Genomic DNA, 41,981 nt, shown 5'->3' on the forward strand with positions numbered 1-41,981 from the left:
AACAAACCGATAAGTGTGAACGCTCGACGTTGGATGCACGCTCTTGAAAGGAGGTGATCCAGCCGCACCTTCCGATACGGCTACCTTGTTACGACTTCACCCCAGTCATGAACCCTGCCGTGGTAATCGCCCTCCTTGCGGTTAGGCTAACTACTTCTGGCAAAACCCACTCCCATGGTGTGACGGGCGGTGTGTACAAGACCCGGGAACGTATTCACCGCGGCATGCTGATCCGCGATTACTAGCGATTCCAGCTTCACGTAGTCGAGTTGCAGACTACGATCCGGACTACGATGCGTTTTCTGGGATTGGCTCCCCCTCGCGGGTTGGCAACCCTCTGTACGCACCATTGTATGACGTGTGAAGCCCTACCCATAAGGGCCATGAGGACTTGACGTCATCCCCACCTTCCTCCGGTTTGTCACCGGCAGTCTCTCTAGAGTGCTCTTGCGTAGCAACTAAAGACAAGGGTTGCGCTCGTTGCGGGACTTAACCCAACATCTCACGACACGAGCTGACGACAGCCATGCAGCACCTGTGTCCACTTTCCCTTTCGGGCACCTGATGCATCTCTGCTTCGTTAGTGGCATGTCAAGGGTAGGTAAGGTTTTTCGCGTTGCATCGAATTAATCCACATCATCCACCGCTTGTGCGGGTCCCCGTCAATTCCTTTGAGTTTTAATCTTGCGACCGTACTCCCCAGGCGGTCAACTTCACGCGTTAGCTACGTTACTGAAGAAATGAATCCCCAACAACTAGTTGACATCGTTTAGGGCGTGGACTACCAGGGTATCTAATCCTGTTTGCTCCCCACGCTTTCGTGCATGAGCGTCAGTGACGTCCCAGGGGGCTGCCTTCGCCATCGGTATTCCTCCACATCTCTACGCATTTCACTGCTACACGTGGAATTCTACCCCCCTCTGACATACTCTAGCCTTGCAGTCACAAGCGCCATTCCCAAGTTGAGCTCGGGGATTTCACGCCTGTCTTACAAAACCGCCTGCGCACGCTTTACGCCCAGTAATTCCGATTAACGCTCGCACCCTACGTATTACCGCGGCTGCTGGCACGTAGTTAGCCGGTGCTTATTCTTCCGGTACCGTCATCCCCCCGCCGTATTAGGGCAAGGGATTTCTTTCCGGACAAAAGTGCTTTACAACCCGAAGGCCTTCTTCACACACGCGGCATTGCTGGATCAGGGTTGCCCCCATTGTCCAAAATTCCCCACTGCTGCCTCCCGTAGGAGTCTGGGCCGTGTCTCAGTCCCAGTGTGGCTGATCGTCCTCTCAGACCAGCTACTGATCGTCGCCTTGGTGGGCCTTTACCCCACCAACTAGCTAATCAGACATCGGCCGCTCCTATCGCGCGAGGCCTTGCGGTCCCCCGCTTTCACCCTCAGGTCGTATGCGGTATTAGCTAATCTTTCGACTAGTTATCCCCCACGACAGGGCACGTTCCGATGTATTACTCACCCGTTCGCCACTCGCCACCAGGATTGCTCCCGTGCTGCCGTTCGACTTGCATGTGTAAGGCATGCCGCCAGCGTTCAATCTGAGCCAGGATCAAACTCTTCAGTTTAATACCTGTGTGACCCTTCGGTTTCCCGACGGATCTCGCTCTTTCGAGCGGTCGCTCACTCTCAGAAAACTGACTGGTTACGTCCGAAGACATAACCAACATGTTTTACTGTGCGAGCACTTTATAACTTGTAAGCTAAAAGACCGAAGTCTTCCGCATCCGCTATCAAGCGCCCACACTTATCGGTTGTTTGTTTGTTAAAGAACTGGCCGCGGCTCGCTTTGCTTGCCGCGTCGCTGCTTTTGTCTGCAGCAGAGAAACGAGATTATGAAGCGTGATCATCGTTTCGTCAACAGGTTTCGCAAACTTTCTTTGCTGCAGCCGGCGTCTGAACCCGCTCCGCCAACCACCCCTGCCAACCCCGCAACCCTTGTCCCGTCTGCTTTGCAGCGGTCTTTTGTGTTGCGAGGGGGCGAATAATAAGCGCCCCACCCGACCTTGGCAATCGTTTTGTCACATGAGTATGCGAGGCCCTCCGAGGGGCCAGGGACAACCCATTGATCTATAAAGTAAATGCGGCTTTCTTACCCCGCATCAAAAGATGAATACCCGATGAACTTACTCGGGTATTTGCCTATCAAGTTTTAGCGATGCTTGAACCCGGGCGCTCTCTTCTCCACAAATGCGGCCATGCCTTCCTTCTGGTCCTCCGTCGCGAAGGTCGAGTGGAACAAGCGGCGTTCCAGGTGCACGCCTTCGGAAAGGCTGGTCTCGTAAGCGGTGTTGATCGACTCCTTGATCATCATGACCACCGGCAGGGAGAACCCGGCGATGGTCTCGGCGGCGGCCAACGCATCGTCGAGCAGCTTGTCGGCTGCAACCACACGCGACACCAGGCCGGCGCGCTCGGCTTCCGCCGCGTCCATCATGCGGGAAGTCAGGCACAGGTCCATGGCCTTGGCCTTGGAGACCGCGCGCGGCAGGCGCTGGGTGCCGCCAGCGCCCGGCATGGTGCCCAGCTTGACCTCGGGCTGGCCGAAGCGGGCGGTATCGGCAGCGATGATGATGTCGCACATCATCGCCAGCTCGCAGCCGCCGCCAAGCGCGTAGCCGGCCACCGCCGCGATCACCGGCTTGCGGACGCGGCGGATCGCCTCCCAGTTCCGGGTGATGTAATCGCCCTTGTACACATCCATATAGGTGTACTTCGCCATCATGCCGATATCGGCGCCTGCGGCAAAGGCACGCTCGCTGCCGGTGATCACGATGCTGCCGATGGCCTCGTCGGCGTCGAAAGCGAGCAACGCCGCGCCCAGCTCATCCATCAGCGCGTCGTTGAGCGCGTTCAGGGCCTTGGGGCGGTTCAGCGTCACCAGGCCAACGCGCCCGCGCGTCTCCACCAGAATGTTCTCATACGGCATGTGTTCTCCTCTTGGAATAGGAAGTGGGGAAGTACAAAGTGGATCGATTCGTTACCAGCGAGACGATACTCGCGCGCGGAAATTAGTGCTACCATTCGCCGACCGACTGGTCGGTTAATTTAAGCGGCGATCCGAATTCTCCTGCATGGCTATATGCATAGCTATATATAAGAGAGTGACCGGGTGCCGCCAGACATTGCCCCTAACAGACACGGCAGGAGACGAAGATGCCAGATACGCCCCCGCAGGCCAGCCTGACTTCCGGCCCGATACTGCTCGCCTGGCACGGCCAGGTCGCCGTCATCACGCTGAATCGCCCCGACAAGCTCAATAGCTTTACTCGCGACATGCATGCCGTGCTGCAGCAGGCACTAGACCATGTGGAGGCCGGCGGCGCCCGCGCCCTGCTGCTGACGGGTGCCGGGCGCGGTTTCTGCGCAGGACAGGACCTGGCCGACCTGGATTTCACGCCCGGCGCCATGACCGACCTGGGCGAGTTGATCGATGTATGGTTCAACCGGCTGGTCCGGCGCCTGCAAAAGTTGCCGCTGCCGGTGATTGCCGCCGTCAACGGCACCGCGGCCGGCGCCGGCGCCAACCTGGCGCTGGCCTGCGACATAGTGTTGGCGGCACGCTCGGCCAGCTTCATCCAGGCCTTCGTCAAGATTGGGCTGGTCCCGGATTCCGGCGGCACCTGGCTGTTGCCCAAGCGCATCGGCATGGCCCGCGCCATGGGACTGGCCATGACGGGCGACAAGCTCAGCGCCGACGAGGCCGAAAAATGGGGGCTGATCTGGGAGGCGATGGACGACCCCCTGCTGCCCGAGCAGGCGCTGGCCCTGGCCACGCACCTGGCGGCGCAGCCAACGCGCGCCCTGGCCGCGATCAAGCAGGCGATGTACGCCGGCGCAAGCCAGGGCCTCGATACCCAGCTCGACCTGGAGCGCGACCTGCAGCGCCAGTTGGGCGCCTCGCTGGACTATGCCGAGGGCGTCAACGCTTTCCTGGAAAAACGCGCGCCACGTTTCACGGGGCGCTAGGATCGCCTGTACGCACCGCAGCCAACAGCCCGAACAGGAGACCAGCTTGACCCACAATCCCCAGGCCCTCGCCGAAGCGGCCGCTGCCAGCATGTACGAGGCCGATGCCTGCAGCCGCTGGCTGGGCATCACCGTCGAGGCCGTGCGGCCCGGCTATGCGCGCTTGTCCATGCCGGTGCGGCAGGAATTCCTCAACGGCCACGGCATCTGCCACGGCGGACTGATGTTCACGCTGGCCGATTCGACCTTTGCCTTCGCCTGCAACAGCCACAATATCAACACGGTGGCGGCGGGTTGCAGCATCGAGTTCCTCAAACCCGTGCAGGGCGGCGACGTGCTGACGGCAGAAGCCACGGAGCAGGTCCGGTCGGGCCGGCATGGCATCTACGATATCCGGGTGACCAACCGCGCCGGCGAGCCGGTGGCGATGTTCCGCGGCAAGTCCGCGCAGATCAAAGGGCATGTCGTCCCGCCGCCGGGCGCGGCGGCGTGATGCCGGGCCCGGATTCCACCACGCAAACATAAGCCCCCGCGCAGGAGACACCATGACGCGCCTGACAGATCTGCCGCTCGAGCCGATCGAGACCGCCAGCCGCGAAGCCTTGCAGGCCTTGCAGCTGGAACGCCTGAAATGGTCGCTCAACCACGCCTATCAGAACTCGCCGGTCTACCGCCGCAAGTTCGATGCTGCCGGCGTCCACCCGGACCAGATCCGGACCCTGGCCGACCTCGCCCGCTTTCCGTTCACCACCAAGCAGGACCTGCGCGATAGCTACCCGTTCGGGATGTTCGCCGTGCCGCAGGACCGCGTGGCGCGCATCCATGCCTCGTCGGGCACGACCGGCAAGCCCACGGTGGTGGGATACACCTTGAAGGACATCGACACCTGGGCCACGGTGGTGGCGCGCTCGATCCGCGCCGCCGGCGCACGGCGCGGCGACAAGGTGCATATCAGCTACGGCTACGGACTGTTTACCGGCGGACTGGGCGCGCACTACGGCGTGGAAAAGGCGGGGCTCACCGCGATCCCGTTCGGTGGCGGCCAGACCGAGCGGCAGGTGCAGTTGATCCAGGATTTCAAGCCGGAAGTGATCATGGTCACGCCGAGCTACATGCTGGCCATCGCCGACGAGTTCGAGCGCCAGGGCATCGACCCGACCTCCAGCTCGCTCAAGGTCGGCATCTTCGGCGCGGAGCCCTGGACGCCCGAGATGCGCCTGGCCATCGAGAAGCGCATGGGCATCTCGGCGGTGGATATCTATGGGCTATCGGAAGTGATGGGGCCGGGCGTGGCCAGCGAGTGCGCCGAGACCAAGGATGGCCCGACCATCTGGGAGGATCATTTCTACCCGGAGGTGGTCGATCCCGTCACCGGCGCGGTGCTGCCCGACGGCGAATTCGGCGAGCTGGTCTTTACGTCGCTGTCCAAGGAAGCCCTGCCGATCGTCCGTTACCGGACCCGCGATCTCACGCGGCTGCTGCCTGGCAGCGCTCGCGGCGCGTTCCGCCGCATGGAGAAGGTGACCGGCCGCTCCGACGACATGATGATCATCCGCGGCGTCAACGTGTTCCCCTCGCAGATCGAGGAGCTGATCCTCAAGCACGCGGAACTAGCGCCGCACTACCAGTGCGTGCTGACCAAGGATGGCCATCTCGACGTGCTGACCGTGCGCGTGGAATGCGCGCATGGCGTCGACCCGGCGGCCACGCAGCAGGCCAGCGCGCAACTGACCTACGACATCAAAGCCTTTATCGGCGTCACCGTTGGCATCGAGATCCTGCCTACCGGCGGCGTGGAGCGCTCGGTGGGCAAGGCGCGGCGCATCGTCGACCAGCGCCCGCGCTGAAGATAGAGAGGTAAGTGCAAGAAAGTGCAGGAGCCGGCCAGGATTGGCCGGCTCTCTTGCTTTCATGCCTTAGCTGCGCGGCATCAGCACCCACATCCGCCCGCCCTGCTTCATCCGCCCGGCGGTTTCGCCGGCAGCGTCGCCAGCCCCCCAGAAGAAGTCAGCGCGCACCCCGCCCTTGATGGCGGAGCCCGTATCCTGCGCGAACATCAGGCGCTGGATGGGCTCGGACGACAGCGGCCGCGTGGTGGAGAGGAAAACCGGCACGCCCAGCGGGATGGTGGCGGGATCGACCGCGATGGAGCGCTCGGCAGTCAGCGGCACGCCCAGCGCCCCGACCGGGCCATCGTTATTAGGCGGCAGTTCGCGGAAGAACACGAAGCGCGGGTTCACGTTGAGCATTTCATCAACGCGCCCCGGGTTGGCCCGCGCCCAGGCCTTGATGCCCTGCATGGTGGCCTGCGCCGGCGTGATCTCGCCGCGGTCGAGCAGCCACTTGCCGAAGGAGCGGAACGGCTGGTCGTTGGTGCCGCCGAAACCTACCCGCATGACGCTGCCGTCCTGCAGGCGGATCCGGCCGGAGCCCTGGATCTGCAGGAACGCGGCTTCCACCGGATCATCCACCCAGACCAGCTCCTGGCCGCGCAGGGCCGGGTTCTGCAGCAGCTCACCACGCGCCGGCAGCGGCCGGTTGCCCCACTGGGCCGGCTTGCGGTACAGCGGCACCTGGTACTGGCCCTGGCGCTGGCGCGCGCCGTGCAGGATCGGCTCGTAGTAGCCGGTGATCAGCCCGTTGTCGGTGCCGTCGCCGTTGATGACGCGAAAGGGCTGGAAGTTGGACTCGAAGTACGAGCGCATGGCGTCCAGGTCGCCGGCGTCGACCATCAGGCCGAGCGCGCAGACGCGGTTCCACTCGGCGCGCTTCTTCAGGGCCTGGCAGCTGGCCTGCAGCGCCGGCCAGGCGGCGCGCACGTCGTCCTGGCTCCAGCCGCCGATCTCGGCCCAGTTGGCGGCTTGCAGCACGCCCTTCTGGGTGGAACCGGTCGGTGGCGTCACGGGACGGGTGCCCGGGCCCTCGATGCGCGGCGGCGGGCCGCTCATGCAGCCGGCCAGCAGCGTGGCCGCAGCGGCAAGCCCGAGCCAGCCAAGGCGGCGCCCGGCGCCTGGCGAGCCGCGCAGCGGGGCCCGGGAAGAGAAAACAGGAAAGCGGAAAAAGGAATGCAGGTGTGCCATCTTGATTGGGTGAAAACTCAGCGTATCGCGGCCGGACGCATCTGCCGATGGCCTACAATGCCCACCGTCGCCTCCACGTAGCCCTGTCATGAGCAAGTTCTTTGAAGCCCATCCCATGCTGCTGTTCGCCCTCGAGGCCGGACTGGCGCTCTTCCTGCTGATCTTCATCGTGGTCTGGACCATGGGCACGGCCAAGAAGAACCCGCGCCCCAGCCGCGCGCCGGACGATCATCCGTCGCGTGCGGGACATGCGGAACAGGGCTCGGCGCGTACCCGACAGGATCAGGACAGCGCACCGGGCCAATAGGTTCCGCCGGCTTCTCTCAGTGCAACATGCGCGGCAGGACCAGCGCAAACTCGGGAATCGGCACCTCGAAGCGATGGCCATCCTCGGCCACGCAGAAATACTCCCCCTTCATCGAACCCACCGGGGTCGAGATGGTGGCCCAGCTGGTGTACTCGAAATGCTCGCCGGGCTTGAGCAGGGGCTGGTGCCCGACCACGCCAAGGCCAGCCACTTCCTGGGTGCCGTTGTCGCTATCGGTGATGACCCAGTGGCGGGAGATCAGCTGCGCAGCCACCTCGCCGGTATTGTGGATCGTGATGGTGTAGGCGAAGGCATGGCGCCCGCGCTCAGGGTCGGACTGGTCGGCCAGGTACTGTGTACGTACGGCCACGGAAAACGCGTATTCGCTCATAGTCGACACATAAGGGGCGGGATCAGGGTAGCCGCATTGTGCGGCAAGGCTCGGGGGGCGGCAAGCTAAGCCGCCGCAAGCTGCCTGCCCGATGGCAGCGGCGCCCCGCGCGGGGAGGGTAAAATACCGGCTTCCCCTTGAAGCACTCCCCCCTTTCGAGCCCCGCCATGAGCACGCCCACCTACCGCATCGCCCCGTCCATCCTGTCCGCCGACTTTGCCCGCCTGGGCGAGGAAGTGCGGCGCGTGACCGCGGACGGCGCCGACTGGATCCATTTCGACGTGATGGACAACCATTACGTGCCGAACCTGACCGTGGGCCCGCTGGTGTGCGAGGCAATCCGCCCCCACGTGACCGCCCCGATCGACGTGCACCTGATGGTGCGCCCGGTAGACCGCATCATCCCGGACTTTGCCAAGGCTGGCGCCAATATCATCACCTTCCACCCGGAAGCGAGCGAGCATATCGACCGCTCGCTGGCGCTCATCCGCGAACACGGCTGCCAGGCCGGCCTGGTATTCAACCCGGCCACGCCGCTGCACCACCTGGACCACGTGATGGACCGGATCGACGTGATCCTGCTGATGTCGGTCAACCCCGGCTTCGGCGGCCAGTCGTTCATCCCCGAGACGCTCAACAAGCTGCGCGCTGCCCGCAAGCGCATCGACGCGTACGCCGAGCGCACCGGACGCCGCATCCTGCTGGAAGTGGACGGCGGCGTGAAGATCGATAACATCGCCGAAATCGCCGCAGCCGGGGCCGACACCTTTGTCGCCGGTTCCGCCGTGTTCAGCAAGCCGGACGCGGACGGCGGCTACAAGGGCGTGCTGTCTTCCATGCGCAGCGAGCTGGCCAAGGTCGGCCAATGAGCGTAACCCAGCTTAAGCGCACCGACTGGCGCGGCATCCGCGGCGTCATCGTGGACCTGGATGGCACCATGGTGGACACCGCCGGCGACTTCCATGCGGCGGTCAACGCCATGCTCAAGGCGCTGGTCCACCTGCACCGGCAGCTTGGCAACGCCGCGCCGATGAGCAAGGAGGAGATCGTCAGCTTTGTCGGCAAGGGCTCGGAAAACCTGATCCGGCGGGTGCTGGATGCGCGCTTCTCCCCCGCCCACGCCAATGGCATGTTTGCCGATGCGCTGGCCCTGTACGACCGCGAATACCTGCGCATCAACGGCCAGTTCTCGCAGGTCTACGCTGGTGTCGCCGAGGGGCTGGCGGCGCTGAAGGCAGCCGGCATACGGCTGGCCTGTGTGACCAACAAGCCATACAACTTCACCGAACCCCTGCTGGCCAAGACCGGCCTTGGCCGGTTCTTCGAGCTGGTCTACGGCGGCGACGCCTTCGCCCTGCGCAAGCCGGATCCCCTGCCGCTGCTCAAGGTGGCCGAGGCGTTCCGGCTGGAGCCGGCTGAAATGGCCGCGATCGGCGACTCGGAAAACGATGCGCAAGCGGCCCGTGCGGCCGGCATGGGAGTGCTGCTTGTGCCCTATGGCTACAACCACGGCAATCCTGTACAAGGCGTCGACGCCGATGGTATAGTCGATTCCATTGTTCGCGTTGCCGAGCTGTTTGCGGCACACCGGGCATGACCCTGGCGGCCACGGCCGCCAAACAAGCAAAAGAAGTACAAGCAGAAGTACAAGCACCACCAAACATCCAAACCATAAATCGCTGAACACGATTTCATGTTTCTGAACCGCAAACGCATCTCTTCTGGCAGTGATCGGCAGGCCTGGCCCTGGCGTCGCTGGCGCGCCTCCCAACAGGCGTAAAGTGCGTTCGCGAGTCTCCTGACCGCCCCCTTCCCGCATCCCCGCGATGCATCCGTACCAGGATGGGGCCGGCCAGACCGGCAGGTTGCCGGACCTTCACTGATTTTCCAGCCGCCCGACATCCCAGCCCTTGCGCCGGTGTCATCCGAACGCGCTGCACGCCCACCCCGGCCGTGCGTGGACACTCGTCCGCGCCATGGTCTCTCCGGGGCGGGTCTGACGACCTTCCAGCCCCAAGTTGCCGACATCGCGACGTGCGCCATACTGAAACGACTGGCGCCGCTGCACACGAGGATCGACATGACCGAACTGGAATTCAAATCGCTGGCCGAGCAGGGCTACAACCGTATCCCCCTGATCACCGAAGCCTTCGCCGACCTGGAAACGCCGCTGTCGCTGTACCTGAAGCTGGCGCAATCGCAAACGCGCGGGGTCAACACCTTCTTGCTGGAATCCGTTGTGGGTGGCGAGCGCTTCGGCCGCTACTCCTTCATTGGCCTGCATGCCCGCACCCTGCTGCGCGCCTGCGGCATGCGCACGGAGGTGGTCACCGATGGCCGCGTGGTGGAAACCCATGAAGGCAACCCGCTCGACTTCATCGCCGACTTCGAAAAGCGCTTCAAGGTGGCGCTGCGCCCCGGCCTGCCGCGCTTCTGCGGCGGCCTGGCCGGCTACTTCGGCTACGACGCGGTGCGTTATATCGAGAAAAAGCTCGCCAACACGCAAAAGCCGGACGACCTGAACCTGCCCGACATCCAGCTGCTGCTGTGCGAAGAGCTGGCGGTGATCGACAACCTGTCCGGCAAACTCTACCTGATCGTCTACGCCGACCCGACCACCCCGGAAGCCTACGCCCGCGCCCGCCAGCGCCTGCGCGAGCTGCGCATGAAGCTGCGCCAGCCGGTGGATGTGCCCATCACCAGCCCCTCGGTGCAGACCGACGTCTACCGCGAGTTCGACAAGGCCGACTACCTTGCGGCCGTGCATAAGGCCAAGGAATACATCATGGCCGGCGACATGATGCAGGTGCAGATCGGCCAGCGCCTGGTCAAGCCGTACCGCGACTCGCCGCTGACGCTGTACCGCGCGCTGCGCTCGCTGAACCCGTCGCCGTACATGTACTTCTACAACTTCGGCGACTTCCAGATCGTGGGCGCCTCGCCCGAGATCCTGGTGCGCCAGGAAACCCGCCGCGTCGGCAGCAACGGCGACCAGCGCGAGGATCACATCGTCACCATCCGCCCGCTGGCCGGCACCCGCCCGCGCGGCAACACACCGGAGAAGGACGCGCAGCTGGCCACCGAACTGCTCAACGACCCCAAGGAAATCGCCGAGCACGTGATGCTGATCGACCTGGCGCGCAATGACATCGGACGCATTGCCGAGATCGGCTCGGTCAAGGTCACCGACCAGATGGTGATCGAGAAATACTCCCACGTGCAGCACATTGTCAGCTCCGTGGAAGGCACGCTCAAGCCCGGCATGAGCAACCTGGACGTGCTGCGCGCCACCTTCCCGGCCGGCACGCTGTCGGGCGCGCCCAAGGTGCATGCGATGGAGATTATCGACGAGCTGGAGCCGCGCAAGCGTGGCATCTACGGCGGCGCGGTGGGCTACCTGTCCTTCGGCGGCGAGATGGACCTGGCCATTGCGATCCGCACCGGCATCGTCAAGGACGGCAATCTCTATGTGCAGGCCGCTGCCGGCATCGTTGCCGACTCGGACCCCGAAGCCGAATGGAGGGAAACCGAAGCCAAGGCGCGCGCCGTGATCCGCGCCGCCGAGCAGGTCCAGGACGGCCTGGACTCGGATATCTAAGGTAAAGGGAACAGGGGAACCGCCATGCTGCTGATGATCGACAACTACGATTCGTTTACCTACAACATCGTCCAATACTTCGGCGAACTCGGCGCCGACGTGCGCACCTATCGCAACGACGAAATCACGCTGGAAGAGATCGAGGCGCTCAAGCCCGACCATATCTGCGTCTCGCCCGGCCCGTGCAGTCCCAAGGAAGCCGGCATCTCGGTGGCGGTGCTGCAGCACTTTGCCGGCCGCATCCCGATGCTGGGCGTGTGCCTGGGCCACCAGGCCATCGGCGAAGCCTTCGGCGGCAAGGTGATCCGCGCCAAGCAGGTCATGCACGGCAAGGTCAGCCGCATCGAGACCACGCAGGAAGGCGTGTTCGCCGGCCTGCCCAAGCACTTCGACGTGACGCGCTATCATTCCCTGGCGATCGAGCGCGAAACCTTGCCGGATTGCCTGGAAGTGACGGCCTGGACACCGGATGGCGAGATCATGGGCGTGCGCCACAAGACGCTCGCCATTGAAGGGGTGCAGTTCCACCCCGAGTCCATCCTGTCCGAGCATGGCCATGCGCTGCTGGCCAACTTCATCAAGGCGCCCCGATGAGACTGCTCGATACGCCCTACGCGCCCGCGCCAGGCGCTGCCCAAACCAACGCCAAGACCGAGACCGAGACCGCCATGTCCATCACGCCCCAGGAAGCCCTCACCCGCTGCATCGAACATCGCGAGATCTTCCATGACGAGATGCTGCACCTGATGCGGCAGATCATGCAGGGCCAGATGTCGCCGGTGATGGCCGCGGCCATCCTGACCGGGCTGCGCGTCAAGAAAGAAACCATCGGCGAGATCTCGGCGGCGGCGCAGGTGATGCGCGAGTTCGCCAACAAGGTGCCCGTCAAGGATCGCGAGAACTTCGTCGATATCGTCGGCACCGGCGGTGACGGCTCGCATACGTTCAATATTTCCACCGCGTCGATGTTCGTGGCCTCCGCTGCCGGCGCGCGCATCGCCAAGCACGGCAACCGCGGCGTGAGCTCCAAGTCGGGCAGCGCCGACGTGCTGGAAGCGCTGGGCGTGAACATCATGCTCACGCCGGAACAGGTTGGCCACTGCATCGAGCAGACCGGCATCGGCTTCATGTTCGCGCCCACGCACCACCCGGCCATGAAGAACGTGGCACCGATCCGCAAGGAAATGGGCGTGCGCACCATCTTCAATATCCTGGGCCCGCTGACCAACCCGGCCGATGCGCCCAATATCCTGATGGGCGTGTTCCACCCCGACCTGGTTGGCATCCAGGTACGCGTGATGCAGCGCCTGGGCGCGCGCCACGCGCTGGTCGTCTACGGCAAGGACGGCATGGACGAAGTCTCGCTGGGCGCTGCCACGCTGGTGGGTGAACTCAAGGACGGCGAAGTGCGCGAGTACGAAGTCCATCCCGAGGACTTTGGCCTGCAGATGATCTCCAACCGCGGCCTGAAGGTGGCCGATGCCACCGAGTCCAAGGAAATGCTGCTGGAAGCGCTCACCGATGTGCCCGGCACCCCGCGCGAGATCGTCACGCTCAACGCCGGCACCGCGCTGTACGCGGCCAATGTGGCCACCTCGATCGAGGACGGCATCCAGCGCGCGCGCGAGGCCATCGCCAGCGGCGCGGCACGCGAGAAGCTCGACCAGTTCGTGCGCGCCACGCAGCAGTTCAAGTAAGCCGGCCTGGTCCGTCTAGCAAATTAAGCCGAGCGAGAGAATCCCCGCATGTCCGATATCCTGCAGAAAATCCTGGCCGTAAAGGCCGACGAAGTGAACGCGGCGCGCAAGAAGCGCGACCTGCCCAGCTTGCGCGCCGAGGCCGAGAGCCTGCGCGCCGAGCCGGGCCTGGCGCCACGCGGCTTCGCGCGCGCGCTGCGCGAGAAGATCGCCGCCGGCAACGCCGGGGTGATCGCCGAGGTGAAGAAGGCCTCGCCCTCCAAGGGCGTGCTGCGCGCGAATTTCGTGCCGGAGGCCATCGCCGAGAGCTACGCCACGCACGGCGCGGCCTGCCTGTCCGTCCTGACCGACGTGAACTTCTTCCAGGGCCACGCCGACTTCCTCAAGCGCGCCCGCGGCGCCTGCCCGCTGCCCGCGCTGCGCAAGGACTTCATGATCGATCTGTACCAGGTCTATGAAGCCCGCTGCTGGGGCGCCGACGCCATCTTGCTGATCGTGTCCGCGCTGGACCCGGGCCTGATGGCCGAGCTGGAAGCCTGCGCGCATGAGCTCGGCATGGACGTGCTGGTGGAAGTGCACGGCAGCGAGGAGCTCGACACCGCGCTGCGCCTGAAAACGCCGCTGCTGGGGGTGAACAACCGCAACCTGCGCACATTCGAGGTCTCGCTCGACAACACGCTGGACCTGCTGCCGCGCATCCCGGACGACCGCCTGGTGGTGACTGAATCCGGCATCATCGGCCCGGACGACGTACACCGCATGCGCGACGCCAATGTGCACGCCTTCCTGGTGGGCGAGGCCTTCATGCGCGCGCCCGACCCGGGTGTCGAGCTGGCACGCCTGTTCGCCTGAGCGGGAGCACGAAAAAATGGCCCAGGAAATCGAACTCAAGCTGGCGGTGCCCGACGGTGCCATGCCGGCGCTAGCGGCCTGGCTGGATGCACAAGGGCAGGCGTGCGGCGAGCACACGCTGCTCAACGTCTACCTCGACACCCCGGCCCGCGACCTGGCCGGCGCCCGTGCCGCCCTGCGGCTGCGCCGCCGTGGCGAGCAATGGCTGCAGACGTTGAAGACCGCGGGCAAGAGCGAAGCCGGGCTGGCCGCCCGCCACGAGTGGGAAACCAAGGTGGCGGCCGAAGCCATCGAGCTCGACGCCTTCCCGCCCGAGGCCCGTGCCCTGCTGGCGCCGCTGGCCGCAACCCTGGCGCCGGTATTCCGCACCGATTTCGCGCGGCGCACCTGGCTGGTCGAACAGGATGGCGTCAGCATCGAGGCCGCGCTCGACGTCGGGACGATTTCAGTACCGGCCACCGCAGCGCAAGAGACGATTCAGGAACTCGAGCTCGAATGGCTGCCCGGCGACGCCGGACAAGCTCCCACGCAGGAACGGGCCGAGGCCGCGCTGCGCGCGCTGGCGCTGCGCCTGCAGCACGTCGCGCCCCTCAAGCCGTCCGACCAGAGCAAAGCCGCGCGCGGCTACCGGCTCGCCGGCGGTGCCGGCCGAGCCTGAGTTGGCGCGCCCGCCGGCCTCTCCCCTACTTAAAGAACCAGGTATCCCTCCAGCATGAGCAAGCACAACAGCGCACAGGCCGACCTGTTCGCAGCCCCGGTCGTTGCCGCAGCCGAAACCGCGCCCGCGCCCGCCGCCAGCCTGTCGGAGCAAGCCGCGGCGCTGCCAGCGGCCTGGCGCGCATTGCTGGCCCCCTGCATGAGCGCAGCCGGCTGGCAGGAACTGGCCACCTTCGTCGACGGCGAACGCGCCAGCGGCAAGCCGGTCTTTCCGCATGACGTGTTCCACGCCTTGCACCTGACGCCGCCCGAGACCGTCAAAGTGGTGATCCTTGGCCAGGACCCGTATCACGGCACCGGGGTGGTCAACGGCAGCGAGATTCCGCAGGCGCATGGCCTGGCCTTCTCGGTGCCGGATGGCGTGCGCGTGCCCCCCAGCCTGCGCAACATCTTCAAGGAAATCGCCGCGGAATATGGCGACGGCGGGGCAACAGCCCCGGCCTCCGGCAACCTGGAGGGCTGGGCACGCCAAGGCGTGCTGCTGCTCAACACCGTGCTGACGGTGGAGCAGGGCCAAGCCGCCAGCCACGCCAAGCGCGGCTGGGAAGCGGTGACCGATTGCCTGATCCAGGCCTTGTCCGCCGCGCGCCCGCACCTGGTCTTCCTGCTGTGGGGCAGCCACGCGCAGGCCAAGAAACCCTTGCTGGCCGGCACGCATTGCGTGCTGGAAGCGCCGCATCCGTCACCACTGTCGGCACACCGGGGCTTCCTCGGCTGCGGGCACTTCCGGCTGGCCAACGACTGGCTGCAAGAGCACGGTGCCGCGCCGGTGGACTGGCGCGCCACCTGAGCCGCCGCGCAGCCTGTTCACGCTGCCGGGCGCGCCTGCCTGCCTTCAGGCCGTCGGCAGGCAGTCGAAATCCTCGAACTCACCCGCGCCGGGCAGCGCCACCAGGGCGTTGACCTGCGCGTCCGGCGGCCCGCGCCGCATCCAGTTGCAAAGGGCCTCCAGCCGATCCGGCGGCCCATAGGCCATCACCTCGACCGAACCATCGCGCCGGTTGCGCACCCAGCCGTTGATGCCCAGCGCCCCGGCCTGCCCCGCGCACGCCACGCGGTAGCCCACGCCCTGCACCCGCCCCTTGACCACGATGTGCCACGTTTCCATCTGGCTTCCCCTTGCCGCGCGCGAGCGCTGAAACAACCGTTGAAACGGTTACGACACGCATAACAGGTAAACTAGACCGCCCTGCCAAGCGTTACCAGTAGGGGCAGGCCAACGCAGGTAACGTCCGCAGCACAACGACGCGCAAGTCGCGCTCCGTCGACAACCCGAAAGCCCTGTTAGCAACCCGACGTAACCCGAAGTAACCCGAGCCAGCGCAGCGCAAGGCGCCCACGCCCTGGCCGGCCACCGCCGATCCGATTCATCCAGGCCCCCGGACCGCCCGGCCCCGTCCGGCAACCGCGGCCAACGTTTCCACTGCCAAGATAATGCAGCAAGCCGAACACGACCAGGCCAGCTCGGTCACTTCCCGTGGCTACGCCAGCCAGCTGCTGACCGCGCCGCCGAACCGCTTCGACCTGGCGCTGCTGCCCATCATCCTGGCGGTGATCGTGCTGGTGGCCTTTGCCGCCCGCCAGATGAACGTGCCCTACCAGCCCGGCGAGCCGCTGGACGTGCACTTGGACATCGCCTACCTGCCCTACTATCTCATGCGCACCAGCATCCGCATGATGATTGCGCTGGGCGCCTCGCTGCTGTTCTCCTTCGCCTTCGCGGCGCTCGCCTCCAAGAACCGCACTGCCGAAAAAGTGATGGTGCCGGCGCTTGATATCCTGCAGTCGATCCCGGTGCTGGGCTTCCTGTCGATTACGGTGACAGGCTTCATCGCCCTGTTCCCCGGCAGCCTGGTCGGGGTGGAATGCGCCGCCATCTTCGCCATCTTCACCTCGCAGGCCTGGAACATGGCGTTCAGCCTGTACCAGTCGATCCGCACCATCCCGACCGACCTGGTGGAAGCGGCAGCCATGTTCCGGCTCTCGCCGTGGCAGAAGTTCTGGCGCCTCGAAGTGCCTTTCGCCATGCCGGGCCTGCTGTGGAACATGATGATGTCGATGTCCGGCGGCTGGTTTTTCGTGGTCGCGTCCGAGGCCATCGCGGTGTCTGGCAACGACATCCGGCTGCCGGGCATCGGCTCCTATATCTCGCTGGCGATCCAGCAGCAGAACCTGGCGGCGATCGGCTGGGCCATCCTGGCCATGCTGATCGGCATCGTGCTTTATGACCAGCTGCTGTTCCGGCCGCTGATTGCCTGGGCCGACCGCTTCCGTTTCGAGATCATGGCGCAGGAAACCGAGCCGCAATCGTGGCTGCTCAACCTGCTGCGCCGCTCGGAATGGGTACGCGTGCTGCTGGGCCGCACGGCAGCGCTGGCCGAGCGCACGCTGGCCTGGGGATCCGGGAGCAAGGCGGTAGCGCCGAAGGCCAACGATGGCCGGCGCGCAATGTGGATCGAACGCGCCGGCAACGTCATCATCATCGTGATTGCCATGCTGGCCCTGTATCGCGTGATGCACTTCGTGCGCACCGAGGTGGGCTGGGCGGAGGTGGGCCATGTGCTGTGGCTGGGCACGCTGACCATGGTGCGGGTGATCGTGCTGATCGCGCTGGCCGCGGTGATCTGGGTACCCATCGGCATCCGCATCGGCCTGAACCCCAAGGTGGCGCGCATCGCCCAACCGGTGGCGCAGTTCCTGGCCGCCTTCCCGGCCAACCTGATGTTCCCGCTGGTGGTGATGCTGATCGTGCGCTTCGGGCTGAACCCGGAGATCTGGCTCAGCCCACTGATGATTTTTGGCACGCAGTGGTACATCCTGTTCAATGTGATTGCCGGCGCTTCCGGCATCCCCACCGAACTCAAGCTGGCCGCGCGCAATTTTGGCCTGCGCGGCTGGCTGCTGTGGAAACGCTTCCTGGTCCCTGCGGTGTTTCCCAGCCTGCTGACCGGCCTGGTGACCGCGGCCGGCGGCTCGTGGAATGCGAGTATCGTGTCCGAATACGTCACCTGGGGCGACCGCACGCTGGTTGCCACCGGCCTTGGCAGCTATATCGCGGAGATGACCTCGAAGGGCGACTTCCCCCGCATCGCGCTGGGCATCGGCGTGATGGCGGTGTTCGTGGTGGGCTTCAACCGCCTGCTGTGGAACCGCCTCTACCTGCTTGCGCAAGAACGCACGCGTCTTTGAGCCGCCCATACGCCGCCAAGAAGCCGCCCATTTGAAGCCCTGAATCTGAACGGAATTCCATCATGGCAAGCCCCACCGCAGACGCAGCCGAATCCGTAGTCGAACTACGCGGCGTCTCGAAAATCTTCCGCACCGCGGACCGCTCCGACCGCGCCGTGCTCGAGGGCGTGGACCTGACCCTCAAGCGCGGCGAGATCGTCGCCATGCTGGGCAAGTCCGGCTCGGGCAAGTCCACCCTGCTGCGTATCATGGCCGGGCTGGTCGGCGCCGATCGCGGCGAGGTGCGTTTTCGCGGGCAGGCGCTGCACGGCACCGCCGAAGGCATCGCCATGGTGTTCCAGTCGTTCGCGCTGTTTCCCTGGCTCACCGTGCAGCAAAACGTGGAGCTCGGGCTGGAAGCCCAGGGCGTGCACAAGGAAGAACGCTCGCGCCGGGCCGAGGCGGCGATCGACATGATCGGGCTGTCGGGCTTCAACAGCGCGCTGCCGCGCGAGCTCTCCGGCGGCATGCGCCAGCGCGTGGGCATTGCCCGCGCGCTGGTGACCGAGCCCGACCTGCTGCTGATGGACGAGGCCTTCTCCGCGCTCGACGTGCTGACCGGCGAGACCCTGCGCGACGAAATGCTCGACCTGTGGGAAGACGGCCGCACCAATATCAAGTGCATCCTGATCGTCTCGCACAATATCGAGGAGGCGGTGATGATGGCCGACCGCATCGTGATCCTGTCAAGCGATCCCGGCCGCATCCGCGCCGAGGTGAAGATCCCGTTCCCGCGCCCGCGCAACCGCGACTCTTCCCAGGTGCGCGGGCTGATCGACGAGGTCTACACGCTGATGACGTCGCCCGCCGCGATGGGCCCGCGCGTCACCGCGCTGGCGGCCGCGAGCGATATCGGCTACCGCCTGCCGGATGCCGACATCAGCCAGATGGAAGCCATTCTCGACCTGCTGTGCGAAGCGCCCTTTTTCGGCCGGGCCGACCTGCCGCACCTGGCCGAGGAGGCCGGACTCACCGACGATGACCTGCTCCCGGCCTGCGAAGCGCTGCACCTGCTGCAGCTGGCCACCATCGAGCGCGGCGACATCAGCGCCACCGGCCTGGGCCGCGCGTACTACGAGACGGAACCGCCCGAGCGCAAGGTGCTGTTCGGCAAGCAGTTGCTGCAGCACGTGGCATTGGCCGCGCATATCCGCCGCGAGCTTGAGCAGTCGGAGGACGGAGAGATCCGCGAGGAACATGTGCTGCGCGAGCTCGAAGCCTTCCTCAAGCCGGACGAAGCCGAGCGCGTGCTGACCCTTGCGATCGAATGGGGCCGCTATGGCGAGGTGTACGAATACAGCTACAACAGCGGCATGCTGACGCTGCCCCGCGAGGAGCAGCCGGCGCCAGGCGCTGGCACGCAGTCCTGATTGGCGCGGCCCGGCATTCTGGTTTCCTAGGTTCCTAGCGCTCGCGCATGGCCCGGCCGATCGCGCCGGTACGCAGGGCGATCTTGGCGGTGTCCTCGCGCAGCGCGCGCAGGCGGCGCTCCAGGATGGCATTGGCGGTGCGCCCGGTGGAGCTCGCCGTGCTGGCGGTGCCGCCGGCTTCGCTGGCAGCCCGGGTCAGCTCGCCCGAGGCCGCGGCCTGCACCAGCACGTCGGCGCGGCGGCGGTCGGCCGAATCGGCCAGGCGAGCGCGACGCTCGCTGGCGTCTTCGGCCGCGGGCGGCGCGATAAGCGCTTCCGTGGCGATCGCGGCATCGGCGGCGCGCACGGCCTGAGCATTGGACGCAGCGGACGCAGCAGACACCATGGACGCCGTGGACGCCGCGGACGCAACGGCAACATCGGCCAGCTCGGCGACACCAGCGGCGGCCGCCCCCTTGGCATCCACGCTAGCGTTCGCCAGGTCCGCTGTCTCCGTGGCTTTCACCGGCGCTTCCGCCTGCGCCCGCCCCTTCGCCGGATCCTTCACCGCGCGAATGAAACCCGCGCCCCGTCCACCGGCACGGTCGTCCTCGGCCAGCCGTTCGCTCGCCAGCTGCAAGCTGTTGGCCGCGGCATCGGTGGCCTGGCGGATGGCGGCTTCGGCGGCCGGCAGGTCCAGCTCGCCATAGTGCTCGCGCACCTGGATGCGCGCCGCGGCCACGTGCGCGGCCACCAGGTAGTTCTGCACGATAAAGCGGTTCAGGTTGTCCACCGCACGATGCCGGCTCTTGGGCTCGTCGAGCATGCGCTGGAACGCCCCGATCAGCGCCGACAGGCTGTCCATGAACTGCTTGCGCTGCACCCGGTAGGCGAAATCGTCCTTGGCCACGCGCAGCAGAAGGTCGCGCGTGGCGGCGATGTAGCGGCGGTTGGCCTGCAGCACGTTCTCTACCAGCGCGGGCAGCGCGCGGTATTCCCAGCTGGGCAGCACGAAGCTGAACACCGAGGCGATCAGCCCGCCGATCACCGTATCGATCAGCCGCTCGCCGGCGACAGTGGGGCTACCTGGCATCAGCAGGTTGATCTGGATCAGCACCTGCACGCAGGCGGCGACAGCGGTATATCGGTACTTGATGGTGGAGAACGCCGTGCTGGCCACCAGCGCCAGGAACAGCACGCCAAGCAGGATCAGCGGCTGGTGCACGACCTTGAGCACGCCTACCGCGATCACGCAGCCGATCAGCGTGCCGATCAGGCGATCGTTGTAGCGCTGCTTGGTCATGCTGAAGTTGGGCTTCAGGATGACGATGATGGTCAGCAGGATCCAGTAACTGTGCGAGACATAAGGCAGATGATCGGCGATCCACAGCCCGGCCCCCACCGCCATGGTGATGCGCAGCGCATAGCGGAACGCCGGCGACTTCCAGTTCAGGTTGTCGCGCAGCACCTTGAGCTCGTAGCGCTGGCGCGTCAGGAATGGCGTCATGTCGGGCCCGGGCAGCACCTTGCTGGGCTCCACCGGCGTACGCGACGCCTCGTGCAGCTGTTCCACCAGCACGATGGCGCCCTTGATCATGTCGAGCGTCTCCGCGACCGCCGTCATTGCCGCCGGGTTGATGTGGTGATGGCGCAGCTGCGCGATCTCGTGCTCGACGGCGCGCAGTTCCTGCCGGTACTCAACGGAAGCGTAGGAGGGCCGGCCGCGCGTGATGTCGTAGGCGATCCCCTCCACGTCCTCGCACATCAGCTGCACCAGCCGGCGCAAGTGATCCAGCACCGGCGTGCCGGCAAAGGTCTGGCGCAGCAGCGGGTAATCGGTATTGGTGGAGAGAATGTACTCATACAGGTCCAGCATGCGCATGTGAACCTGCACCAGCAGCCCGTCGTGCGGAGTGCGGTTGCCGCGCAGCACCAGGTCCCGCGCGGCCTGCTGGCGCTCGGCCACCACGATCTGCTGGCGCACCAGCTGGTTGAACTGCGCCTCGTAGTCGTAGCCGGCGTCGTAGAAGCCCGCCTTGATCTCGAGGTAGCCCGCCATCTCATACAACGCCTCGGCCAGCACCTGCTGCTTGGTGCGCCGCTGCGTGGCCCAGCTCACCACCATCGCGTAGGCCATGTACGCCACCGCGCCGATGCCGAACAGCAAGGAATGCTCGAGCGCGCGCCGCACCACGAAATCCTCGTTGATGGTGAGCGTCATGACGAACAAGGCCGAGAACTGCAATGGCAAGGTCTTGTTGCCGTACACCGTCATCATGCCGGCCATGAAGGTCACCAGCACCAGCACCAGCGGCATCACGCGCGGGAACGGCGTGGCCATGGCCACCAGCAAGGTCACCGCCGTGCACAGCAGCACGCTGGCCAGCATCTCGTTGAACTTGTGGTTGAACGGGCTGGGCAGGTCCATCAGGCTGGTGCACAGCGCGCCCATCGAGACCACCATGGCGGTGGGCAGGTCCGCGAACTGCAGGGCGATCAGCGTGGCGCCGATCACCCCGGTCGCGGAACGCAGGCCGCGAGCCACGTAATGCGAATAAACGAAGGTGCGGGCGTCGTGCGCGTATTGCATGTGGCTGCGTAGGTCCTGTGTTCCCTGCTGGCCTGCTGGCCTGTTGGCCTACAGGCCCAGCCAGCGCGCGCGCATGGCCTGGCGGCCGCCTTCGGCCGTCACGGTGTACTGCGCGGCCGGCTCGCGCGCGAAGATCAGCGGCAGCATGTGCAGTTCATCGCGACGGAACACATGGCACTCGGCGCTATCGCCGGTACGGTAGCGCGCCAGCAATTTATCGAGCTGGCCCGGGGCCACGCGCAGGCCATCCACCGCGGCCAGCAGGTCTCCCGCCGAGATCCCGGCCGCCTGGGCCGCGCCGCCGTCGAGCACCTGGGTCACGCGCACCCAGCCATCCTCGTTCTTGGTCTTGATGCCGAGCGCGGCGTTGCGCTCCGGCTTGGCCGGCACCGCCTTGATGCCGAAGGGCTTGAGGAGCGCGGCGAGCTGCAGCTCGCCTGTGCCTTCGGTGAGCGAGCGCAGCAGCGCGCCCAGGCGCAGGCCGCTGACCTCGTCGAACAAGGCATGCACCTCGGCCTCGGTCACGCCACGCTGCTGCGCGCCCGGCGCATAGAAGCCGCTGCCATAGCGTTGCCACAGCGCGCGCATGATGTCGTCGAGCGAGCGGCGGTTGCGGGTCTTGGTGCGGATGGTGAGATCCAGCGCCAGCGCCACCAGCGAGCCCTTGGTGTAATAGCTGACGATGGCGTTGGGCGCGTTCTCGTCCTGGCGGTAGTACTTGGTCCAGGCATCGAAGGAGCTGTCGGCCACGCTCTGCTTGGTGCGGCCGTTGCCGCGCAGCACGCCGTTCCAGGTCTTGGCCAGCAGCTCCACGTACTGCTTCTCGGTGATGCGGCCGCTGCGCACCAGCATCAGGTCATCGTAATAGCTGGTGAAACCCTCGAACAGCCACAGCAGCGGCGTGTAGGTTTCCTCGCGCAGCCGGTACGGCACGAACGCCGCGGGCTTGATGCGCTTGACGTTCCAGGTATGGAAATACTCGTGGCTGCACAGCCCGAGGAAAGTGCGATAGCCCTCGGTGGCCTCCTCCTTGCCGCGCGCCGGCAGGTCGGCGCGCGCGCACATCAGCGCGGTGCTGGCGCGATGCTCCAGGCCGCCGTAGCCATCGGTCGTGACCATGGTCATGAACACGTAGCGGCGGTTGCTGTCGAGAAAGGGCGCGGCCTCGGTCTTGGGTTCGAACAGGCGGATCTGCGCTTCGCAGATCTGCTTCAGGTCGCGGCACACGCGCTCCAGATCGAGTTGCGGCACATTGCCCGTGAACACGACGTCGTGCTGGGCGCCACAGGCGCGGAAGCTGCCCATGGTGAAGTTGCCCATCTCGACGGGGTGATCGACCAGCTCGTCGTAGTCTGCCACCTGGTAGCGGCCGAAGCCGTAGCGCTTGGCACCACCGCGGCCTGGCGCCTCGCGCATGGCCGTGGCGACACGCCAGCCGGCATAGGCCTCGCCGTCGGGTGCATGGATGTCGACCGTGCAAGGCTGGCCTTCCTGCCCTTCGGCGCAGAGGAAGACCGAGCTGCCGTTGAAGAAGCCGTGCGTGGCGTCCAGGTGCGCGGCGCGCACGGACAGGTCCCAGGCGTAGACCTCATAGCTGAGCGTAAGCGGCCCGTCCACCGGTGCCGCCTGCCAGCTCTGCTTGTCAAGCTTGGCCAGTGCCACCGGCTTGCCGCCGGCATCCGCGCGAATGCGCACGATATTGCGTGCGAAGTCGCGGATCATGTAGCTGCCGGGAATCCACGCCGGCAGGTAGAACAGCTGGCCGGCGGGATGGGGGGCGTCTACCGTGACGGTGACGGCGAACAGGTGCGCTTCCGGTTGAAGCGGGGCAATGGCGTAATGGATCGGCTTCATGAGCGTGATTGTAGCGCCATGCCCGGGCCCGACCCCGCGCCGGCTCAGGCGTTGACGTTCACCACCACGCGGCCGCGCATGCCGCCGTCGACGATCTTGCGCCCGGCCTCGATCGCCTCCGACAAGCCGATCTCGCGAGTGATGGCGCGCAGGCGATCCGGCACCAGGTCCTGCGACAGCCGCTGCCAGGCCTGTTCGCGCAGGGCCATCGGCGCCATCACGCTATCGATGCCATAAAGCGTAATGCCACGCAGGATGAAGGGCGCCACCGAGGCCGGGAAATCCAGCCCTTGCGCCAGCCCGCACGCCGTTACCGCGCCGCCGTAACGCACCTGCGCGCAGGCATTGACCAGTGTGTGCGAGCCCACCGAATCCACCACCGCGGCCCAGCGCTCCTTCTGCATTGGTTTGTTGGGCTTGCCTAGTTCCGTGCGGTCGATCACCTCGGCCGCGCCCAGCGCCTTGAGGAAATCCGCCTCGGCCGTCTTGCCGGTGGAGGCCACCACGCGATAGCCCAGCTTCGACAGGATGGCGATGGCCACCGAGCCCACGCCGCCCGAGGCCCCGGTCACCAGCACCTCGCCATCGGCCGGCTTGACGCCCGCGCGCTCCAGCGCCAGCACCGACAACATCGCCGTATAGCCGGCGGTGCCGATAGCCATGGCTTGCTGCGTGGTGAACGCGTCCGGCAGCGCCACCAGCCAGTCGCCCTTGAGGCGGGCGCGCTGCGCCAGGCAGCCCCAGTGCGTCTCGCCCACGCCATAGCCGTTGAGCACGACATTGTCCCCGGCCTTCCAGCGCGCATGGGTGGATTCCAGCACCGTGCCGGCACCGTCGATGCCAGCCACCATCGGCCACTTGCGCACCACCGGCGAGCGGCCGGTAATGGCCAGCCCGTCCTTGAAATTGATAGTGGAGTAGTCGACGGCCACCAGCACATCGCCCTCGGCGGGCAGGCTGGATTCTTCGAGCGCGGTAACTGCGGCGTGGGTGGCGCCGTCGGCCTGGGTCAGCAGCAATGCCTGGAACGTCATGGAGTCTCCTTTGGATCTGTGATCAAAGACGACCGGTCGGCTCCGGCACGCAGCACCGGGAAGGCCGCCGGCGCGATGTGCTTACTTCTTCAGGCTGGCGAGCTTGCGCTCGAGCGTGGCGGCGTCGGCAGCACCGGGAATGCGGGTGCCGTCCATGAAGAACACGGCCGGGGTGCCGGTGATGTTCAGGCTCTGGCCGAGCGCCAGGTTGTCTTCCACCGGCGTCTTGCAGCTGCCGTTGCCGGTCAGCGCCACGTGGCTGATCATCCAGTCGCGCCAGGCCTTGGTGCGGTCAGCCGCGCACCACACCTGCTTGGCCTTCACCGACGAATCCGGCGACAGCACCGGGTACAGGAAGGTGTAGACCGTGATGTTGTCCATCTGCTGGAACGTCTGCTCGATGCGCTTGCAGTAACCGCAGTTGGGGTCGGAGAACACCGCCACCTGGCGGCTGCCATCGCCCTTGCTCCACTTGATCGCGCGTGCCAGCGGCAGGTCCGACCACTTGATGCGGTTGATATCGGCCAGCCGCTCCTCGGTCAGGTTGGCGCCGGTCTTGGAGTCCACCATCTCGCCGTTGATGATGTAGCGGCCGGTAGCATCGGTGTAGACCACCTGCCCGCCGATATTGACCTCGAACAGGCCGGGCACGGGAGTCTTGGCCACGCTCTTCACTTCAGCGCGCCCGCCCAGCATCTTTTGCATCGATTCCTTGATGCGGTCGGTGCCGGGCTCGCCCGCCGCCATGGCGTGCAGCGCGAAGCCGGCAGCCGCGATGCCGCCGACGATGGTGGCGCACAGGGCGGGACGGCGGCGCAGGAATTGCAACATGATGACTCCAGTAATTCGGGTGATTCGGTTCGCGTGGGCGGGGGTTCAGCCTAGCGCGCGGCCGATAAGAAAACGCTTGAGCAGCGACTGGCCGCCCACGACCCGCATGCCGGTATTGCGCACCGTGCGCGCCACACCGCCAGGCAAGGAAAACAGCCGATGCAGGCCATCGGTAGCCGCCGTCAGCGACAACAGATCGGTGGCGCGCGCCCGCTCGTAGCGTCGCAGCAAGCGCAAGTCGCCTTCTGCGCGGAAAGACTCTTTGTCGGCCATTACGCGGCCAAGTTCCGCCACATCGCGCAAACCGAGGTTCATGCCCTGACCTGCCAAGGGGTGCACCACATGGGCGGCGTCGCCCACCAGCGCCACGTGCGGCTGCACAAACTGATCGGCGCGCTGCAGCACCAGGGGGAAGCCCCGGGCCGGCGTCACGCAGCGCAGCGCGCCAAACTGGCGCCCCACGGCGCCGCTGGCGGCCTGCATCACGGTGTCGGCCAGCGCCTCGGGCGACAGCGCCAGCAGATCGCTCGCGTGGGCATCGTCGGCCGACCACACCATCGACACGCGCCGGCCCGGCAATGGCAGCAACGCCAGGATCTCGCCGTTGGCCGGCTCCTCGTCAGCCATCAGCTTGGGCGGCGTGCCCAGGAACCACTGCCAGGCCGTGTCCTGGTGCGGCAACTCGCATTCAAAGTTGGCCACCACGCCAAGCTGGCGATAGTGCCGCTTGGTGACAGGAATATGGCATTGCTCGCGCACCCACGAGCGCGCGCCATCGGCGCCCACCACGCAAGCCGCGCGCACCTTGTCGCCGCCGGCCAGGCTCAGCGTCACGCCATCATGGTCGCGCGCGAACGCGGCGGCCGTATCGTCATGCCAGTGCACCTGGTGCTGGAAGCGCAGCGCGGTATCGAGCACGCGCTCCACATGGCCGGACTCGATGATCCACGCCAGTTGCGCAACGGTGGCCGCATAGGCCGAGAAATGGAGATCACCGGCGGCCGAGGCATCCGCCTGTGCGGCGCTTGCATCGCCGAAGACACGCATGTCGCACACCGGCTGCATCCGCGCAGGGTCCAGCGCCTCCCATACGCGCAACTGCTCCAGCAAGGCTTGCGAGCTCGCCGAGAAGGCGTAGATGCGGCTGTCCCACTGGCCAGGATCCGGCGTAGCAGCGGATGCAGGCAAGCGCGGCGCAACCAGCGCCACCTGCATGCCCTGCTGGGCCAGCAGCAACGCGCAAGCCTTGCCGACGATGCCGCCGCCAACCACGGCAACCTGGAAATGGGAGGGAGATGGACGAGTCATGCGTGGATTATAGCCACCCCGGCATGACGGCTTTGGTGCGCCCTCGCGCCCAGTTCAGCGCAACCTCCGGCGCGGTTACAATAGCCATCTTTCCGATGGCAATTCCAGCACAAAACCGGTGAGCATCGCCCCGCTTTGGCTGTCTTGTCTCGTGCTGAGCTTTCCCCCTCTGCGTCCTTCACCGCTGCGCTGCCAGAGCGCGCCGGACGCACCCAGGGTGAACCGCAACCCATTGATTTTTAAAGGTTTACCATGAGCCTCAAATGCGGCATCGTCGGCCTGCCCAACGTCGGCAAGTCCACGCTGTTCAACGCCCTGACCAAGGCCGGCATCGCCGCCGAGAACTATCCGTTCTGACGGTCAGCTCAATTTTTGCTTAACAATCAATGGGTTAGAGTACTTCCCAGCACTCTCTAAAGCAAAACGAATACAAAATCCAGGGTCTTCTATATCGCCTGTGTAGCGATAGCGCGATGATACCCCAAGGTTCACCTGGCATACAGGCTCTCTAGCCCATCGTTGTCCTTATTCAAAAGAGACAACTCGTCGGAAATATGGCTACCCTGAAATGCAGCGTACTTTTCAACCACATTAATAACAGTACGGTGACAAGCTGTAGCAACAACAAGCAATCCCTTGTCTGACGGCCCGAAGCCCATAATATGAGGCGCCTCATCATCAAAATAGTGATTTAGCGATTCCATATTCGCATGTGTGTCGTCGCTCATTCCCTGATAGTACAAATTGTGAAAGTCATCCATTTTCGCCAGAGAAGCCCACTCATGCGGCTCCGTCTTCTTTGGCTTCTCTTTTGAAAGTACATCGATTTCTGCTTCAATACCAGCGGCAACCCCAGATCTTGGATACGCTTGCTTGTATTTCTGAATGTTTCTCAGCTTCTGTAGGCGAGTGGAGTTCTCCTGAGAAACATATCGGTCGATGCCATCGCTTGCCAACTGAATTGCACAAAGCTTATAAGCCGTTTCGATCATGGCGCGGCATAATACTCTTGCCGGAGGAATGCACCCTTTCCTGAGCAGAATGATTGATGACTGGAAAAGCTCAAGTGATCTCGCGCCAAGCGCGTGCATAGTCATGGCTCTTACTGATGTGCGATCAAGCTCCGCCTCTCTGAGAAGGCGAACGAACAGCTTACTAAGTCGCTCCGAAACATCGAACACGTTACGATACGCCGCCAGCAACTCCCCCTCCCGCGCATCAACTTCGGGTGACAAGAAACCCAATTGTGAAATCATGATTCTCCTTAGAAGATAAGGTATGCAGATTTTCTAGTTGTGCCTGGGCAACACCGGCGGCATTTTTCGTGCCTGCAACGAAACCGGTCGTCAGTATGACGCAATATCCGTTTAGAGCTTCGGTCGCCAGAACTTCGGCAATTCCGAGAGCACAGGGAGGGCTTGCTTCAACTTCGATTGATCTCGGCGATCCATGTGATCGCTAACTGCTGAAAGTCCAAGCAAAGACAAACCATAAGGGGGAACCAAGGCAGTCAACAGGAGCGACGCGGGACTAGTGAACCATTGCTTCAGCAGCCGTGCACCTTGGGGACTTTTTTCCTTCACGTGATACTTTACCCAGTCAGGGACACGCTGCTCCGACGAATAGAAGGCGTGCCCATCGATAAAGATCTGACTACTCTCGGGATCTATATATTCGATCTTGTGGATCGCATATTCGTAGTCACTTGGTGGGTGACGATACTTCCCAGCCTCCCGTTGTGCATGTCCCTGAGAATAATGCACTAACTCATAGCGAACGATGCGCAGCTGGTCGCGCAGCTCAAGGAACGCATCTGGGAGCGGGAGGAAATCTGCCTCGGTAATCACAATGTTGGCCTTGCGGTGACGGTTGAGTCTAGCAACTGCCAGCCAAGTACAGGGGGTCCGACCTGACAGACATTCCTAGCCCCCTCTCCTCAAATGGCTCGGCAACAGCAAAGGTAAGGGCTTTCGCCGCTTTCAGAAAGCAGCAAATCCTACCTCCGTAGGAGGGTACTTCTGCAGCCAATGCGGCCCCGTTACCGAACCCGACCTAACCGGCTGCAGCATCGTCCCGCCAACAAAGTCCTTGCGCAGACAATCGACTCTGTGCAAAAATCCACCCCGCTGGCCCTCCCTGGGGGGCTTGCTCACAATTTAAAGTTATACGCCATCTAAGCGCCTATCTGTCCGGCTCCCGCAGCCCTTAAGAAGGCGCTTTTTGTCGTCTGCAATCACCTACAAGGAGGTACTAACTTTTGATGAATTACGTTCCACGCTCCCATTCAACTCATCGAGATCCTTTCGGCGCCCTCGCTGCCGAGCAAAGTGCACCGAGGCGAGAATACCCGTTTATCACCCCGATGCGCTTGCTGGACATCCTTTGGAAAACGGAGCAGAAGCACCATGGCCTGACAGCCTCAGAAAAAGCTACCCTTTCAACGCTGATAACTTATGTAAATCTAGATGGCGTAGCCGCCACTAAATTTTACAAAGCGTGGCCGACTATTGATTTGCTAAAGGAGCAAACAGGCTTATCAAGACGGACTCTTGAGGATAACCGCAAGACATTGGAGAGAAAGGAGTGGGTGAGGGTTGACCCGGGTAAACGCAAAGGACAGGCTAACCACTACTTCATAAATGGACAAAAGATTGCGGAGGCTTACAACTTGTCCCACGTAGGAGACGAGGTGGTAGTACGAGGTTATGACGTCTTCAAGACAATTAAGCCAGCGCCACCCCGGTTCGCGCGTAACGTTAAGGGACTGAAGCAAGGGACACGGCGCCCAGGCCAAGCTGGGACACAGGGCGAAGCAGATAGTCAGCCGGAATCGCTGAGCGTCGACCCCGCATAACCCGCAATTTCTGCCGTACTAAAAGAAATAAAGAAGGAAGGAAACACCAGAAGCAATGTCGCACGTCACCCCGCCTCCAGCAAGGCGTGTACACGCCGCCTAAAGCCATGTACATGGCCAGTATGCACAGCGCATATGCGCCATCAACCATGTAGCTAACGAGTGCGATAGCACAGATCATGCTCCAGTGCGAAGCACATAACCAGAGCACATGCTACTGTCTGAGCAAAGGGGCCAGCTTTCAGCCAGCCCCTCTCAAAACTAAGCTTTTGACAAGCGCATATGCGCCATTCCCTGTCATGTGCGACAGCACATCACATGACTGAGACGATGCTTGAGGAAGGGGCAATCACGGCGCACCGCCGCGCCAGCCCCCCAACTTAAGCCTTGCAATGGCGCCTTAGGCGCTAGTCCGAAGCACGACTCAGGAACTCTTCTTAGTTGCCTCACACGGCGGTGCTCGTCGCACCCGCCAACCAAAGCATTGCCTAGGCTGATTGGCGCCGTCGGCGCTGTGTATGGCGCCTAGGGCGCTGTAGCTGAGACCTCTCTTTGGGGCGTGCTGCGCCGTGTGCGCCCCATGCTCAGGCGTGTTCTGTGCTTCGCACGAAGGATGCTGGCGGCGTAGGCGCAGTGGATGGCGCCTAAGGCGCTCTCCCTGAGATTTCTCTTTGGTGCGTCGTGGTGACGACGTGTGCCCCTTGCCTAAGCTTTGCTCCGTGCTTCGCACCATGTATCTTGTGCTCCGCACGCGAGGATGGCCCTGACAGGGCTTGAGACAGCCGCTGGCGGCCATTCGTGCTCAAATGCAGGAATTAATCGCTCTACGAGCCTGTAATCGAGCCCACAGGTTTTGTGCGACACTTGGGGACATTGCTGGCGCTCTCCAGCGCAGTCACGGAAACCCACTCTGTGGGGCCGGGCTACTCGCTTGTCGGCCCGTTTGCCTAAGCTTTGTTATTCGCTACGCACCAGGGGAAGGCGCTAGGCAGCACGATTACGGGCCGTCTAGCGGCTTTAGACGTGCCTGTCATTGCCGGGTAAGGCCAATGCAGGCAAGCAAATGGAAGGCAGGAAGTCCCAATACCTTCGTCGAGAGGTCCGGACTTGTAGCCCTACCAGGGGAGCGCCAATTCATTACTGAATCAAAGAGTTCTTTCCCCAAGAATCTCGCCAGTCTCAAGAACGTAGTAAATGATCTTCCTCAGCCTAAACGGCACCGCGTCTTCCGCGATAGACCATTTGGTTGGAGAATCTATGGTGGCGCTCGTATAGAAGCCTTGCCCCCTTATGATTTTGGCATCAGTGACCTGACCAACGAAGAGCACAGAAATTAGCTTACCCTTTAGTTCTTTGGCCTTTTCCAAAGAAACCGGCAATTTGTCTTGATATTGGTACCAACCGGTAAATCTACGATCTGCAACAAAGAATCCGCTACTCAACAGGGAATCGCCTGAGGGGAATGCTAACCCAAAATCGAGCCCTTCAGTGCTGTCAATCTCACGAGTTGCGCCATAAGCATTACTACCCGTATATGTACTCTCTTTCCGGCTTACCTGACCAACTTTGCAGGTGATCCAATTTTTTTGCGTATAGCTAGCTGGCCTACACGCGGCTCCATAATTAGTGCCTATCGAATATGCTTGCGCGTCGGCATCATACTTGAATTCAATGAGCGGCATTCTAAAAGCATACAGATCAGACGTAGTGATTGGCGCAAGCGTCGCCTCCACATTTTCTGTCCGCCTGGAAAATTCCTCGGTGGTTTCGAATTCGCCTTTCTTCAAAGCCCCAACCTTTGCCTCGAAAAGCTTCAAAAATTTGGCTTGATCGGTTCCTCTGAATTTAGCTGGCAACTGATTTTCACTCAAGACGAACGATACAGGCTCCCAAGGCTTCTCCGGGGGCGTTGCAACGGAGGGTATTGCTGCTCTCTCTACCTCTTTCGTTTTCTTCGTTTTATCGGCCGCTATAGCGGGGGAGGCGATAAAGATAAACGCAAGCAACAGGGACGTACGCTTCATAATTTACGAATTCACTTACCAAAGTTAAGGATCACTTTCCGCCCTGCCCACAGCCGATGCAGACGAACCCCCTATATGCTCTTTTTCTCTTCACATTTACACCCCCATCAAGGGGGGCTTCTCAACCCGGCAGAGTGCACATGCTGGGACCGCCGCTACCGGTGCGACGAATGTAGACGAGCGAACAATCCCCCCTTGATAGCGAAAAGCACCATTGGCTAAACAGCCGCCCACGCCCATTCTTCATTTCTTCCCCGCGCAAGCGTCGCAATACCCGCTTCTTGCTGAGAAAACAGGCGAAGAGCTTGGCATTGACACAGTATCATGCCGCCAAAACCCTCATTCTAGCGTCGATTAATGCGTGTTTTTATGTATAAGTGCAGCATGTTTTGCTCAGAAATCGCCGTTTTTCAGATGATTCCACAGGAGCTTCGCAGCATCCCCAGCACCGTTTTCTTAGCCAAGTTGTAAACTCAAACCCAACGGTATAGAATCACCTAACGGTCGATTGGCAGTTTTATACCTTAGGTTTGAGGGGCAAGAAAATGCAAAAGAAAGAGAAGCTGGTGGCGTACCTGAGGGTTAGTACCGAACGGCAGGGCCGATCCGGTTTGGGTCTTGAAGCACAGGATCAGGCTGTAAAGCAGTACAAGGCAGCTATCGACGGCCACATCGGCCACACCTTCATTGAGACTGAATCCGGCAAGCTCAACACCCGCCCCGAACTCGCCAAAGCCCTTCACCTTGCCAAGGTGACAGGAGCAACGCTTGTCATAGCTAAGCTAGACCGTCTCTCCCGTAACGCTGCTTTCCTGCTTACGCTGCAAGAGTCGGGGGTGAAGTTCGTTGCCGCCGATATGCCCCATGCGAACACCTTGACCGTGGGTGTAATGGCCCTCGTGGCACAGCAAGAGGCAGAGGCCATTAGCAAGCGCACCAAGGAGGCACTACAGGCAGCCAAGCGACGCGGACAGGTGCTTGGTAACCCTAATGGTGTAGCAGCCTTGCAGCGTGCCGCCAAGGGCAACACCGCCGCCGTAGCCACCGTCAAGGCGAAGGCAGACAAGCACGCAGACAACCTCAAACCCGTACTTGTGTCCTTGCAGTCTGAGGGCATCGTCTCGCTTGGTGCTATCGCTGCTGCCTTGAACGAACGCGGCATGCTCACGCCGAGGGGCGGCACATGGCACAAGACCTCAGTCAAGAACCTTCTCGCCCGTATTACATGCGTAGCGGCAGACTGGAACCAGATGCCGAAGCTCTCCGCTTGAGCCTTCACCATGGGAGGGAATATCACCTAGCCCCATAGGAAGCCATCACAGGGCCATGGCAGCGCCGTGACAGCCTGGACTAGTGTAAGGCACTATCTGCCAGCAAAGGCGCTCTCTGATGATATTTCGTTCGATTGGCTGAGTCCGTGACGGCATATCCGCCTTGCTCGGCAATGCCCTCGACCCCGCCCTCTCACGCACGTCGATATATTTCTTTCTGGCTGGCAAACCCTTTGCCGAGAAAGCCACGCGCTGCCCCAAAAAAATGGTTCTTCGCACCGAATTGCGGGGTGAGAGCCGAGACGGCCTGGGTGACGGTATAGTTCAGGGATCGGCGCGACGGCTGAGTTCGGCCAGAAGCAGACCTTCGACATGCGATATGATTGATTAAGCAATCAAACCGTATTCGTAAAAGTTTTTTCGGCTGTTTGATGATCCGCTGCTTGCGGTTTTTAACCTGTGCAGCACTAGTGAAGCATACCTTGTTGAATAGGCGAGAGAGTTAATAAAACATGATTAAGAACATACTGACAAGGGTATGGTATTTAGTTGTCGTTATATCGACAATTGGTGGAGCGGCTGGCCTGTACCAACAGATAAGCTCCAGCAGCGACTACAGCCTTACGCTATATTTAAAAAGCGCGGACAAGATCATCGAAAACAGAAGTCGGATGTCTGATCTACGAGTATATTTCAATGACAAAGAAACGACATCGCTTTACCTAACTAAAATACAGCTCAAAAATACAGGAAAACGGGCACTCACTAAAGACTATATTTTTGAGCCGATAACAATAGCGTCGACCACACCAACAAAGCTATTACGAGCTGATTGCAGCAACAATCTTCAGTCTTTCACCGATGCAAGCGTCACTTTGCGGTGGAACTTGTTTAACCCAACCGATGTAGTCGACTGTTCTGTTTTCTCTACCGAACCCATAACTATAAGGCTTTCCCATAAAATCAAGGAAGTGGCGAAGGTTGAGTTCGAAGACCAAATTGCTAACCCTCCCACTGAACAACGCGTAAAGACTCTGAGCATATGGTGGCTTGTTCTTTTTGCATTTTCTGTACTGATTATTTGGGATGCGGCACTATTGATTAAGGCGGATTCCAAGGGCAATCGTGTTTTGGGCCATATTAAGTCCTTGCCGGACACGGGAAGCGTCAATAAGGAACTTTTTTTCGCGGAGCTGCGGAAACTCTACGAAGACTACTATCAGTCAGCCAAATTGTTCGTGACTCCCGATGAACTCGTGAAACACATATCTAGTCGACTCCCACCTGACGAAATAATCACAGGCAGATATCTTGAGGTTGCCAGAACAGCGGCGATCGAGCGGGTAATGAATGCAAATCTATACTTCCTACGGGGGTATGGCATATTTTATGGTCCCGTATTATTTATCGTCAGCGCAATAGCAGTGGCAATACATTTTATTTCTTAGTTCTCGTGCTGCTAACTGGAACCAGATACTCCGTCGGGGCCAATCCGCTAACGGTCTGGCTGCCCGTAGACCTTGCTCAACACCAGTCCGGGATACGTGATCGCTTCCACTGCGGTGCGCAGCATTGAGGCCGGGACATCGCTGTACACTTTAGTCCCGATGCTGCCCTTAGCATGCGCGAACTCGTTAATCAGATGCGCTGAGTGCTCGTTGAATGCTCCGCAGAGCCTCCGCAACGTCTGCCGCCTCCAAGCCCACGTAGTGCCTGTGCAATACATCAGCCCGTTTCGGAGCGTGCCCTAGAATCCGCCTGAGGATCGCATCCCCGATTCCCTGCTTGGCTCCCACTGTCGCCAGTAGCTTTCTAAGGTCATGCAGCGTGAAGGCAGGCGCTCCGGCCCTCTGTGCCATCTCTGTAACGTGATCTACAGACAACCCCGCGAACAGTCCTGAACCTAGCTCCAAGTGCCCACACCTGCGCTCAAGTATCTCCCTCATGAAGCTAGTTATGGGCAGCGTATGAGGCTTCCCGCCTTTCGTATCCGGAATCAGCAGGACACCGCCTTTTAGGTCCACGTGCTCCTGCAGGATGGCACCACACTCCGCCTTGCGGAGGCCTGTGAGGAGGACCAAGCGAAGATAGTCCCGCTGCGGCTCGGGGAGCTTGTTCACTGCACCAAACCATGCAGGCAAGTCCGCCTCCTTGAGCTTCCTGGCTCTTGGCTGTGCCCGTGCTGGCAGTAGCCCAGCCGCCCCTAGCTTGACAAAGGGACTTGGTATGTCCAGTCCATGTACAGCATGGAGATATCGCAGCAGGGACCCGATAAGCCCCCTCCCGAGTTCTACAATGGCTGCGCCCTTGGTCTGGGCGAAGGTCCAGCAGTGCCCAGCGAAGTCTGGCCTTCTAAGGGCCGACACGGGCTGCTCCATCCATTCTAGGAAGTGAGTCTTCAGCATGGACTGATAACGAGCGAGACTGGAGGGCTTGACCTTCTTGGCCGCTGCATAGGCCACCAGTGCTTGGCTCACAGTCGGCAAACGGACAGCCATAGGCCGAATTGGCATCTCCCCTGCTCGACACAGCTTGAGAATCGGCAAGGCCAACTCTCGGGCCTCGCTAACGGTGACTAGCGGCCACCTACCCAGAGTTACCCTGACCTGTTTACTTCGCGTGCTCGTGGCTACAAAGAATGTCAGGTGGCGCCGCCCCACCCGCACGCACAGGCCACATAACACGCTATCCCGCAGGATGGCTCCAGGCTTGGTCTTGTAGTGGTTCAGAGAGGACTCCGAGAGGGTTACAATAGCCATCTTTTTCGTGACAAATCCAGTACAAAATCGGTGAACAAATGCCCCGTTTTGCTGGTTTTGCCTCGCGCCGGTCCCTCGCCCTGTGCCGTAGCTCCTCACTCCATGTGGAAGATAGGGACGCACCCAGGGTGAACCGCAACCCATTGATTTTTAAAGGTTTACCATGAGCCTCAAATGCGGCATCGTCGGCCTGCCCAACGTCGGCAAGTCCACGCTGTTCAACGCCCTGACCAAGGCCGGCATCGCCGCCGAGAACTATCCGTTCTGCACCATCGAGCCCAATGTGGGCGTGGTGGAAGTGCCGGATGCGAGGCTCGCCAAGCTGGCCGAGATCGTCAAGCCCGAGCGCATCCTGCCGGCCGTGGTCGAATTCGTCGACATCGCCGGCCTGGTGGCGGGCGCGTCCAAGGGTGAAGGCCTGGGCAACCAGTTCCTGGCCAACATCCGCGAAACCGACGCCATCACCCACGTGGTGCGCTGCTTCGAAGACGAAAACGTGATCCACGTCTCCGGCCGGGTCGACCCGCTGTCCGACATCGAGGTGATCAACACCGAACTGGCGCTGGCCGACCTCTCCACCGTCGAAAAAGCCCACGCCCGCTACATCAAGCCCGCCCGCGCCGGCGACAAGGAAGCGCTGCGCCTGGTGGCCGTGCTGGACAAGGCCCAGGCCGTGCTCAACGAAGCCAAGGCCGTGCGCACGCTCGACCTGTCCGACGAAGAATGGGCCGCCATCAAGCCGCTGTGCCTGATCACCGCCAAGCCCACCATGTACGTGGCCAACGTGCGTGAAGACGGCTTTGAGAACAACCCCCACCTGGATGCCGTGCGCGCCCACGCCGCCAAGACCAAGTCGCCGGTCGTGGCCGTCTGCGCCGCCATCGAAGCCGAGATCGCCGACCTCGACGACGAAGACAAGGCCGTGTTCCTGGCCGACCTCGGCATGGAAGAACCCGGCCTGGACCGCGTGATCCGCGCCGGCTTCACCCTGCTCGGCCTGCAGACCTACTTCACCGCCGGCGTGAAGGAAGTCCGCGCCTGGACCATCCACGTGGGCGACACCGCCCCGCAAGCGGCCGGCGTGATCCACACCGACTTCGAACGCGGCTTCATCCGCGCCCAGACCATCGCCTATGAGGACTTCATTACCTACAAGGGTGAGCAAGGCGCGAAGGAAGCCGGGAAGATGCGCGCGGAAGGGAAGGAGTATGTGGTGAAGGATGGGGACGTGATGAACTTCCTGTTCAACGTCTAAGTATCCTGATCTGCTGTCTGCCGGTTGGATTCGGCGGATGGCAAAAAGGCCCCGCAAGGCATGCGTGCCTGCGGGGCTTTTTGTTTTTGAGGCGTCGGTCTGCTATGCGTGAGTCCCGGCGTCCGGCAAAGTCGTAAGCTTCACGCCGAGAGCGTGCAGGAGCTTCATGATGGTGTCGAAACGCGGCTTGGCACCCGGAGCGAGTGCTTTGTAAAGACTCTCGCGGCCAAGGCCGGAGTCGGCCGCCACTCTGGTCATGCCACGCGCCTTGGCGATGTCCGCAATAGCGGAGATAAGCACTGCAGTGTCACCCTCCTCCAGGGCTGCATTCAGGTACTCGGAGATCATTTCCTCGCTGTCGAGATAGTCCGAGGCATCGAAGCGTGCGACTTCGACCTTATTCATGATGACTCCTTCTTGATCGTTTTCCACATTTCCTTAGCTCGCCTGATGTCGGCTTTCTGAGTCGACTTATCGCCACCCGAAATGAGCAGGTAGGCCACAGCGCCTTCACGGCCGTAATAGATGCGATAGCCAGGGCCAAAATCGATCCGCATCTCCGACAGGCCCTCGCCGATCGGCTCCGAATCGCCAAAGTTGCCTTGTTCGGCCCGCTTGAGACGCGTCAGGATCTTGGCCCTGGCCTTCAGATCCTGAAGAGCCAGGAGCCAAGCGCTGAATTCAGCTGTGCGGTTGAGCGTGGTCATGGCCTCTAATCGTATCCAATTGGATACGAATGTCAAGGACAAGAGGAGATTGGGAACAACGCAAGGATCGATGTGTTTTCGAATACTCCAATAATGAGCGCCGATTCCATTGGGCAATTTCCGGCACGGCAAGGCCGCCGGGCCCATCTCGCCAATGACGACGACCAGTCTGTTCGTGCCTTTCGCGGCGAGCGCCGCTGGCTGGGTCCGGCAGGCGACGAAGGGCCCGCAAGACGTGAATGCGGCGGGGTTTCTTGGAAGCTGGTTGACTTACGGGCGCTGGTTTTAGTCATTAACGCAAGCTATACTTGTACGTGTAATTGTACAAGTTGGAGTGACCATGCGCACTGTACATTTCTCCGATGCACGCAACAATCTCAAAGCTGTGATCGACCAAACCATCGACGACGCGGACGCGATCCTGATCACCCGCCGCGACGCACCCAACGCCGTCATCATGTCGCAGGAGCACTATGACAGCCTGATAGAAACGCTGCACCTGCTGCGTTCGCCTGCCAACGCAGCACGGCTGGCCCGCTCCATCGGGCAACTCCAGCGCGGGCAGGCCATTGAGCGTCCCCGGCCTGAGGAAGATGAGTGAGCCGGCCCGTGCTCTTCACGCCCGATGCCTGGGAAGATTACCTCTACTGGCAAGGCCAGGATCGTAAGACCCTCAAACGCATCAACCAGCTGATCAAAGATGCGCAACGCACGCCGTTCGAGGGAATCGGGAAGCCCGAGCCGCTGGTGGGCAATTTGACAGGTTTCTGGTCACGGCGCATCGATGACACCAATCGCCTCGTCTATGACGTGATCGAGGACCGGATCAACATCGTCGCTTGCCGTTACCATTATTAAGAATGTGCCCTCGCACGACCGGACGCCCGCGGGAGCTTTTGTTTCCGGCCGCGCATGACTCCCTTGTGCAACCGCCGCTCGCGGAGGGCTGATTCCGTCCCGCACCTTGGGGACCCGGGCCCGCCCTGATCATGAACCCGAGCACAGCAACATTAAAAACTGGCTATAGGACGCGATCTGCTCATGCTGTTCTTCACCCCCGCCTCGCGAACACTTCTTCCGCCCACTGACCCACGATAACCGGGAACTGTGCGCAGCCGTGCTGCGCGCCGGTGATGCGCAGCCGTGCTGCGCGCCGGTGATGCGCAGCCACGGCCGCTTCATCGATCAGGAGTTATTCAGCCCCAGTGCGTCTCAGGAGGGAATCCTGCGCGCAAGCGCAAAGTAGACTGATCCCTATTTGATCCAATCAGCATGAGCGAATACCAATACTACGAATTCGCGGCCATCGACCGGCCGCTGACTCGCGCCGAGATGGCGCAGTTGCGCGCCGTCTCCACGCGTGCCCAGATCAGCCCCACGGGGTTCGTCAATCACTATGAGTGGGGCGACCTGAAGGCCGATCCGGCTGACTGGATGCGGCAGTATTTCGACGTCTTCGTCTACACGGCCAACTGGCGCAGCTGCCGGCTGGCGCTGCGCGTACCGCTCTCCACGTTTGGCAAGGCGGAACTGAAGCCTTTCACTATCCGGCATGCCTCGACCGTTGAGGCAAACGCAGAGCACTGGATCTTTGGCTGGTCGCACAACGACAGCGAAGAGTATGACCGTTTCGACATGGAAGGCGGTAGCGGCTGGATACAACGCCTGGCCCCCCTGCGCGCCGAGCTGATGCGCGGCGACCTGCGCCCGCTTTACCTGGGCTGGCTGGCCGGATCCCCTGACCTTGAGGACGACGCGCTGGAGCCGGAGGTGCCACCCGGCCTGGCGACACTGTCGCCGCCGCAGGAGGCGCTCGTCGAATTCCTGGAGATCGACCCCGACCTGCTGGCCGCCGCCGCGGCAGCGAGTGCTGACGTTTCGCCGGGCGACGCCGAGCAGGATGATCGCATCGACGCGTGGCTAGACGAATGGCAGCGAGAGGAAATGACTGCCGTGATGAAGTTGCTCGCCCAAGGGCTGGTACACCAGGCCGAACGCCAGGTGCGGCTACGTCATGCGGCCTGGCTGAAAGCACAGCGCGTTTCACCGTCTTCCTCGGCGCAGCGCACCCTTGGCCATCTGCGGGAACTTGCCGAAGCGGCCAGCATTGCGCGCCTGAAACGCGAAGCGAAGGCGCAGGCCAAGCAGGAGGCCGCACGCCGCCGAAAGCGCGAAATGCAACTGAGGCTGGTGATGAACGATGTGGACAAGCGCTGGGTAGCCATTCATGCGCAGGTGCAGAGGGGCACGGCGTCGGCCTATGACGAGGCAACGAAGGCGCTGGCAGAGCTGGCGGACGGCTATGCGCTCACGTCAAGCACTGAAGCATTCGAGCTCGCGCTGCGGCAACTCCTGGCTTCCCACGCCAAGCGCGGCGCCCTGTTGCGCCGCTTGCGCGATGCGGGGTTGTGCCCGACATGAGCACCCTTTGAGAACAAGCCGAGACGGAGAACTTGCAGATTGCCGGGCTGATCGGCTCGATCAAGGCTTGGTTTCGCCCAGTGTAGCGATATGGGACCGCCACTTCCGCGCGAATTGGCCAAATAGGCGGGATGGCTCGCCAGCAGGGTGAGAATCCATGCGCACGAACACAAACGGAAGCCCCGGGGCGACCAAACGCCTGCGGGGCTCCTTATTTCACGAGACTGCTGACGCAGCCCGCTCGTGGAAGCCCGCCATCGGATCACCCATCATGCGTCCCTTCAAGGTCCCGCAGGACCGCGAGTTCGCTCAACACCAGCGTCTCGTTCGCAAGCACGGCCGCCAGCGAGAGCAGATGGCCCTGAGTCTCTTCAGTCAGATTGGCCAATGTGCCGCCGGCAGCGTTCTCGATGGCGACCGACAGCAGCGCGTTGAGTTGGGCAGCCTTTTCAGCGGCGAGGCTAAGCGGGCTTTCGGATGCAGCGTGCGCGGTCACGAAGATATCGCGGCCTGTCTGTTCGGCGCTGATGTTGTAGTGCGGGTGCTTACACATTGGATGCCCTCCCGATTTGGGAGCGCATGCGCTTTGGAATCACGGGGACTTTGGGATAAGCTGAATGCCCGGTGCGGGCAATTCGGACGAGCATGGACTGGGGCATGTGCGCCTCCTCTTGACCAATTGAAAGGGACCGCCTTGCGGCGGCTGTCTTTCCTACGTAGTCGAGACGCCAATCCCGGTCGCTGTGGTTGCAGCGACTCATCTAGTATAGCGCTGGCAGCGATGATCTTGCGCTTTCCTGAGGCATCGGCTGCAGACTCCATGAAGACACGGCGAGAATCGATCATACCGACCATAGTGATCAATATGGCTGGAGATAACCATGATTACCGAAGTCACCGCAGTCAATTTCCGGCAGAACTTGGGCGATATGCTCAATCAAGTGTAGTAAGTGTAGTACCGCCACGACAGCATCGTCATCAAGAAGGACGGTAAGCTGGTCGCCGCGCTGGTCGATGCCGAACTATTCGCGCGTATTCGCAGGATGCGGGAACGTTTCGAGGCGCTGAGCGACCGTATTGCGCATGTCTACGGCGATGTCCCGGCCGAGCAGGGAATGGCTGAAACCGAATCTGCAGTGGCCGCTGAACGGAATCGCTAATGCCAGGGTTACGCGTGGCACTCGATACCAACGTGCTGCGGATCAGCCGGTGCTTGCTACCTTGCGCGTCGCCTAGGCGCAATACTTGATCACGGACGATAAAGATTTGCTGGTGCTGGCACAACGCTACGCGATCGTTACGCCCGCCACTTTCTGGGCGAGGCACGGCGGTTAGGCGTTGCGACTCAGCGTCTGCGCAGAAATCCGCACGCCGCGAAGCGCAAACAGAAGCCCCACAAGGCCAAGGGCCCGTGGGGATTTTTGTTTCAGTAGCCGGCTCACTCAGCGCACTGGCAAGAGACCGCCACATCATCATCCGTCAAGCATCTCCTCCGGGTCTTGCCGTGCGGCGAGCTCGCTCAAAACCAGCGTCTCGTTCACAAGCCCCGCAGCCTTCCTACGTTCTCGAGACCCAAATTCCGATCGCATGTTGTTGCAACGACGTGCCAAGTATGGCGTTGTCCGCAACGACTGCTGCGCCCTACTGCAGCACAGCGTGCATTAAAGATTCCGCTCGTACGGCACTGGAAAGAGTTAACGAAAACATGACAACAGCACGTCCACGAAGCCACTAAAATATCCAGATTCGTCGGCGGGCGTTCAGCTGGCAGGACACTACGATGGAAGGAGGAGCAATGGTCAACTACCCCGGCCTAAAGGCCGGAGCTTGCAAAGGCAACTGAACAAGCTCGGGTTGACCAGGCAAAGCGGTAAC

Annotated in this window: 36 protein-coding genes, 1 rRNA gene and 1 pseudogene; 21 read left to right on the plus strand and 17 right to left on the minus strand. The window is 62.4% G+C overall.

Annotated elements, in window-relative coordinates; all coding sequences use genetic code 11:
* Window positions 1-46: 46 nt before the first annotated feature.
* A 16S ribosomal RNA gene (locus tag ACGLHR_RS31120) occupies window positions 47-1,578 on the minus strand.
* A 584-nt stretch (window positions 1,579-2,162) separates the two neighbouring features.
* A complete protein-coding gene (locus tag ACGLHR_RS31125) occupies window positions 2,163-2,939 on the minus strand; it encodes an enoyl-CoA hydratase (protein WP_267605156.1) in 777 nt (258 codons plus the stop codon).
* Window positions 2,940-3,166: 227 nt separating this feature from the next.
* On the opposite strand from ACGLHR_RS31125, the gene paaG reads away from it, so the two are divergent.
* Genes paaG through paaK form a run of 3 tightly spaced genes read left to right on the plus strand, consistent with a single transcriptional unit; the run spans window position 3,167 to window position 5,826 of the window.
* Window positions 3,167-3,979 carry a 2-(1,2-epoxy-1,2-dihydrophenyl)acetyl-CoA isomerase PaaG gene (gene paaG / locus ACGLHR_RS31130; protein ID WP_400098500.1) on the plus strand — a complete coding sequence of 271 codons (813 nt, stop codon included), beginning with the start codon at window positions 3,167-3,169 and terminating at the stop codon, window positions 3,977-3,979.
* Window positions 3,980-4,025: 46 nt separating this feature from the next.
* Window positions 4,026-4,472 (plus strand): hydroxyphenylacetyl-CoA thioesterase PaaI, encoded by a 447-nt coding sequence (gene paaI / locus ACGLHR_RS31135; RefSeq protein ID WP_400098502.1) that lies wholly within the window; start codon window positions 4,026-4,028, stop codon window positions 4,470-4,472.
* Window positions 4,473-4,524: 52 nt separating this feature from the next.
* On the plus strand, window positions 4,525-5,826 hold the full coding sequence (gene paaK, locus ACGLHR_RS31140; RefSeq protein ID WP_267605154.1) for a phenylacetate--CoA ligase PaaK: 1,302 nt from the start codon (window positions 4,525-4,527) through the stop codon (window positions 5,824-5,826).
* 69 nt (window positions 5,827-5,895) lie between these two features.
* Here the strand turns inward: paaK and ACGLHR_RS31145 are convergent, their stop codons facing one another.
* Window positions 5,896-7,059: a murein transglycosylase A gene (locus ACGLHR_RS31145; protein WP_400098504.1), complete on the minus strand. Its 1,164-nt coding sequence runs from the start codon at window positions 7,057-7,059 to the stop codon at window positions 5,896-5,898.
* A gap of 88 nt (window positions 7,060-7,147) precedes the next feature.
* Here ACGLHR_RS31145 and ACGLHR_RS31150 point away from each other — a divergent pair, with 88 nt between their 5' ends.
* The gene (locus tag ACGLHR_RS31150) at window positions 7,148-7,366 is read left to right on the plus strand and encodes a hypothetical protein (RefSeq protein WP_400098506.1); all 219 of its coding nucleotides are present in this window, start codon (window positions 7,148-7,150) and stop codon (window positions 7,364-7,366) included.
* Window positions 7,367-7,382: 16 nt separating this feature from the next.
* Here the strand turns inward: ACGLHR_RS31150 and apaG are convergent, their stop codons facing one another.
* A complete protein-coding gene (gene apaG / locus ACGLHR_RS31155) occupies window positions 7,383-7,757 on the minus strand; it encodes a Co2+/Mg2+ efflux protein ApaG (protein ID WP_006162582.1) in 375 nt (124 codons plus the stop codon).
* A 167-nt stretch (window positions 7,758-7,924) separates the two neighbouring features.
* Here apaG and rpe point away from each other — a divergent pair, with 167 nt between their 5' ends.
* The 8 genes from rpe (at window position 7,925) to ACGLHR_RS31195 (ending at window position 15,411) form a co-directional block, all read left to right on the plus strand.
* Window positions 7,925-8,626, plus strand: a complete 702-nt coding sequence (rpe, locus tag ACGLHR_RS31160; protein WP_400098508.1) for a ribulose-phosphate 3-epimerase — start codon at window positions 7,925-7,927, stop codon at window positions 8,624-8,626.
* Window positions 8,623-9,354 (plus strand): phosphoglycolate phosphatase, encoded by a 732-nt coding sequence (gph, locus tag ACGLHR_RS31165; protein ID WP_400098510.1) that lies wholly within the window; start codon window positions 8,623-8,625, stop codon window positions 9,352-9,354. Before rpe ends, gph begins: the two co-directional genes overlap by 4 nt.
* A 483-nt stretch (window positions 9,355-9,837) precedes the next feature.
* Window positions 9,838-11,355, plus strand: coding sequence for an anthranilate synthase component I (gene trpE / locus ACGLHR_RS31170; protein WP_400098512.1), 1,518 nt, complete (start codon window positions 9,838-9,840; stop codon window positions 11,353-11,355).
* A gap of 24 nt (window positions 11,356-11,379) precedes the next feature.
* Window positions 11,380-11,949: an aminodeoxychorismate/anthranilate synthase component II gene (locus ACGLHR_RS31175; protein ID WP_267605151.1), complete on the plus strand. Its 570-nt coding sequence runs from the start codon at window positions 11,380-11,382 to the stop codon at window positions 11,947-11,949.
* 74 nt (window positions 11,950-12,023) lie between these two features.
* A complete protein-coding gene (trpD, locus tag ACGLHR_RS31180; protein WP_267606563.1) occupies window positions 12,024-13,052 on the plus strand; it encodes an anthranilate phosphoribosyltransferase in 1,029 nt (342 codons plus the stop codon).
* Between the two features lie 48 nt (window positions 13,053-13,100).
* A complete protein-coding gene (trpC, locus tag ACGLHR_RS31185) occupies window positions 13,101-13,904 on the plus strand; it encodes an indole-3-glycerol phosphate synthase TrpC (RefSeq protein WP_400098514.1) in 804 nt (267 codons plus the stop codon).
* 16 nt (window positions 13,905-13,920) lie between these two features.
* The gene (locus ACGLHR_RS31190; protein ID WP_400098516.1) at window positions 13,921-14,562 is read left to right on the plus strand and encodes an inorganic triphosphatase; all 642 of its coding nucleotides are present in this window, start codon (window positions 13,921-13,923) and stop codon (window positions 14,560-14,562) included.
* Between the two features lie 54 nt (window positions 14,563-14,616).
* Window positions 14,617-15,411 (plus strand): uracil-DNA glycosylase, encoded by a 795-nt coding sequence (locus tag ACGLHR_RS31195; protein WP_400098518.1) that lies wholly within the window; start codon window positions 14,617-14,619, stop codon window positions 15,409-15,411.
* Window positions 15,412-15,456: 45 nt separating this feature from the next.
* On the opposite strand, the gene ACGLHR_RS31200 is transcribed toward ACGLHR_RS31195, so the two are convergent.
* Window positions 15,457-15,729, minus strand: a complete 273-nt coding sequence (locus ACGLHR_RS31200; RefSeq protein ID WP_150985647.1) for an acylphosphatase — start codon at window positions 15,727-15,729, stop codon at window positions 15,457-15,459.
* A gap of 326 nt (window positions 15,730-16,055) precedes the next feature.
* Here ACGLHR_RS31200 and ACGLHR_RS31205 point away from each other — a divergent pair, with 326 nt between their 5' ends.
* Window positions 16,056-17,810, plus strand: coding sequence for an ABC transporter permease (locus ACGLHR_RS31205; protein WP_400098520.1), 1,755 nt, complete (start codon window positions 16,056-16,058; stop codon window positions 17,808-17,810).
* A gap of 62 nt (window positions 17,811-17,872) precedes the next feature.
* Window positions 17,873-19,219 (plus strand): nitrate/sulfonate/bicarbonate ABC transporter ATP-binding protein, encoded by a 1,347-nt coding sequence (locus tag ACGLHR_RS31210; RefSeq protein ID WP_400098522.1) that lies wholly within the window; start codon window positions 17,873-17,875, stop codon window positions 19,217-19,219.
* A 34-nt stretch (window positions 19,220-19,253) separates the two neighbouring features.
* On the opposite strand, the gene ACGLHR_RS31215 is transcribed toward ACGLHR_RS31210, so the two are convergent.
* The 5 genes from ACGLHR_RS31215 to ACGLHR_RS31235 all read right to left on the minus strand — a co-directional run bounded on the left by ACGLHR_RS31215 (window position 19,254) and on the right by ACGLHR_RS31235 (window position 26,815).
* Window positions 19,254-21,788, minus strand: coding sequence for an FUSC family membrane protein (locus ACGLHR_RS31215; protein WP_400098524.1), 2,535 nt, complete (start codon window positions 21,786-21,788; stop codon window positions 19,254-19,256).
* A gap of 48 nt (window positions 21,789-21,836) precedes the next feature.
* Window positions 21,837-23,642 (minus strand): M61 family metallopeptidase, encoded by a 1,806-nt coding sequence (locus ACGLHR_RS31220; protein WP_400098526.1) that lies wholly within the window; start codon window positions 23,640-23,642, stop codon window positions 21,837-21,839.
* Window positions 23,643-23,686: 44 nt separating this feature from the next.
* The gene (locus ACGLHR_RS31225; RefSeq protein WP_400098527.1) at window positions 23,687-24,676 is read right to left on the minus strand and encodes an MDR family oxidoreductase; all 990 of its coding nucleotides are present in this window, start codon (window positions 24,674-24,676) and stop codon (window positions 23,687-23,689) included.
* Between the two features lie 81 nt (window positions 24,677-24,757).
* Window positions 24,758-25,507, minus strand: coding sequence for a DsbC family protein (locus ACGLHR_RS31230; RefSeq protein WP_400098529.1), 750 nt, complete (start codon window positions 25,505-25,507; stop codon window positions 24,758-24,760).
* A 45-nt stretch (window positions 25,508-25,552) separates the two neighbouring features.
* The gene (locus tag ACGLHR_RS31235) at window positions 25,553-26,815 is read right to left on the minus strand and encodes a UbiH/UbiF family hydroxylase (RefSeq protein WP_400098531.1); all 1,263 of its coding nucleotides are present in this window, start codon (window positions 26,813-26,815) and stop codon (window positions 25,553-25,555) included.
* 252 nt (window positions 26,816-27,067) lie between these two features.
* Here ACGLHR_RS31235 and ACGLHR_RS31240 point away from each other — a divergent pair.
* A pseudogene (locus ACGLHR_RS31240) lies at window positions 27,068-27,169 on the plus strand (GTPase); the annotation flags it as partial.
* A 134-nt stretch (window positions 27,170-27,303) separates the two neighbouring features.
* Here ACGLHR_RS31240 and ACGLHR_RS31245 read toward each other — a convergent pair.
* From ACGLHR_RS31245 to ACGLHR_RS31255, 3 genes are all read right to left on the minus strand, one after another.
* Window positions 27,304-28,071 carry a DUF5677 domain-containing protein gene (locus tag ACGLHR_RS31245; protein ID WP_400098532.1) on the minus strand — a complete coding sequence of 256 codons (768 nt, stop codon included), beginning with the start codon at window positions 28,069-28,071 and terminating at the stop codon, window positions 27,304-27,306.
* Between the two features lie 111 nt (window positions 28,072-28,182).
* Window positions 28,183-28,662 carry a hypothetical protein gene (locus tag ACGLHR_RS31250; RefSeq protein WP_400098534.1) on the minus strand — a complete coding sequence of 160 codons (480 nt, stop codon included), beginning with the start codon at window positions 28,660-28,662 and terminating at the stop codon, window positions 28,183-28,185.
* 2,152 nt (window positions 28,663-30,814) lie between these two features.
* On the minus strand, window positions 30,815-31,693 hold the full coding sequence (locus ACGLHR_RS31255) for a hypothetical protein (protein WP_400098536.1): 879 nt from the start codon (window positions 31,691-31,693) through the stop codon (window positions 30,815-30,817).
* A 545-nt stretch (window positions 31,694-32,238) separates the two neighbouring features.
* Between ACGLHR_RS31255 and ACGLHR_RS31260 the strand changes: the two genes are divergently transcribed.
* Window positions 32,239-32,964 carry a recombinase family protein gene (locus ACGLHR_RS31260; protein ID WP_400098538.1) on the plus strand — a complete coding sequence of 242 codons (726 nt, stop codon included), beginning with the start codon at window positions 32,239-32,241 and terminating at the stop codon, window positions 32,962-32,964.
* A gap of 512 nt (window positions 32,965-33,476) precedes the next feature.
* Entirely contained in the window at window positions 33,477-34,412 is a 936-nt protein-coding gene (locus ACGLHR_RS31265) for a hypothetical protein (protein WP_400098540.1), read from the plus strand.
* Between the two features lie 186 nt (window positions 34,413-34,598).
* Here the strand turns inward: ACGLHR_RS31265 and ACGLHR_RS31270 are convergent, their stop codons facing one another.
* Complete coding sequence (locus ACGLHR_RS31270) at window positions 34,599-35,369, minus strand: tyrosine-type recombinase/integrase (protein ID WP_400098542.1); 771 nt, start codon at window positions 35,367-35,369, stop codon at window positions 34,599-34,601.
* A gap of 517 nt (window positions 35,370-35,886) precedes the next feature.
* Here ACGLHR_RS31270 and ychF point away from each other — a divergent pair.
* Window positions 35,887-36,978 carry a redox-regulated ATPase YchF gene (gene ychF / locus ACGLHR_RS31275; RefSeq protein WP_318235837.1) on the plus strand — a complete coding sequence of 364 codons (1,092 nt, stop codon included), beginning with the start codon at window positions 35,887-35,889 and terminating at the stop codon, window positions 36,976-36,978.
* 102 nt (window positions 36,979-37,080) lie between these two features.
* Here the strand turns inward: ychF and ACGLHR_RS31280 are convergent, their stop codons facing one another.
* Together ACGLHR_RS31280 and ACGLHR_RS31285 are read right to left on the minus strand one after the other, a co-directional pair.
* Window positions 37,081-37,383, minus strand: coding sequence for an addiction module antidote protein (locus ACGLHR_RS31280; protein WP_267605142.1), 303 nt, complete (start codon window positions 37,381-37,383; stop codon window positions 37,081-37,083).
* Entirely contained in the window at window positions 37,380-37,685 is a 306-nt protein-coding gene (locus tag ACGLHR_RS31285; RefSeq protein ID WP_400098544.1) for a type II toxin-antitoxin system RelE/ParE family toxin, read from the minus strand. The genes ACGLHR_RS31280 and ACGLHR_RS31285 overlap by 4 nt, the downstream gene beginning before the upstream one ends.
* Window positions 37,686-38,025: 340 nt before the next feature.
* Between ACGLHR_RS31285 and ACGLHR_RS31290 the strand changes: the two genes are divergently transcribed.
* The 3 genes from ACGLHR_RS31290 to ACGLHR_RS31300 all read left to right on the plus strand — a co-directional run bounded on the left by ACGLHR_RS31290 (window position 38,026) and on the right by ACGLHR_RS31300 (window position 40,106).
* Window positions 38,026-38,286 (plus strand): type II toxin-antitoxin system Phd/YefM family antitoxin, encoded by a 261-nt coding sequence (locus tag ACGLHR_RS31290; protein ID WP_267606562.1) that lies wholly within the window; start codon window positions 38,026-38,028, stop codon window positions 38,284-38,286.
* The gene (locus ACGLHR_RS31295) at window positions 38,283-38,543 is read left to right on the plus strand and encodes a Txe/YoeB family addiction module toxin (protein ID WP_400098547.1); all 261 of its coding nucleotides are present in this window, start codon (window positions 38,283-38,285) and stop codon (window positions 38,541-38,543) included. Before ACGLHR_RS31290 ends, ACGLHR_RS31295 begins: the two co-directional genes overlap by 4 nt.
* A 414-nt stretch (window positions 38,544-38,957) precedes the next feature.
* Complete coding sequence (locus ACGLHR_RS31300; RefSeq protein WP_400098549.1) at window positions 38,958-40,106, plus strand: hypothetical protein; 1,149 nt, start codon at window positions 38,958-38,960, stop codon at window positions 40,104-40,106.
* 262 nt (window positions 40,107-40,368) lie between these two features.
* Here the strand turns inward: ACGLHR_RS31300 and ACGLHR_RS31305 are convergent, their stop codons facing one another.
* Window positions 40,369-40,659 (minus strand): hypothetical protein, encoded by a 291-nt coding sequence (locus tag ACGLHR_RS31305; RefSeq protein WP_400098550.1) that lies wholly within the window; start codon window positions 40,657-40,659, stop codon window positions 40,369-40,371.
* Between the last annotated feature and the right edge of the window lie 1,322 nt (window positions 40,660-41,981).

Origin of the sequence: Cupriavidus sp. CuC1 (assembly GCF_044627735.1) — a bacterium.
Taxonomy (GTDB): Bacteria; Pseudomonadota; Gammaproteobacteria; order Burkholderiales; family Burkholderiaceae; genus Cupriavidus; species Cupriavidus ulmosensis.

Bases quoted from the DNA above. Each gene is read 5' to 3' on its own strand.
- ACGLHR_RS31260 (WP_400098538.1), top strand. From the start codon at position 32,239: ATGCAAAAGAAAGAGAAGCTGGTGGCGTACCTGAGGGTTAGTACCGAA.
- paaK (WP_267605154.1), top strand. From the start codon at position 4,525: ATGACGCGCCTGACAGATCTGCCGCTCGAGCCGATCGAGACCGCCAGC.
- gph (WP_400098510.1), top strand. From the start codon at position 8,623: ATGAGCGTAACCCAGCTTAAGCGCACCGACTGGCGCGGCATCCGCGGC.
- ACGLHR_RS31235 (WP_400098531.1), bottom strand. From the start codon at position 26,815: ATGACTCGTCCATCTCCCTCCCATTTCCAGGTTGCCGTGGTTGGCGGC.
- paaG (WP_400098500.1), top strand. From the start codon at position 3,167: ATGCCAGATACGCCCCCGCAGGCCAGCCTGACTTCCGGCCCGATACTG.
- ACGLHR_RS31215 (WP_400098524.1), bottom strand. From the start codon at position 21,788: ATGCAATACGCGCACGACGCCCGCACCTTCGTTTATTCGCATTACGTG.
- ACGLHR_RS31150 (WP_400098506.1), top strand. From the start codon at position 7,148: ATGAGCAAGTTCTTTGAAGCCCATCCCATGCTGCTGTTCGCCCTCGAG.
- ACGLHR_RS31220 (WP_400098526.1), bottom strand. From the start codon at position 23,642: ATGAAGCCGATCCATTACGCCATTGCCCCGCTTCAACCGGAAGCGCAC.
- ACGLHR_RS31265 (WP_400098540.1), top strand. From the start codon at position 33,477: ATGATTAAGAACATACTGACAAGGGTATGGTATTTAGTTGTCGTTATA.
- ACGLHR_RS31145 (WP_400098504.1), bottom strand. From the start codon at position 7,059: ATGGCACACCTGCATTCCTTTTTCCGCTTTCCTGTTTTCTCTTCCCGG.
- ACGLHR_RS31225 (WP_400098527.1), bottom strand. From the start codon at position 24,676: ATGACGTTCCAGGCATTGCTGCTGACCCAGGCCGACGGCGCCACCCAC.
- ACGLHR_RS31290 (WP_267606562.1), top strand. From the start codon at position 38,026: ATGCGCACTGTACATTTCTCCGATGCACGCAACAATCTCAAAGCTGTG.
- trpD (WP_267606563.1), top strand. From the start codon at position 12,024: ATGTCCATCACGCCCCAGGAAGCCCTCACCCGCTGCATCGAACATCGC.
- ACGLHR_RS31300 (WP_400098549.1), top strand. From the start codon at position 38,958: ATGAGCGAATACCAATACTACGAATTCGCGGCCATCGACCGGCCGCTG.
- ACGLHR_RS31270 (WP_400098542.1), bottom strand. From the start codon at position 35,369: ATGCTGAAGACTCACTTCCTAGAATGGATGGAGCAGCCCGTGTCGGCC.
- ACGLHR_RS31175 (WP_267605151.1), top strand. From the start codon at position 11,380: ATGCTGCTGATGATCGACAACTACGATTCGTTTACCTACAACATCGTC.
- ACGLHR_RS31205 (WP_400098520.1), top strand. From the start codon at position 16,056: ATGCAGCAAGCCGAACACGACCAGGCCAGCTCGGTCACTTCCCGTGGC.
- ychF (WP_318235837.1), top strand. From the start codon at position 35,887: ATGAGCCTCAAATGCGGCATCGTCGGCCTGCCCAACGTCGGCAAGTCC.
- ACGLHR_RS31280 (WP_267605142.1), bottom strand. From the start codon at position 37,383: ATGAATAAGGTCGAAGTCGCACGCTTCGATGCCTCGGACTATCTCGAC.
- ACGLHR_RS31245 (WP_400098532.1), bottom strand. From the start codon at position 28,071: ATGATTTCACAATTGGGTTTCTTGTCACCCGAAGTTGATGCGCGGGAG.
- rpe (WP_400098508.1), top strand. From the start codon at position 7,925: ATGAGCACGCCCACCTACCGCATCGCCCCGTCCATCCTGTCCGCCGAC.
- ACGLHR_RS31190 (WP_400098516.1), top strand. From the start codon at position 13,921: ATGGCCCAGGAAATCGAACTCAAGCTGGCGGTGCCCGACGGTGCCATG.
- apaG (WP_006162582.1), bottom strand. From the start codon at position 7,757: ATGAGCGAATACGCGTTTTCCGTGGCCGTACGTACACAGTACCTGGCC.
- ACGLHR_RS31285 (WP_400098544.1), bottom strand. From the start codon at position 37,685: ATGACCACGCTCAACCGCACAGCTGAATTCAGCGCTTGGCTCCTGGCT.
- ACGLHR_RS31195 (WP_400098518.1), top strand. From the start codon at position 14,617: ATGAGCAAGCACAACAGCGCACAGGCCGACCTGTTCGCAGCCCCGGTC.
- ACGLHR_RS31125 (WP_267605156.1), bottom strand. From the start codon at position 2,939: ATGCCGTATGAGAACATTCTGGTGGAGACGCGCGGGCGCGTTGGCCTG.
- trpE (WP_400098512.1), top strand. From the start codon at position 9,838: ATGACCGAACTGGAATTCAAATCGCTGGCCGAGCAGGGCTACAACCGT.
- ACGLHR_RS31230 (WP_400098529.1), bottom strand. From the start codon at position 25,507: ATGTTGCAATTCCTGCGCCGCCGTCCCGCCCTGTGCGCCACCATCGTC.
- ACGLHR_RS31210 (WP_400098522.1), top strand. From the start codon at position 17,873: ATGGCAAGCCCCACCGCAGACGCAGCCGAATCCGTAGTCGAACTACGC.
- trpC (WP_400098514.1), top strand. From the start codon at position 13,101: ATGTCCGATATCCTGCAGAAAATCCTGGCCGTAAAGGCCGACGAAGTG.
- ACGLHR_RS31255 (WP_400098536.1), bottom strand. From the start codon at position 31,693: ATGAAGCGTACGTCCCTGTTGCTTGCGTTTATCTTTATCGCCTCCCCC.
- ACGLHR_RS31200 (WP_150985647.1), bottom strand. From the start codon at position 15,729: ATGGAAACGTGGCACATCGTGGTCAAGGGGCGGGTGCAGGGCGTGGGC.
- ACGLHR_RS31305 (WP_400098550.1), bottom strand. From the start codon at position 40,659: ATGTGTAAGCACCCGCACTACAACATCAGCGCCGAACAGACAGGCCGC.